A 57,671-nucleotide genomic window follows, 5' to 3' on the forward strand; every position below is an offset into this window, starting at 1 on the left:
GGTATTTCTGCCGCCACTTGGCCACTGGCCCCGGCTGATCGGCAGGGAAGAGGCCCGCTTCACATCAGGGGCCGGTTCTCTGGTACCACGGCTGCATGGAAATCGATCGGTTCATAGGCATCGACCTCGCCTGGGCACAGAGCGGAGCCCGCGCCAAGCCCAATGAAACAGGCGTGGCCGCCATCGACGCGCACGGCGTCGTGATCGAATGCGGCTGGACCCGTGGCCTCGACGAGACGATGGCATGGCTGGCCAGGACAGCCGTCGACGGATCGACCCTGGCATTCGTCGACGCACCGCTGGTCGTCGACAACCCGGTCGGCCAGAGGCCGTGCGAAAGGGAGGTCGGCCAGCGGTACGGCCGTTGGAAGGTGAGTGCGAACAGCACCAACCAGAGCTCTCCCCGACAGGCCGGAGTGCTGCTGCGGGAACGGTTGCAGGAGTCGGGCTGGGCCTACGACGACGGCAGGGGCGGGCCGCCGACCGGTGGTCTGGTCTTCTCCGAGTGCTATCCGTACACGACCCTGGTCGGAGCCGCCGAGCTGGGCTACGACCAGGAACGCCCCACGTACAAGCGCCGACCGGCACGAGTTCCGACGGCACAGTGGCGGGCGGTACGGGCGGCGGAGTGCGACAGGCTGATCGGGCACATGGCGGGCCTGGCCACCGCCGATCCGCCCCTCCTGCTCTCCTCCCACCCGGTCTCCCGTCAACTGGTTTCTGAGCCCTCACCCCAGAAGGCAGCTGACTACAAGCATCGGGAGGACCTCATCGACGCGCTGCTCTGTGCGTGGACGGCCGCGCTGTGGTTCCGGCACGGACTGGCGCGCTGCCAAGTACTCGGAGCGGACAGCTCCCTGCCTCCGGGTCAGGCTCCCACCATCATCGCGCCTGCTCGCCCTGAGCAGCGGCGTGACCGTGGGGCGAGGTGATTCGAGGGAACTCAGCCGCTCGACGGGCCGTCGTCGGTGGCGTCACGGCGCGGATCGCCTCCTTTCCCCGTCAGGTGTCGAGTGTGAACAGGCGACTGACCAACTCCGGGTAGAGGAGGCCTGCTTCGGCGAGAATCTTCCGGAGAGCTTCCGGTGGGCCCTTCTGCAGCGGGGTCGGAGAACCGGCGCGGCCGGGTACCGCGGAAAGGTCGCCGCCGCTGAACCGTGATTCCGGTGTGGCAGGGGGGCGTACCTGGTAGGTGCGCCAGACGCGTGCCGGGGGATTCAGCAGGACCAGGTAGGGGTCCGCCCACGCCATGAAGGCCCAGCGGTTCTTGCTGCGGGCTCGTACGAGCACGCCTTCGGTGTGGTGCCGTCCAAGTCGTTCGGCGGCCTTGGCCACGACCGGAAGCGGATTGCCGAAGGAGCCCGTGATCTCCCAGAGGCCGTCCTCGCACGTGACCGACCAGCCGGCCGCGGTGAGCCCCTCGACCACCTCCGCGTAGGGGTCGTCCTCCTGTGCCAGGGTGATGAGTCTGTCCACCTCGCTCCAGGGCGCCACGCGGGCGAGCGCCCGCTCCGGCGGGATCATCAGGTCCTCCGCCTCGGCGGGCTCGGCACGCGCGATCATCGTCTTGCTGCCGTGCCAGGCGCGGGCGGCCAGTACGTCGTGCTCGCCGCCGCCGGTGAAAGTGGCGTCCTGGGCAAGCAGTGTCATCACCACGGCCGCCACCGCGTCCAGTCGTCGCCGGGTCTCCGGCGGAGCGTCGTGGTCCGCCTCGCTCGGCGGGTCTTCGGAACCGAGTGCTTCGAGGAGGCGGCTGAGTCCGTCGCGCCAGCTCTGGTCCTGCTCGTCCCAGGCTCCCGCGGCCAGGAGCTGGACGTACAGGTTGGCCACGAGCAGCCGGACCGGAACCGGTGCTGCGGCTGAACCGTCAGGGCCCGCGAGCGTCCCGACCCAGCGCTGGGCCCAGGCGCGACAACGGGCACGCTGCTCTGGCGCGACGTAGGGGGCGAGCGGCTCGCTCGTGGTGGGTAGGTCCGCCTCCTCCGTCTCGTCCTCGTGCTCTTCGTCGTCCTCCTCCCGCACGCCAACGGTGACCGCCGATACGATCCACCGCGACGAGGATGCCTGCGGCAGGTCGAGCTGCGAGGTGCCGAACGCCAGATCCGTCAACGGCGCTCCGATCATCCGGCGGCAGTCGGCGAGGTAGGCGTCCCAGTGGTCGACGCCGCTCGATGCCACCGAGCCCGCTGTCGCGTCTCCCGCCGGGCTCGCCCGAGGAGCGGACGCTGCGGCGGTGAGCTCGCGAAGGCGCAGCAGATCGGTTTCGAAACGGCGTGCGGCACGCTCGTCGGCGAACAGGGTCTGCGCCGTGTAGTCGTATCTCAGCCGGGGACCGCTGTCGGCGCTGTGGCGCCGTGCGCAGTGCACGGGGCTGTAGACGAAGACGACGGCGGATTCGGCGGTGGTGCCGTCAGGACGCGTGCAGGTGGCACGAACCGCCGCACCAGGAACCTCCGGCAGCGGGAAGGAACAGGCCGACGCCCCCGCCGGAATGGTTCCGGTCCGCGTCCAGGAACCCGGTGAACCGTCCGGAGACGTGCTGATCCCCACAGGCAGGGGCTGGGGGTGCGCCAGAGAGACGTGCAGGCCTTCGCTGTCCGTCTTCGCGCCCAGTAGGACGAGCGTGTGACCGGTGGACTCGAAGGGCCGGACGGTGCGGCCCGTCAGGGTCGCGAGTGAGGTGACGCGGCCCTGTTTCGGAAGCAGCGGCGCAGTGTCGGCGGCGAGTACGGCGAGCTCGCAGTTGCCACCGTCCCGGGTGCTGGTGCACAGCGCGGCGCGGGTGAGGTTCGGGCTCCCGGTGAGAGCGTATCGACGGCTGTCGGCCTGCCATTCGACGAACTTGCCGTGCCGCATCCGAGTCTCCTCGAGAAAACGGATCTGCGCGTCGAAGCCGCCGAGTGCCCTCTTGATCGCTCCGGCGTCGTAGCTGGACCAGCGAGGCTGGAGCCCGAGGATGGTGCGGCGGGGTGTCAGACGGCCGACCAGCCCGCTGAGGGCATGACCGGCCTCGTCGACGAACGGGGCGTACGCGTGGAGTTCGTCGACAGGACCGAGCGGCAGTTGGTCCAGCAGACTCTCCTGGAGATTGTGCAGAAGCCGGGCACCGGGTTCCGGTGCGGCCGGGGCGTTGACATGCCGTTCGGTCAGAAGAGCGGCCAGTTCCGTCAGATGACTCACTGTCCAAGGGGCCAGTTCCACGGCGGAGGGCAGTGCCTCCAACCAGTCGGAGAGGTCGGCCAGGAGTGCGTGGGAATCGTCGTCCTCGGTCTCCACCACCGTCCACAGTTCGTCGTTGGCACCCCAGCCGGACAGCGTCGGGTTCCCCGACCCCACTGCGAGCCGGCAGGCATGTTCCCCGATCAGAAGGACGACCTTGGGGTGGAACGCACGCCGGCAGGAGGCCAGGCCGTGCAGATAACTGCGGCCGGCCAAGCGCACATCAACCGGGTCGTACAGCCCTTGGGCCGCGTCACCGATCACCGCGGTGCGAGCCCCCAGACCACGGGCGACGGGTATGGCCACCTTCTCCAGAAAGGGAAGATCAACCGTGAAACCCAGGAAGAGCGCTTCATGCAGCGCCTGCTGATCGCTGCGTTCGCTCCACTCCCTAAGCAGCGTGACGGGGGATGCGAACTGGGTGTGCCGTGCCGCGCTCATGGGTTCGTCTCCAGGATTCGCCGTCCCTCCGCGGTGACGGTGTGGCAGTCGTCGCGGACGGCGAAGAGCCCCAGCTGCGCTGCCAAGGAGCCCAGTTGGGGGATGCGGGTGCCGATGTCGGAGTCTCCTTCGTCACCGGTCTTGAAATAGCGCTCGTTGCGAAGGTGCAGACGGGAGAAGATCTTCAGCCCGCCGGTCGCGGAATCGGTGCGCAGCTTCGCGAGAGCGACTCTGCGGGACTGGGCGAGCATGTCGTCCACCAGCCGGGCGGCCAGGTCGCGGACCGGCCGGTCGGCGTAGTCGTCGATGAGGCCGTCGACCCACGTCGGGTCGAGGAACTCGGCCCAGCGCCGCTGACGGCCCAGGAAGACGGCCCGAACGTCGCCGGGCAGATGACCCTCTCGGGAGCGCAGCGCACCCACCATCAGGAGCAGCACATTGGTCATCGGGGCATCGGTACCCTGCGCCAGGAGCTGTCGTTCGACGGGCAGCAACTGACCCGCCGCGTTCTTGAGTGGAGGCAGATCGCCCAGGACCCGCCCTACAACCGCATCCGGGGCCTGCTGCGCCAGCCAGTCGCGCAGTTCCTCGGCCGACCGGTCGGCCTCGCCGTCCTTGGAGCCGACATCGGCCACCAATGCCGCCCACAGCCGGCGCCAGGCGCCGACGGAGTAATGGCGCAGCAGCACTCCCCGCCAACCGGCCGTCTCGGGAATCGCCGCCAGAACGGGATCCGTTGTCGCCTCCTCGCCGAAGGCCACCGCAGAGCGCAGCGTCTCCTGGTACCCGTCGCCGTCATGGCCGTGGAGATCGATCGCCCGGCCGAGGATACGTAGGGTCGCACGCCGCGTGCGGTCGGACGCCTCCCAGTCCCCCTGCGCGTCGGTTCCTCCGCCACGGGTTGCGGTCAGTACGCCCGTCAGCCATTCCCGCTCGGCCGCACACGGGACACCAAGAGCCGCCTGCCCCGCTGTCTCCAGGTCGGCCAAGGACACGACGTCCCGCGCCGCGAGAGACAGCACAGGGGCGAAGAGCTCCCTGACGGCAGGAGGGCACGGGTGTCGGCCGGGTCTGAGCACTCCGTCCCGGACGTCCACGGTGCCGAGCACCGTGGCGGGTCCGCCGTACTGGTCCCAAAAGCCCCAGCGGCGGGGCGAGTACGACTGGCTCAGCTGCTCCTCGTCGGCAGCTCGCGCGAGTTCCAGTTCCTCAGCGCAGAAACGCCGCACCCGATCGGCCCCGTGGGCAAGCCGCGCCGGGTCTGCCTCCGTGTGATGCTGGAGCGCCGCCAGGAGGACCTCGCTGCGGCGGACCGACCGGCGGCAGGCGGTGATGTCCCATGCGTTCCGATCTGCGTGCGCCGCGATCGCCGCGTACAGCGAGTGGTAACGGATGTAGCGGGTCACGGTGGACACTCCGGGAACCAACCGGTCCACAGCCCGCATCACCGGGCCCTCCACCGCCAAGGGATACCGCCCGGACCGCACGCCCAATCCCTCGAGCGCCCATGCCGGCCCACGGACATCCGCTGTCACTTGCCACCTCTTGTTGGTTGCCGGAGCGTTGCATCGACAGGGGCTACCTGACCCTGCCTCAGGGTAGATGCTGATCTCGGACGAGAGGCCAGTACCGTCGACTGGACTGGGGAAGTTGCCGGGACACGCCCGATCTCGCCTCAAGGGCGTCCGAGACTTGGCTTTCGACAACGCCCGGTTGAGTTCGGTGCTGACGCAGGCGATCGATTCACGAACCCCATGGGGCAGCAGACGACAGACAGCGCGTTAACGGGCTCCGCCATGCCGTCCACATGCAGGGCGGTTGCATGTTCCCGGCTCCCAGATGCCCTGCGGGACCGCGGTGGTCAGGGCGGCTCTGAGCCTGCTGCGCGGCCGCCGACGGTTCGCGATCTTTCGCAGCAGGGCCCTTGGGACGATGCGGTCGCGGTTCGCCCGGATCGCGCGCCGGCCGGGGCCGGTGGTCTGCGTTCGTCACGTCGCGCCGCGGCGGGCGCGCCCGGGTGATCATGTCGGTCATTGGATCCAGGACCGTCGCCGACAGGCAATCGACTATTCGTTCGCCGAGCTGCCGATCTTCGTCATCATCCGCACCAGCGAACGAGGGCCTGCACCTCAGAAGGCCACTTCTGAGACACGCCCCAATGGGCTGGTGTCCGAGTGGAGAGTCCAAGTCCCCCTCGGACACATCTCGCGACGAGGACCATGACCTTGGGGTCATGGTCCTCGTCGTGTTTTCGTGGGCCTGTCGTGCGGGCCTGCTCGCCGTCGAAGTCCGTGCTGTCGCAGCCCGTGCGATGCGCGGATCCGGCCGTCGGCCGGTGGTCGGGCGGCGGTCGGTGGACGACGGGTTCGGGTGGGGCTCGCCGGGCCGCGGCCCGTAGGGGCAGTGGGCCGGGGGAGTCGTGGCCGTCCCGGTCGTCGCGCGCGGGGCGCCGGGGCCGGTGGAGTGGCCGGGTGGTGTCACGCGGACGGTGACGCGTCGGCCGGCCGCGGTTGCTCTGCCCGTGTGTCCTCGTGGTGCCGGTACGAGAGCATCAGGCACTTCGGCGGCGACCCGCACCGGACCGTCCGGCGCCGTGTTCCCGCTCCAGGCGCCCGAGGGAGGCGGGCGTGCCGTCCGTGGGGGACGGCCGGCGGAGCTTCCCGTCGAACGGGCGCCGCTCGCCCGTGCCGCGCGCCACGAGGTGTGACCGGGGCGGGAGGCGGCCGGGGCGTTGCTCGTCGCTTTCGCGATGCGGGAGGTCTTCCCGGCCCGGCGGTCGTGCTCACGGCGCCGCTGGCCCGGTCGAACGCTGACGGAGCCTCAGCACGGTGCGCGGCCCGCCTCCTCGCCGCTCCTCCGCGTCCCCGTCGGCGGTGCGGCGCGGGTTCTCCCGCCCGAGGAGTGCCGGGACCCGGACCCGGTTTCCGGCTGGTCGGGCCGGGGCCGGCACGCTGCCGCCGGACACGCCCGACGGGAGGGCCGGTGAACTCCGTTTCGGGAAAGCGCAGTTCGCCGGGGCCGGAGCGGGGCCGGCACGCGGCCGGGGGCCGTCGGTCCCGGCCGCGCCGTCGCCGTACCGGCCGACCCTGACCGCGAACTTCGCTCTCAGAAAATGCTGTTGGCCTCGTTGACATGCCGTGAGCCCGCGCGTTTCACTCGTCACCTGTGTATGGCAACGTTGTCAGGCCGTCGATCGAGGCGTCCGGCACCGAGGCCCGCACGACGTCCCTGCCCTTCGGCACATCAGCACCTGTGCGAAGCACGAAACGCTGCGGAGGCAACCGATGGTCCGACCCCGACGTTCAGCCGCGCCACGTGACCGGAAGAGAGTTCGTCAACGCCTGGCCGTGATCTCCGTCCTGGGCATCGCGGCATTCCCGCTCCCGGCGATCGGGGGCGCCCATGCCGCGAGCGCCGCGCCACCATCCCTGGTGAAGGATCCCGCGTCCCTCGTCAACCCGCTGATCGGCACGTCCGGAGAGGTGGACACCTTCCCCGGTCCCGACATGCCGGCCGGGATGGTGCAGTGGGGTCCGGACACCACGCCCCACCGGCCCTCGGGCGGTGGCTACGAGTACGCCGACAAGAAGATCTCCGGCTTCAGCCTCACCCATGTCTCCGGACCCGGCTGCGGTGTCGCCGGAGACCTGCCCATCCTGCCGGTGACCGGTGAACTCTCGGGCGACCTGGGCAACGCGTCCGCGGGCTTCAGCCACGCCGACGAACGGACCGGCATCGGGTCGTACCAGGTCACCGACGCGAACGGCGTCACGACCCGGCTGACCGACACCACCCGCGCCGGCCTCGGCTCCTTCACCTTCCCGGCGGACAGCCGGGCGAACCTGCTGTTCAAGCTCAGCGGCGGCGCCACCCAGGTGGACGGGACCCGCGTCCAGGTGGTGAACAGGAAGGAGATCAGCGGTTCCGTCGACAGCGGCCACTTCTGCGGTGCGAAGAACCGCTACACCCTGCACTTCGACATCAAGTTCGACCGGCCGTTCACCAGCAGCGGCACCTGGGTCGGCAGCACCGTCAACCCCGACGCGACGTCGCTGAAGGCGGGCAGGGCCGAGCCCGCCCCGCAGACGCACCCGTCGAAGCCGGTGAAGGAGAAGCACTTCACCGTTCCCGCCGCCCCGTCCCCGACCGTGCACGGCCCCGCCGGCTCCTCCGGCACGCCGTCCCCGGCCCCGGGTTCCGGCGCCACGCCCTCGCCGTCCGCCGCGGGCAGGACCGCCCAGCCGCCCACGACGGGCGCGAACGGGATGTTCGTGACCTTCGACACCTCCTCGAACCCCACGGTGAGGGCGAAGGTCGGCATCTCGTACACCAGCGACGCCAACGCGGCGCACAACCTCACCAGCGAGATCAAGAACTGGAACCTCGACACGGTGCGGCGGGCGAACCACGACGCCTGGAACGCGGTGCTGGACAGAGTCCGGATCGGCGGCGGCACCCGGGACCAGCAGGTGCAGTTCTACACGGCGCTCTACCACGCGCTGCTGCATCCGAACGTCTTCTCGGACGACAACGGACAGTACATGGGCATGGACAACCAGATCCACAAACTGGCCAAGGGGCAACGGGCCCAGTACGCCAACTACTCGGGCTGGGACACCTACCGCTCCCAGACCCAGCTGATGGCGATGGCCGAGCCCAGGGTCACCAGCGACGTGGTCACCTCGATGCTCAACGGCTACGACCAGACGGGCCTGCTCCCCAAGTGGGCCTCCAACAACGGCGAGAGCTACGTCATGGTCGGTGACCCGGCGGCCGGCATCATCGCCGACGCGTACGCCTTCGGCGCCCGGGGCTTCGACACGGGCAAGGCCCTCGCCGCCCTCCAGCACGAGGCCACCGCCCCGAACAACGACCGTCCCGGCGAGTCCGTACGGGACGCCAAGGGCTACCTCCCGCTGGACGAGAACGACTACGGGTGCTGCAACTTCTACGGTCCCGTCTCCACCCAGTTGGAGTACGACTCCGCCGACTACGCCCTCGCCGCCTTCGCCAAGTCGCTGGGCAGGACGTCCGTCTACCGGAAGTTCGCCACCCGCGCCCAGGACTGGATGAACGTCTTCAACCCGCAGACCGGATACATGCAGGCGAAGGACAAGGACGGCCGGTTCGCCGGCGGGTTCACCCCGGGCACCTCCAACGGCTTCGTCGAGGGCACGTCGGCCCAGTACACGCCGATGGTCCCGTTCAACCTGAAGCAGCTCATCCAGGCGCGCGGCGGTGACCAGGCGTACTCGTCCTACCTGGACAGCCTGCTCGACGACATCACCGACCCCGGCAACACCGACGCCAACCTGAGCAACGAGCCCAGCGTGGAGATCCCCTGGGAGTACGACTACACGGGGCAGCCGTGGAAGACCCAGGAGGCCGTCCGGGCGGCCCAGCGGAACCTGTACTTCAACGCCCCGGTCGGCTCCTTCGGCAACGACGACCTCGGCGCGATGAGTTCCTGGTACGTCTGGTCCGAGCTGGGCATGTACCCCGAGACCCCGGGCACGGACATCCTGGCGCTCGGCAGCCCGGCCTTCCCGGTGGCGCAGGTGAGGCTCGCCGGCGGCAGGACGGTGCGGATCAACGCGCCGCAGGCGGCGCCCGACGCCCCGTACGTGCGGTCGCTCGACGTCAAGGGCAAGCGGTGGAACAGCTCCTGGCTGACGTACGGGCAGTTCAAGGGCGCGGGCACCCTGGACTTCACCCTCGGCACCCAGCCGGACAAGTCCTGGGCCTCCGGCCCGGCGGCGGCGCCGCCGTCGGACACCACGGGCGGGGGCCGTGTCCTGGCCGCGGCCGGCCCGGCCGGTGACGGCCTCGTGCTCCAGCCGGGCACTTCCGGTGACGGCACACTCGGCCTCACCAACCTCGGCGGCAAGGACGTCACCGTCGACTGGAAGGCGACGGCTCCCTCGGGCGTGACGCTCGACCCGGCGTCCGGCTCGGTGAAGGTGCCCGCCTCGGGCAGCGCCGAGGCGAAGATCCATGTGACGGCCGGCGCGAGCGAGGGGACGTTCCCCGTCACCTTCGCGCTGACCGACCACGGCACCGGGACACCACTGAACGGGGCGGCCCTGCGGGTCGCCGTGGCCAAGGCCGGCGAACTGTGGCCGTACGACACCAACGAGGGCGTCTACCCCGACGGTACGACCTTCTCCGGCGGCTTCGACCACGGCGGCTGGGCGTTCTCGCAGAACGCGCTGTCGGCGGCCGGCGCCACCGGCGGCTCCACCCTCACGGTCGACGGCGTCTCCTACACCTGGCCGGCGATCGCGTCCGGTCGGCCGGACAACCTGGAGATGGCCGGCCAGACCATCCCGATGCCGGCCGGCACGTCGGGTGCGTCGCTGGGCCTGCTGGGCACGGCGACCAACGCACCGACCGACGGCAGCGGGGTCTCGGGCACGATGACCGTCAGGTACACCGACGGCACCACCGCCAAGGCGACGGTCGGTTTCTCGGACTGGACGCTCAACGCCGGTTCGACCAAGCCGATGGCGGGTGACACCACGGCTCTCACCACGGGTTACCGGAACACGGGCAGCGGCGGCCGCGACGGCGTGAAGACCTACGTCTTCGCCACGAAGATCCCGCTCGACCCGTCCAAGCAGGTGGCCTCGATCACCCTGCCGGTGACGGGTTCGACGGGCAGCGACCACCTGTTCGCCTACGGCTTCGGCCGGTGAGGTCCGGCAGGCGCCGATGACGGTGGGCCCTGCCCGCCGACTCCCGCCCGCTCCCCTCCGATCCCGTCCAATCCCGCCCGCTCCCGTCCTGACGAGGACGGGAGCGGGCGGGCTCCTACGAGCCGCCGCTCAGCTCGGCGACCAGATCCCCGGCGGTCACACGGACCAGGTCCTGCGAGGCGTCCCCGGCTCCGGGGAAGAGGCGGTAGTACGTGCCCGAGGCGCGTGCGGGCCCGATGGTGCCCTGCACCGTGGCCAGGAACACCCGTGTGCCGGAGGCGAGTTCGGCCGCCGCCGTGTCGGGGTCCGGGTGCGGCAGCCGCTCCTCGGCCGCCCGGAGGGAGGAGACGCGGGCGGCGAACGCGGCCGCGTCCTCGTCCGGTCGGCGCCGGTACCGCAGCAGTGCGGGCTCCGGGTCCCGGCACACCACCGCCACCTCGGGGGAGCGCGCCGCGGCCCGCCGTACCGTCAGGTCCCAGAGGGTGGTCCGGTTGCCGGAGCCGAACTGCTCCCACAGGTCCCGGGCCACCGTGGCCAGCTGGGTGCCGCCGTGCGAGCCGATGCTCTGGAAGCCGTTCGTGGACGGCAGATGGGCGTCCGTCCACAGCGCCCGGCGCCTGCCCAGGTCCACGACCATCGGCAGGCACACGCGCGAGTCGCCCGCCAGGTCGAAGCGCTGGCGGACCGTGCGCGGGTCGTACGAGGCGTCACGCGGACCCTGCTCGGGCAGCGCCATGAAGCCCGCGAAGGCGTCCCGCAACTCCTCGAACGGCACGTTGTTGAAACTGAGGACGAGCGGGACGGCGTAGGCGTCCCCGCGTTCCGCCAGCAGCTCCAGGTCCAGGTCCACGTACTCGGTCGCGCCTCGCGGGGCCGGGGCGGAGGTGAGGTCACCGGAGTGGACCGCGGCCCGCGTGCCGTGCACCAGGTTCGTGTAGTCGCACAAGCCGGTGAACTGCCACTCGGCGTCGAAGAACGCGACCGACAGGTCAAGGTCGGTGCGGTTGCCATGGGGTTCGGTCCAGTGCAGGAACAGCCGCAGCACCGCGCCCTCGGGCAGCGTCTGGGTGCTGCCCCGGGGCACCGAGACGAGCGCTTTCGCGGTGGACCGCTCGGTGAACGGCACGGTGAGGTCGGCCAGGCCCGCGTCCAGCACCGACAGCTCGTACGGCTCCCCGGCGGCGAACCGGCGCAGCAGCTCGGCCTCCAGCAGCGTGACCGCCGCCGTGGCCAGCCCGGCGGGCAGCGGGGCCCGCCGCTCCGGCACGGACAGGGCGCGGGTGACCTCGCCGCGCGGGAAGAACACCCGGCGGCGGCCGGCCCGATCCTCGGTACGGACCCGCAGGGCCCCGAACGCCGACAGCAGCGGCCCCGGGCCCACCTTCGGCAGGCCGTGCAGCAGGGCCTTCTCCAGCTCCGGCACGAGGGTGTCGCCGGTGTGCAGGCGCAGCAACAGGTCGAGACGGCGCACCAGTTCGCCGGGGCGCTCCCCGGCGAGGGCCGCGGCCCGGCCCGCGTCGCCCTCGGCCACCGCCTGTTCCAGGCGTCCGGCCCAGGTGGCCGGGCGGAGCCGGACGCCGTCGACCCGGACGGCGTCCGGGTGCGCGGCGGCCGTCGCCAGCAGAGCGGCGCCGAAGGCCGTGCCGGGATCCACCCGGGTCCCGCGCAGCACGGCGAAGGCGAGGGCGGCCCGCGGATGCCGGGAGTGCCGTTCGAAGGGGTGCAGTACCTCCGCGGCCCGCTTCCACGCCGTGGGGTGCCGCAGCACGTCCTCCACCAGGTACGGCGTCGGCAGGGCGTCGAGGGCCACGAGGAGTTCGCGGCGCAGCGGGCGCGGCGGGCTGGTGAAGGACGACAGGGCCACCAGTCCGGCGTCGCCGCCGGAGAGCACGGCGAGCAGCCGCAGCACGTCGGTGGCGGTGGTGAGCCGCTCGGTCAGCAGCTTCCGCGCGGGAAGCCCGGCCGGGGGCTCGCGCAGCAGCGCGCCCAGCACCAGTGCCTTGGTCTCCCGGACCGGGATCTCCTCCGGCAGCAGGCCCCGGCCGGCCGGGGTGAGCGGCAGCAGCGTCAGCAGGTCGTCGCGGTCCTGCGGGGAGAGCGGGGTGCGGCGGGCGAGCAGGGAGTCCACCACGGCGGTGGCGTCGGCGGCCCGGTCGGCGCCGACGCGCAGCAGCCGCAGCGGGCCGGGCCGCGGTGCCTTGGCGGCGCCGACCGCACGCACCGGTCGCAGGAAGGGGTCGTCCGCGTCGATCCGCCGGTGGCAGACCGGGCAGCCCGCGTAGTCGGATCCGTCCCAGCACAGCCGGCACACCAGGTGGGCGCAGGGCGAGACGGGGAACACCGTGCGGGCCTCGCCGCACAGCACGCAGGGGTGGTCCGGCTGCTGGAGCAGGAAGGCGAAGACCCGGTCCACGTACAGCGCCTCGGTGTCCCGGGGCACGGTGTGCGGGAAGCGGCGGAAGAGCGGGACGTGCACGCGGTCGCTGCCGAGCAGGCCGTCGACGAGCCCGACCAGCCGGGAGTGCGCGGCCGCCAGCTCCTGCGAGGTCAATGAGCCGAGTGCCGTGTGCAGTTCGGCGGACGGGACATGACCGCGGCCGAGCAGTTCGGCCTCCAGCCGGCGCAGTGCCGGTCCTGTTCCGCTGCCGGACGCGGACGGTGTGTCCACGTAGACGGTCTGGATTCGGCGCAGCAGTACGGACTCGGCAGCGAGCAACAGGGGATTCCCCTCCACGATGACCCGGGACAGAAGAACGGGGGCGGAGAGTGGGCGCGCCGGGTCTTTTTTCGAAGAAGGTGAGAAGGATGCGCGCCGGGGAGCCGCCCCCGTTGCCCTGATCCCATCACAACGCCTGCCGCGAGCCAAACGAATTAACCGGTCGGTGCCACAAGGGTGCTCGGTCACCGGACACTTGCCTTTTTGCCGGGTCGTGCGCCGGGCGGCCGTCAGGAGTCCTGCGGGGCCTTGACGATGGCGCCGTGCTTGTCGATGGTGTGCGTCTGCCAGTAGATGTCCCACTTGTCGTCGACGTGCTTCGGGGTCTTGTCCTCGGGATAACGGAAGGTGCCCTTCGGGACCTCGTGGCCGTCGTCGACGCACTGGCCCCCGGTCGCGCCGATGTTCTGCACGGGGTACTGGCCGTCCGAGCAGATCGCGTCGGCTGTCGTGCAGCCGGCCAGCAGTGCGGCGGAGGCGGCGGTGACGCAGGCCGCGAGTGCCGCGGCGGTCCCGGTGGCCCGTCGGCGGGCGCGGTGCGTGGTCATGTGTTTCCCCTTCCGCGGGAACGGTCTGTGACGCACCAAGCCTGGAGGAAGGGCGGGAGCGGGCGGATGGGCGCACGTACTCATTCACGGGGGCCGCAAGCGTGAGTACCTCTGCGCAGAGGTGCCCCTCTCCCCTCTTGTCGCCTTGTCGGCGCGCCACTTGACCGGCCGGACGGCTCGGCGCGGCTCTCGCGAGAGTGCCCGGGGCCGGGGCCGCGGGGCCCCCTCCGGGCCCCGGCCGCGGGCCGCGGGCCCGGACTTCGGCGGAGCGGGCCGGCACCGGCCGGCCGATGTCAACCGAGGAGGCACCGGGACGCTGCCGCCCGTGCGGTGCCCCGCGCGGCGGAGCCGGACCGAACTCCCGTCTTGTGTGCGGAAGTTCTCGACGAGATGGCACCCGGCCGTGAACCGTCACCGAGATCGCCGCGGCGGCGGTCAGTGCTTGTGCGTCAGAACGCGCAGGGTTCTGCCCAGCGGCGGGTTCACGGAACCGCGGAGTATTCCGGTGCCCCGCGCGAGTACGGCTTCCGCCGTGAGGAGTTCGATCTCCACCAGTGCGCCGGCGAGACGTCGGCCGCCGGGCGAGGTGAGGGTGCACAGGGGTCTCGCGGCCGACAGGGAGGTCTGCGCGAGCGTGATTTGATCGGCCATCAGTTCTCGAAGGGCCGAGCCGCCGGCGCCGGTCCTCAGGTCGTCCATGGTGATCCCGAAGCGTTCCATCGCCTCGACCGGGATGCCTGTGCGTCCTTCCTGGACGTCCTCGGCGAGGTCGTTGACGAAGTCGAGGCGCTGACTGCCCTCGATGAAGGTCCGGCATGCGGCGCGGTACGGCATGTCGTCCGCTTCCGGCGCGAGCAGTCCGGCGACGAGCATGAAGCCGGGGTAAGAGTAGGCGTCCACGTACGCCTGGTAGTCCGCCTCGGTGGCGAGGCCGGTGAAGCGCAGTTCGGCGGTCGCGGTCGCCAGGTAGGTCTCCACGAGGCCGCCCAGCCGGGGGTGGACGGAGACGGTGTGCGCGAGGGTGCGCAGGAGCGGGCTGTCGCTCGTACCCGTCCGCAGGGCGTCCCGTACTTGCCGCTCCCAGGAGGCCCACGCCGCCTCGCGCCGCGGCAGGGGGCCGGTGTCCAGCAGGTTGTCGCCGTGGTGCATCACGGCGGTCGCGGCCACCACGTGCGGCAGCAGGGCGCGGGGCAGCAGCAGCCTGGCCGCGAGGTACGCGGTGCGCCGGAAGCGTCGTACCGACCGCCGTTGACGGCCGTAGTCCCTGCGCAGTCCCGGCTCCCGGACACCGGCGGCGTCCAGGCTCTTCGTCCACCCTCGCATGGACCGATCCTAGGGTTCGGGCGGCCGCTCTCGGACAGCCGGGTGCCCGTCGCGGCGGCGCGCCCGGTCTCGTGGTCCGGGCGCGCCGCCGTCCCGGGGCCGGGCCGGTGCCGGGTCGGCCTCGCCCGGGTGAGGGGTCCGGGGTCCCGGACGGCTCGCGCGGGGACGGCATGCGAGGAGGCGATGTGTGACCCCGAAGCGCCTCCGGCCCGTCCTTCGGGGCCGTGGGCGGCTACCGGGCGACGGCGGTGCCCGTGTCGAACGCGCGCATCCGGCGCAGCGGGGAGCACAGCAGGACCAGCGGGGTCGCCGACAGGGCGGCCGTCAGGAACCACAAGGCGCCGCGCACACCGGCGACTTGTCCGAGGCCGCCGGCGAGCAGACCGCTGAGCGGGAGCACGCCCCAGACCAGGAAGCGCATGGTGGCCGTCATCCGGCCCAGCAGGTGCGGGGGGCAGACCGTCTGGCGGTAGCTGACCTGGCAGATGTTGTACGTCGTGACACCGGCCGACTGGATCAGGGCGCCGAGCACGAACAGGGCGACGCGCCAGCCGTGGCCGGTCAGCGGGAGGAGCAGGCCGAAGGGCATCGTGACCAGCAGGGAGAGCCAGGTGAGACGGGCCTCGCCGAGGGCGCGGGAGAGACGTTCGGTGACCAGTGCGGCGAGCATCGAGCCGACGCCGGCCGTGGTGAGCACCCAGCCGACCGCGGCCGGCGGCAGGCCCACCGTGCGGGTCAGGAACAGCGTCTCCAGGGCGAAGATCCCGCTGAGGAAGAGGTTGACGGACGCGGTGCTGAGGGCGATCACCCGCAGGACCGGGTTGCGCAGCACATGGTGCAGGCCCTCGCGGATCTCGTGCAGGAGCGGGCCGCGTCCGGCGGGCGACGGCCGGTCCTCGCGCGCCTCGATCCGGCCCAGCAGGGCCGCCGAGACGAGGGAGGTGACCGCCTGCCCGGCCAGGGTGCCCACCGCGCCGAGGAGTTGGACGAAGAAGCCCGCGATGCCGGGACCGGCCAGCTCGGCCGTCGAACGCACCGTCTCCAGGCGCGAGTTGCCGCTCACCAGGGTCGAGCGGCCGACCAGGGTGGGCAGATAGCTCTGGTCGGCCACATCGCCGAACAGCCGGGCGCAGCCCAGCAGCAGGGCCACCACGTACAACAGCGTCATGGAGCGCAGGTCCAGCAGCCAGGCCACCGGTACCGCGGTGAGCAGCACCGCGCGCGTCAGATCGGCGGCGATCATGACGTTTCGCCGGCGCATCCGGTCGACCCAGGCGCCGGCGGGCAGCCCGAACAGCAGGAACGCCGCCTGCTCGGCCGCGGCGAGCAGACCGGCCTGCCAGGCCGAGGCGTGCAGGGTCAGCACGGCGGTCAGCGGGAGGGCGACGTAGGTGATGTTGTTGCCGAGCTCGTTGCAGATGTGCGACGCCATGAACCGGCGGAAGTCGCGCCGCTGCCGGGAGGACGGGGCGGACTCGCCGGGCCCGGAGTCGATGTCGCCGGGTGCCGCCTCGGCGGCACCGGATCCGGACGTGGCGGGCGTGTCGGTCGCGGTGTCCGGATCGGTTGCGGGGCCGGACCCGGGTTCCGCGGGGGAGGCGGGGCCGGACGAGGCCGTGGGCTGGGACACGAGAGACGTTCCTTGTCTGGTGGAGGGCGGCGGGCGCCGCGCGATGGCCGGAGCGGTGGGGCTACCCCGGTGCCGGTCAGCCGACGGTGATCCCGGGCAGGGCCCTCGGGTCGAGCTTGCCGCCCGGGGTGCGGGGGAGCCGGGGCAGGACGGTGAGGTGGGCCGGGACGAGGTGGGCCGGTACCCGGGAGCTCAGGCTGCGGCGCAGCTCGGCGGGGTCCGGGGTCCGGCCCGGCGCGGCGGCGACGTAGGCGGCCACCTGGACCTCGCCCAGGTGCGTCACCGCGCGGGCGACCACGTCCACCACGTCCGGCAGCGCGCCGACCGCCGCCTCCACCTCCTTGAGCTCCACCCGGTGGCCGCGCACCTTGACCTGGTCGTCCGCGCGGCCGAGGAAGCGGAGCGTGCCGTCGGCGGACCGGCGCACCCGGTCGCCCGTCCGGTACATCCGCTGCCCCGGCTCCTCGGCGAACGGGTCGGGCACGAAGCGCTCCGCGGTCAGCGCGGGCCTGCCGTGGTAACCGCGTGCCAGGCACGCCCCGGCCAGATACAGTTCGCCCGCCTCCCCGTCCGCCGCCTGCGCCAGTTCCTCGTCGAGGACGTACGCCCGCACACCGGGCAGCGGCACGCCGAGCGGAATCACCTCGTCGGCCCCGTCCGCGCCGTCGAGCCCGGCGGCGCGGGCCTCGTGGCACGTCGCGGTGATCGTCGACTCGGTGAGGCCGTACGCGCTGGTCACCGGAGGACCGCCCGCGTCGTACCAGCGGCGGAGGTCCGCGGTGCGGCCGGCGTCGCTGCCGATCACCACCCGGCGCAGGGACGCCGGCAGCGGGCGGGGCCGGCGCTCGACGTCCTTCGCCCACTGCGCCCAGTAGGGGGTGGGCAGATTGACGACGCTGATCCGCTGCCCGGCGAGGAAGGGTTCGAGTTCGCCGGGCGAGACCATGTTGTCGGCGACGAAGACGGCGGCGCCGCCCGTGCACCAGGTGGGCAGGGCCTCCTCCAGCGACACGTCGAAGGCGGGCGCGGCGAACTGGAGCACCCGGTCGGCACCGGTCAGGCCGTAGCGCTCGGCGAGCACGAGGGTCTGCCGGGCGAGGCCGGGGTGCCCGACCGCGACGGGCTTGGGCGCGCCGGTGGAGCCGGAGGTGAACAGGACGTAGGCGAGAGCGCCGGGCGCGGGCCGCGCCGGGACGAGGTCCGGGACGCCGGACCCGGCCCCGCCGGTCGCCGCCCAGAACAGCTCGGTGCCGGCGCGGTGCTGGAGGGCGGCCGCGGCCGCGTGGTCCGCGGCTACCAGGTACCGGGTGCCGGCGGCGGCCAGCAGGGTGCGCAGCCGCTCGTCGGGCGTCGCCGGGTCGGCGAGCAGCGGCGCGGCACCGGAGTACCAGATGCCCAGCACCGCGACGGCCCAGTCGGCCCCCCGGCCCACACCGACCAGCACCGTGTCCTCGGGGCCCGCACCGGCGGCACGCAGATCCCCGGCCACCACGCGTGCCCGCTGGTCGAGTTGACGGTACGTCAGCTCGCCTTCGGGCCCGCTCACCGCCGTGGCGTCGGGGGTCGCCGCCGCCTGCCGGGCGATGCGCAGCGGTACGGGGAGGTCGGTGGCGGTCATGCGGGATCTCCTGGTCGGTACGGCCGGACTGGGACACGTCGAGGACACGGCCGGATGCGTGGCCGGTCCGCGGTTGGCGGCCACCGGCACGACGGGGCTCATGCGCCGTCCCTCGCGCGCGCCCGCAGGGCCGGGCGGGCCGGGGCCCGCCGGGCCGAGGCGAGACGGGCGGCGACACCCGCGGGGGTGGGCGTCTCGAACAGGTCGCGGATGGTCAGTTCGGCGCCGAGTTCGGTACGCAGCCGGCCGGTGAGCCGGGTGGCGAGCAGCGAATGCCCGCCATGGGCGAAGAAGTCGTCGTCCGGGCCCGCCGCGGACAGCCCGAGGACCGCCGCGAAGAGGTCGCAGACCGCCTGCTCGCCGGGGCCCGAGGGCGCCCGCCCGGCGGAGCGCGTGAGGCTCGCCGGATCCGGCAGCGCCTTGCGGTCCACCTTGCCGTTCGTGGTGAGCGGCAGCGCGGGCAGAGGCAGCAGCAGCGAGGGGACCATGTAGTTCGGCAGGGTGTGGGAGAGCGCCGCGCGGATCTCGTCGGGGGTGGCGGTGCCGGTGACGTAGCCGATGAGCCGCTGCTGGCCGGCGCCGTCACGGTCCACGGCCACGACCGCGTCGCCGACGCCCGGCGCGGCACGCAACGCCGTCTCCACCTCGCCCAGTTCGATGCGGTTGCCGCGGATCTTGACCTGGTGGTCCTGGCGGCCGAGGAAGTCCAGCTGCCCGTCGGCGCGCAGCCGGGCGAGGTCACCGGTGCGGTACATCCGGGCGCCCGGCTCGGGGGCGAAGGGGTCGGGGACGTAGCGTTCGCTGCTGCGCCGCGGGTCGTTCAGGTAGCCGGGCCCGACGCCGGTCCCGGCGATGAACAACTCCCCGGGCACACCGGGCGGTACGGGCGCGAGGGTCGGGTCGAGGATGTACAGCCGGTTGTTCCGCAGCGGCCGGCCGACGGGCAGCCTGCCCTGTTCCAGCTGGGCGTTCACGTCCCGGGTGATCAGCGCGTGGGTGTTGTCGTCCGAGCACTCGGTGAGACCGTAGGCGTTGACGATCGCCGCTTCCGGGTGCCGGTCGTACCAGCGCTCGCACAGCTCGGGCGGCAGCACCTCACCGTTGACGATGAACCAGCGCAGCGACGGGAGTCCGGGGGCCGGCGTGCCGGAGTCCCAGAGGTCGAGGGCCGCGCGGACGAAGGAGGGCACGGTCTCCATCACGGTGACGGAGTGCTCGGCGACGGCGGCGAAGAGCACCGCAGGGTCGCGGGCGACGTCACGGGAGACCAGGTGCACCCGGCCGCCCGTGATCAGCGGCGCGAGCATCTGCCACACCGAGATGTCGAAGGTGAGCGGCGCGTTCATCACGACGCGGTCGGCAGGCGTGAGCCGGAGGTCGTCGAGCTTGGCGAGCAGGTGGTTGTTCATGCCGCGCCGGTGCACCATGGCGCCCTTGGGACGGCCGGTGGAGCCGGAGGTGAAGCAGACGTAGGCGAGCGCGTCCGGGCCGCCGGCGGTGGCCGGCGGCACGGGGGCCGGCGCCGGCCGCGCGTCGTCGAGGAACAGCAGCCGTACGGTGGCCACCGCGGCGGCGATCTCCTCGGCGCGGGACCGCTGTTCGGGCGCGGCGAGCAGCCAGGTCACGCCCCCGGCGGCGAGCAGGTCCGCGGTGCGCGCCACCGGGCCCTCGGGGTCGAGCGGCACATAGGCGGCGCCGGCGCCGAGGATGCCGAGCACGGCGACCGGCACCCGGGCGGTCGGCTCGCTGAGCACCGCGACCAGATCGCCCTCGCCCGCTCCCTCGGCGCGCAGCCGCAGGGCGAGCGCGTCGGCGCGGGTGACCAGCTCGGCGTACGTGTGCGTCCGGCCGGTGTCGTCGGTGACCGCCGCGGCGTCCGGGCGCAGCCCGGCCTGACGCCGTACCCGGTCGGTGACCTCGGCGAAGTCCTCGTCGCGTGCCGTGTCGTTGAAGGACACCAGGACGCGGTGGCGCTCGGCCGGGGACAGCAGGTCGACGGCGCCGGCCGGGCGCTCCGGGTCGTCGGCGACGGCCGTCAGGAGGCGGACCAGGCGGTCCAGCAGGGCCTGGGCGTCCTCGGCGTCGAAGACGTCCGGCCGGTGGTCGATCTGGAGGCGCAGCCGCTCCCCGGGGATGGCGGTGAGGGCGAGCGGGTAGTGCGCCGCGTCGTGCGGGTCGACACCGACGACGCGGAGGTCGCCCGTCGACAGCGCGGACAGCGAGGCGAGCCCCTCGGCGTCGGCCTGGTAGTTCTGGAAGGCGACACAGGAGTCGAACAACTCACCCGCGTCGGCGGTGCGCTGGATCTCGGTGAGGCCGAGGTGGTGGTGCTCGATCAGGCTCGCCTGTTCGTCCTGGAGCCGGGTGAACAGCCCCATCAGGGGTTCGGCGGGGTCGATGCGGACGCGCACCGGGACGGTGTTGAGGCACAGGCCGACGATGTCGGCGACGCCGGGCAGTTCGGGGGAGCGACCGCTGACGACCGCGCCGAAGACCACGTCGTAGGAACGCAGCCTGTTGCCGAGGAGCAGCGCCCAGGCGCCCTGGAGCAGCGTGCCCGGGGTGATCCGGTGGCCCCGGGCGAGCGCGGTGAGCCGCTCGGTCAGGGGCCGCGGCAGCACGGTCTCCACCCGCTGCGGCAGCAGCCCCGAGGGGGCCGCGGAGACCGGCGCGGTACGGCTGCCGCCGGAGAGCCCGGCCAGCGCCCGCCCCCAGGCGTCCCGGGCCGCGTCCCTGTCGCGTGTTTCGAGCCAGCGCAGGAAGGACGCGTACGGCGTCACCGGCGGCAGCGCGGCGCCGTCCGGACCGGCGTCGTGCAGAGCCAGCAGCTCGCGGACCAGGACGGGCCACGACCAGCCGTCCAGCAGGATGTGATGGTACGTCAGCAGCAGGCGGTGGCTGAGCGGGCCGGTGCGGACGAGGGTGAAGCGCAGCAGCGGCGGGCGGGCCAGGTCGAAGCGGCGGGCCCGGTCCTCGGCCAGCAGCGTCTCGACGGCGGCCGCGCGCTCCGCCTCGCCGAGTCCGCTCAGGTCCGTCTGTGCCCACGGGGCCCGGACTTCGCGCCGTACGACCTGCGCGGGTTCACCGGAGGCGCGGCGCAGGAAGCCGGCGCGCAGATTGGCGTGGCGCCGCAGCACCGCGTCGGCGGCGGCCCGCAACCGCTCGGCGTCGAGGGGCCCGGCCAGATCCAGGAGCAACTGGGCGACGTAGACGTCCCTCTCGTCCTCGTCGTAGAGCGCGTGGAAGAGGATGCCCTCCTGGAGCGGGGAGAGGGGCAGGACGTCCTCGACGCGGGAGGCGGTGGGGGCGGCGGAGGAGTTCGGGTCCGCGGGGGCGGCGGTTTCGCTCACGGTGCGTTTCCTTGTCGGTGGTCAGGCGGGACGGCCGCGGCGGGCGCGGCGCACGATCGGCGGTTCGGGCGCGGCGGCGGACTCGGCGGTGGCCAGGGCGAGTTCGGCGACGGTGGGTCCGGCGAAGAAGCGGCGGACGGTGACCGCGGCGCCGAGGCCGGAGCGGATCTCCGCCAGCAGCCGGGTGGCGAGCAGGGAGTGCCCGCCGAGTTCGAAGAAGTTGTCGTGGACACCCACTCGATCGGCGCCCAGCAACTTCTCCCACAGGGCGGCGAGCGCCCGTTCGGTGTCGTCGCGCGGTGCCTCGTAGGGCCGTTCGGCCGGGGCCGGGGCGGGCAGCGCGGCCAGGTCGGTCTTGCCGTTCGCCGTGACGGGGAAGCGCTCCAGCACGGTGATCGTCAGGGGCACCAGGTAGTCCGGCAGGGCGGCCCGCAGATGCCGGCGCAGCTCGGCGGGGTCGGGGGCGGCACCCTCGGCGGGCACCGCGTACCCGGCGAGGGCCGGTCCGGCCGCGGTGGGTACGACGGTCACGGCGGCCCGGCCGACGGACGGGTGCCCGCCGAGCACGTTCTCGATCTCGCCCGGTTCGATGCGCAGGCCGCGGATCTTGACCTGGCGGTCGGCCCGCCCGAGGTATTCGACCTGCCCCGCGGTGTTCCAGCGGGCGAGGTCGCCGGTGCGGTACATCCGGGAGCCGGGCGGCCCCGCCGGGCAGGCGACGAACCTCTCGGCGGTGAGCCCGGGGCGGCCCAGATAGCCCTGTGCGAGGCCCGCCCCGGCGATGTACAGCTCGCCGGTCACCCCGGGCGGCACCGGGGCGAGTCGGTCGTCGAGGACGTGCAGGCGGGTGCCGTCCAGGGGGCGGCCGATGGGCACCTGCCCGTCCGGGAGCGGCGCTCCGGGGGCCACGGCGAACGTGGCGGCGAAGGTGGTCGCCTCGGTCGGCCCGTACGCGTTGGTGACGGTGGTGCCGGGGCAGTGCTCGCGGACCCGCCGGACGGCGGCGGGGGAGGCCGCCTCACCGCCGGTCATCACCTCGGCCAGCGTGGCCAGCCGGTCCGGGCAGCGGTCGGCGAGCTCGTTGAAGAGGGTCGCCGTCAGGAAGGTGCCGGTGACCCGCTGCTCCGCCATGAGTGCGGCGAGGGCGGGGACGTCCAGGTCGCCGGGCGGAGCGATGACGACGAGGCCGCCGTTCAGCAGCGGCACCCACAACTCGTAGGTGGAGGCGTCGAAGGCGTGCGGGGAGCGGAAGAGGACGCGCTCGTGGGCGCCGCCGCGCCATCGGCGGTCCACGGCGAGGGCGACGACCTCGCGGTGCGAGACGGCGACGCCCTTGGGGGTGCCCGTCGAGCCGGAGGTGTACATCACGTAGGCGAGGCCGTCGGGGTGGGCGCCGGCACGGTCCGGGGCGGCGCCGCCGTCACCGTCCGCGCCGCCGTCGCCGTCCTCCACGCGCAGGGTGTGCCGGACGCCGAGACCGGGGGCGGCCCCGGCGGCGCCGGTGATCAGCACGGCCGCCCCGGCCTCGGCGACGATCGCCGCCGAACGGGCCGGCGGAGCGGCCGCGTCCAGCGGGAGGTAGGCCGCGCCGGCCTTCAGTACGCCGAGGGTGGCGGCGACCAGCTCCACCGAGCGGTCCATCAGCACCGCGACGGTGTCGCCGTGCCGCACGCCCAGTCGGGCGAGCCGGGCGGCCAACCGGTCGGAGAGCGCGTCGAGTTCACCGTAGGTGGCCTCGCGTCCACCGCACACGGCGGCCGTCCGCTCCGGGTGGGCGGCGGCCCGCGCGGTGAACAGGGCGTGCACGGTGGTGGCGTGGGGCTCGGCGGGGGCGCCCTGCCAGCCGTGCAGGAGGTCCGCGCGCTCGGCGGGGGTCAGCAGGTCGAGGGCGGCGATCGGGGCTACGGGGTCGTGGACGGCGGCGGCGGCGAGGCGGACCAGGCGGTCGAGGAGCCGCTGGGCGGTGCCGGCGTCGAAGAGGTCGGCGGCGTACTCCAGGGCCAGGCCGATCCCGGCGGGCGCTCCGGTCGCCGGGTCGTGACGCTCGTCCACCTCCAGGGTCAGGTCGAACTTCGCGGTGGCGGTGCGCACCACCTCCGTGCGCACCCGCAGACCCGGGAAGACCGGCTCGTCGTCCGCGTCCCGCTGGCTCGCCACCGCGATCTGGAACAGGGGGTGACGGCCGGGCGAGCGTGGCGGGTTGAGCCGCTCGACCAGCGCGTCGAAGGGCAGGTCGCGGTGGGCGTGGGCGTCGAGCACGGCGTCGCGGACCCGGTCGAGCACCTCGGTGAAGGCGGGGTCGCCCGAGGTGTCGGCCCGCACCACCACGGTGTCCACGAACAGGCCGACGAGATCGTGCAGGGCCTCCTCGTCACGGCCGTCCACGGGGCAGCCCAGGGGCAGGTCGGTACCCGCGCCGAGCCGGGTGAGCAGCGCGGCGAAGGCCGCCTGGACGGCCATGAACGGTGTGGCGTGCCGCTCGCGGGCCAGCGCGGCGAGCCCCGCGTGGACGGCGGCACCGGCCTCGGCGCGCACCACGGCGCCGCGGTACGAGGCGACGGCGCAACGCGGCCGATCGGTGGGCAGCGCGTGCTCCTCGGGCAGGCCCGCCAACGCCTGCGCCCAGTGGTCGAGTTGCCGGGCGTGCAGGGAGTCCGGGTCCTCCGCGTCACCCAGTACCTCCTGCTGCCACAGGGCGAAGTCCGGGTACTGCACAGTCAGTTCGGGCCACTCCGGGTCTCCGCCCAGCACGCGGGCGGTGTAGGCGGCGGCCAGGTCGTGGACGAGGACATCGAGCGAGGCGCCGTCACCGGCGATGTGGTGCAGTACCAGCAGCAGCCGGTGCTCGTCTGCCTCGTCGGTGAACAGGTGGGCTCGCAAGGGGACTTCGGTGGCCACGTCGAAGGGCCGGCCGGCGGCGCGGCGCGCGAGCTCCGCGTGCTCGGCGGCCGGGCGGACCGTGACGGTCAGGTCCGGTGCGGCGCCCGGCTCCTGGACGTGCTGGCGGGGGCGGCCGTCCTCGTCGGGGAACACGGTCCGCAGCGCCTCGTGCCGGCGGCTCACGTCCGCGAGGGCGGCCGCGAGGGCGGCGCGGTCGAGGTCGCCGCGCAGGCGCAGCGCCACGGGGATGTTGTGCAGGCCGGACGGGTCGCCGTCGCGGCACAGGAACCACAGGCGGCGCTGGGCGTGGGACAGGGGGATCACAGCACTTCTCCGAGCTGGGATTCGAAGGCGTCGAGGTCGGCCTGGCTGAGGCCGGTGAGGGACACGTCGGACGGGGTCAGTCCGGCGGCGCCGGGCAGCGCGGTGTGCCGGGCGAGGGCCCGCAGCATCGCGAACCACTCGTCGGCGAGCGCCCGCACCCGGCCGGCCGGGTAGGCGTTGCCCGCCCAGGTCCAGGTGGCGCTGAGGGTGAGCCCGGCGGGGCCCTCGTGCGCGGCCGCGTTGACCTCGACGGCGTGCGCCATCGGCAGGCCCTCGTCGGCGTCGTCGAGGCCGAAGTCGTGCCCGGGGGCGGCGGACCAGTCGGCGGCGTCGCCCATGGGGAAGCGGCCCAGGTAGTTGAAGCCGATCTCGGGGATGCCGAGGGCCGCGAGCCCCGGGCCGGTACGGCTGTTGGCGTACCGCAGCAGACCGTGGCCGATGCCGTGGTCCGGGATCGCCCGCAGCGTCTCCTTGACCTGGCGCAGGGCCGCTCCGGCGGCGGGACCGCCGGCGCGGGCGTCGGCGAGATCGGGCCGTCCGAGGTCGAGGCGGACCGGGTACACGGTGGTGAACCAGCCGACGGTGCGGGACAGGTCCAGGCCGTCCGTGATCTCCTCCCGGCCGTGCCCCTCGACGTCCACGAGCACCGAACCGCCGTCACCGTCACCGTCACCGGTGCCGGGTCGCCGCCAGGCCAGGACGGCGAGGGCGAGACCGGTCAGCAGGACGTCGTTCACCGTGCCGTTGACCAGACCGGGCGTGACGGTGAGCAGCGGCCCGGTGACGTCCGGGGGCAGATCCAGGGTGTACCGGTTGACGGCGCTCTCGGCGTCCAGGCGGTCCAACGCGCAGACACCGCCGAGCGGTTCGGGCGCCGGGCGCAGGGTGGCGGCCCACCGGCCGGCCTCCGCCATCCGGCGGCCCGAGGTGGCGTCGGCGCGCAGCAGGCCGGCCCAGTGCGCGAACGGGGTCGGCACCGGCGCCAGGCCGGGCTCGCGGCCCTCGGAGAGCCGCTCCCAGCCGACGCGCAGATCGTCCAGGAGGATGCGCCAGGACACACCGTCGACCGCCAAGTGGTGCACGACCAGGGCCAGTCGGCCCTGCCGGGCGGGGCCGCGGTCGATGTGGACGGCACGCAGCACGATCCCCTCGGCGGGCGCGAGCAGCCGCCGCGCGGCCCGGATGCGCTGCGTCGTCAGACCGGGCAGCTCCTCGTCGGTGGCGGCGCCCGCCGCCACCGACTCGACCAGCGCGTGGGCGTCGACGCTCCCCGGCGGCGGCACCGTCGGCTGCGCGCCGGCCGCGCCCGCCCCACCGGGCACCCGCAGCCTGAGGATGTCGTGGGTGTCCAGCAGGGCCTGTACGACGCGCACCGCGTCCTCGGCGCCGAAACCGGCCGGAGTGCGCACGACGAGCGACTGGTTGTACGTGTCGACGGGACCGCCCAGCTCCCCGAGCCACGCCATGATCGGGGTCGGCGCGAACGGGCCGAGCCGGCGGGCGGGCCGCGCGGGCCCGGCGCCCGCACCCAAGGGACCGACCGCGCGGGCACCGGCCGCCAGCGCGGCGACGGTCTCGCTGCGCAGCACCTCACGGGTGGTGACGAGGAGCCCGGCGGGGCGGGCCCGGCTGACGACCTGGATGGCCTGGATGCTGTCACCGCCGAGCCCGGTGAAGCTCTGCCCCGGGTCGACGGCGGCCAGCCCGAGGACGTCCGCGATCAGCGCGCACAGCGTCCCGGCGGGATCCACCGGGTTCCGCCCCCGGGCGGCGCCTTCGTGGGCCAGGGTGGTGGTCGCGCGGCGGTCGAGGTCAGTCACGGGCCTGGTTCCCGGCGAGGGTGGCGACCAGGGACGCGGGCCGCATGTCGGTCCAGTTGCGCTCCACGTGGTCGAGGCAGTCCTGCCGCGTACCGGGGCCGTGCACCCGTGTCCAGCCGGCGGGGACGGCCACGGTCGCGGGCCACAGGGCGTGCTGCAGCTCGTCGTTGCGCACGACGAGGTAGTCGGCGTTGTCGTTCTCGAAGGGGTTGCTCATGGCAGGTCCTCGGGGTGTCCGTTCCGGGTGCCGTACGGGTCGTACGGCGGGAGTGTGGGGCGGGTGTCACGGGCCCGCGGCGAGGGTCGTCCCGGGCGGGGCCGCGGGAGCGGTGGGCCGGGTGGCCGGCGCCTCTGTGTCGGATCAGGTCGGCCGCGGGCGGCGATGCCTCCTGGCCGGGCCGCGACCCGGCGGGATCCGGGATCCGGGCTCCGGCAGCGAGGCCCTACGCCTCGGGAGCGGTGCCGACGGTGAGCCGCACCAGGCGGTGCGCCTCGTCCAGCGCCGCCGCCACCCGCTCCGGCGTCGGGTGGCCGGCGATGACGTGCCCGATCCGGTCGCCGGCGCTGCGCGGGCGCCGCACGGCCGTGCCGGGCGCGGCGGTGACCGTGACCGACTCGACGTCCGGCACGGCGGCCGCCTCCTGGGTCCCGGCGACGGCGTCGAGCACCCCGTCGGCATCGGGCAGCAGGAACTGGATGCCCGCGTGGGCGTCGTGGGCGGGCTTGAGCGCGGGTGCGAGCCCGACGGCGGTGCGCAGCTGCTGCTCCAGCAGGTCGACCCCGGTGGCCAGCCGTATGAGTTCGGGGATCATGCCGCCGGCGGGGCGCGGGTTGATCTCGATGACGGCGGGCCCCTCGGCGGTCAGCTTCACCTCGGTGTGGGTGGCCCCCAGCCGGATCCCGGCCGCGTCCAGGGCGGCGGTCACGGTCTCGGTGATCCGCTGGGCCGTCTCGGCCGGCAACGGGGCCGGGAAGAGGTGTCGGTGCTCGACGAAGTGCGGGGTGCCCGTCACGGACTTCTCGGTGATGCCGACGCACTCGCCCCGGCCGTCCCAGGTGAACATCTCCACGCTGTACTCGGGGGCGTCCAGGTACTCCTCCACGAGGACCGTGCGCGCGGTCGGCATGCCGCGGACGTTGGTGGTGACGGCGAGGACCCGTTCGGCGTGGGCGGTGGCCGTCGCCTCGTCGGCGCAGAGCAGGACGTTGACGGAACCGGAGTCGTCGGCGGGCTTGACCACGCAGGGCAGTCCGGTCCGGGCCACGGCGGCGGCCACCTCGCCCGGCTCGCGGACGACCGCGTACCGCGGCTGGCGCACCCCGGCCGTCTCCAGCAGGGCCCGCAGCGCCGACTTGTCGCGGCAGGCGGCCACGGCCCGCGGCGGGTTGCCGGGCAGCCCGAGCCAGCGGGCCAGGCGCGCGGCGGCGGGGACGTAGAAGTCGCTGGTGGTGGTGATGCCGGCGATCTCCTCGCGCCGGAAGCGGTCCTGGACTGCGGCGCGCAGGGCGGCGTCCGAGTTGGTGTCGCAGCGGATCACCTCGGCGCCGGTTTTGGCGAGCCCCCGGTACCGGTCGGGGTCACCGGTCAGCAGCACCGGCACGGTGCCCAAGTCCCCGCGGGCCAGTTCCAGGGCGAGCATGCCCGTACCCGTGGTGTTGGACTCGACGAAGACCAGGTGCCGCCGCAGCTCCCCGGGGGCCCGGAACGGCTGCCGGGACCAGCTCAGCGCGGTCTGTCCGGCCGGGATGACGGACGGCCGCTCGGGCGCCGGGAGCTCGTGCAGCCGGTGGGTGTCCCAGTGCTCGTCGCTGTAGACGGTGTCGGCGTACCGGTCGCCGCGGTCGGGCATGATGCCGACGATGCGGGAGCCCGGCTCGGCGCGCCGGGCGAGGTCGCCGAGGACGCGGTAGACGGAGCCGGAGGTGTTGCCGGCGAAGATCTGCTGCTCCCGGGCGAGGTCCCGGGTGGCGGCGAACGCCTCGTGGTCGTTGAGCCAGTGCACCTCGTCCACGAGCGAGCGGTCGAGGTTCTTCGGCAGCAGGCTGTTGCCGAGGCCGCTCTGCAGCCGCTGGGGCACGTCGGGCTGTCCGAACAGGGCGCTGCCCACGCAGTCCACGCCCACCACCTTCAGGGCGGGAAGGCTCTCCCGCAGGGCCCGGGAGGTGCCGCACAGCGATCCGCCGCTGCCGACCGCCCCGACGACGGTGTCGATGTGCCCGAGGTCGGCGAGCAGCTCGCCGGCCAACTCCCGGTAGGCCCCCGGGTTGTCGGGATTCGTGTACTGCTGGGGCCAGAAGGCGCCGGGCAGTTCGGCCATCAGCTCCGCGAGCCGCTCCAGCCGGGCGGACTGCCAGCCGTGGCTGGTCATCGCCGCCACGATGTGCACTCGGCAGCCGAGGGCGCGCAGTTTGGCGAGGGTGACGGGATCGATGCGCGGGTCGGTGACGATATGGACCTCATGGCCCAGCGAGCGGCCCACCAGGGCGACACCGAGGGCCATGGTGCCGGACGAGCTCTCCACGACCGGGGCGTCCGGCCGCAGCGTGCCCAGGCGCCGGGCCTCCAGGATGATGTTGCGGGCGACGCGGTCCTTCATCGCGAAGAGGTTCTGGAGTTCCAGCTTGGCGTAGACCTCCACCCCGCGTGCCTCGCCGAGGCGCAGCCGGACCAGCGGCGTTTTGCCGATCGCGTCCGCAAGCGTGTCGAACAGCATGGTCAGATCTCCAGCTCGTGAGGGAGGGCGGGGACGTCTGCGGCGGGAGGGGACGCGGGGCCGGTGGAACCGGTGTGCTGCCCTCGGCGCGGTCCGGTCCAGTCGTCGCCCGCGCCCAGCGAGCGGTGCACGGACACCTCGCCGCCGAGAGCGGCGCAACCGGCCCCGATGTGCGCGGACTTGGCGTCGAGTTCGGGGTCGCCGGCTTCGAGGAGCACCCCGAGCAGGGTGCCGCTGTGCGCGAGGACCAGGCCGAGCCCGCCGACCTCCGCGCACAGCGCGCGGAGCCGGTCGAAGCCGGGCCGCTCCCGCCGCCGGCCGTTCAACTCCGCGCTCCGCGTGGCGACATGGCCCACGGCCGGCAGATCGCCGTCGACGACGGCGGTGGTGAGCCGGTCCAGCAGCCGGGCGTACTCGTGCCGCTCCGCGCCGCCGATCGGACCGGCCGTGCGGTTGTGGGCGACGGTGTCGACCTGCCCGCCCTCGTCGTGCGCGACGACGGCGAACGGCGGCAGCGTGCCGAGCCTGCGGCCCAGACGCACGCCCCGGTGGTGGAAGCAGACGATCTCGTCGTACATCACACCGTCGGCCGGTTCCACGCCCCGCAGGAACGCCTCGGTCTCGGCGGGGGAGAACGACCGTCCGAAGGCCGCGCCGACGGCTCGCACGCTGGCGACCAGGTCGGCCGACGAACTGGCCATGCCCTTGCCCTCGGGCAGGTCGCCGCCGAGCTCCAGCAGACCGCCGTGGGTCACGCCGAGCGCGGCGAGTACGGCCTCGGCGGTGCGCCGGGACTTCACCTTGTGGGCGGGCGCGACCCGCACGTCCTGCCGTCCGGGCCACGGGTGGAAGACGGCGCTCGCCCACCGGGCCAGCGGGAACGTCACGAGGAAGTCGCCGTCCGGTTCGGGCAGCGCGCCCTGGAGGAGTTCCCCGAAGGTGCCGAAGGCATGCCCGAGCCCCGGTTCGAGGGCGGCCGGCGCGGCGGCCGGGCTGGAGATCGGCGACGGCGGCATCAGCGGTCCCCCTCGTCCGCGCGCACGGCACCCTCGGCGGAGTCCGCCGCGGCCGTGAGCCCCAGCGCCCGGTCCGTCTCGGCGGCACCCGCGCGGACCGCCGCGGCCCGCCGCTCCCAGGCGGCCCGCACCCGCGCGTATTCCTCCCGCTGGACGCGCAGCGCCTCGGCGACCGCCTCGGGCCGCGCCGAACCCTGCGAGACCAGGCGTTCGAGCCCGCGCCGCACGTCGAAGGCGTCCGCGAGCAGCCCGGCCGGATCGGTGAGCGCGACGGCGTGCTCGGCCGCCGCCTCGACCAGCAGTCCGGGCAGGCCCGGGTGCGGCGGCGCACCGGCGCCGACGGCCCGCACGATGTACTTGCCGGCGATCACCTGGGCGGTGCGCCAGGGCACGCCCTCGGTCAGGGTGAGGGCGTTGGCCAGGCTGAACCCGCCCAGGAACTCCCGCTCGCACACCTCGCGCATCCGCTGCGCGCGGAAGGTGAGGCGGCGCAGCACCTCGGTGAGCAACCGGACGGTGCCGTGCGCCGAGTCGAAGGCGGCCAGGACGTGGGTACCGGCCTCCTTGGACACCTCGACCAGATTGCAGAACGGCGTGTTGCGCTGGCCGAGCAGGACGTCCGCGTGGAAGGCGGTCAGATGGGCGGTGCGGCCCCGGACGCGTTCCAGCACCGGGTAGTTCTTCTTCTGCGGCATCGCCGAGGAGATGCCGGACAGTTCGTCGGGCAGCTCGATGAAACCGTACTCGCTGCCGCCCCAGCTGAGCAGGTCGGTGGTGAAGCGGCTGAGGGCGGCGCCGAGCAGGCTGAGTTCGGCGGTGGCCTCGGCGCTCCAGCGGCGGGAGGCGACCGCGGTGAGGGCGTTGGACTGCGGGCGGTCGAAGCCGAGCAGCCGGGCCATCCTGACCCGGTCCCACGGCAGTTCCTGCCCGGCCATCGCGCCGGCGCCGAGCGGACAGGCGTCGATGCCGTCGTAGGCGGCCAGCAGCCGCCGCTGGGTGTGCAGCAAGTGCTCGGAGAGCGCGGTGAGATGGAAGCCGGGGGTGATGATCTGGGCGGCCTGGAAGTGCGTGTACCCGGGCATGGGCAGCTCGCGGGTCCGCTCCGCGAGCCCTACGACGACCTCGGCGAGCTCCGCCAGGGCCCCGGCGAACCCGATGAGCCGTTCACGGCCGAACATCAACTGGGCGCACGCCTGCAGGTCGTTGCGGCTGCGGTCGACGTGCCAGCGCACGACGGGGCGGCCGAGCCCCGTCTCGACGTGCCGCTCGATGGCGAAGGCGATGTCCGACATGTTGGCGTCGGGACGGGCGCTGAGGGTGTCCGGGCCCACCCCGTCCAGGAGGGCGGCGACGGCGTGTGCCTCGTCCGCGTCGAGCAGCCCCATGCGGGCGTACTCGGCGGCGAGGGTCTTCTCGATGGCGACGTAGTGGTGCAGCAGATGGCGGGACTCGAACCGGAACTGCGGGGCGAGCACCTCGTCGTGCAGCAGTTCGCTCGGTCCGCCGCTGATGCGGCCGGTGAGTTCGGCGGCGGGTGCCGGGGACTGGCTCGTCACGTGACGGTGTCCGTTCTGTGGTGTGAGCGGGCTTGGTGCGGGAGGGCCGACGGGCGGCTCGTGGCAACGGGACAGGGCGGGATCAGCGGTGGTCGGCCGCGGCCAGGGCGGCGTCGAGCGCGGCGGCCACGGCACGCACGTGCGGGGGCCGCACCAGCTGGTAGTGGTCGGCGTCGGCGTCGTGCCGGACCAGACCGTCCGGGACCCGGTCCGCCCACCGCTTCGCCGAGCCGAGACCCGCGCCGGTCAGGCTCTGGTGGAAGTGGAGGGGGCCCGGGGCGGCGGGCGGCCGGTAGCGGGCGGTCGCCAGCAGGCCGGTACGGAAGACGGTGTAGTGCCGGACCAGGTCGTCCAGGTCCGGCCCCGCGTCCGGGAGACGGCCGGCCACGACCCGCAGCCGGGCCGGGGTGCCGGCGGCCGCGAGCAGGTCGGCGCGCAGCGCGGCACCGGCCTCCGGGCCGGGATCCGTCCCCGAGGAACGCGCGAGATCGTCGTGGAACCACTCCAGCAGGGACACCTCGTCCTCGGGGACGTCCACCGTCCCGGGGTAGGCCGTGTCCAGCAGCGTGAGCGTCCCGACGCGTTGGCCGGCGGCGCGCAGCTGGTGGGCCATCTCGTAGGCGAGCAGTCCGCCGAACGACCAGCCGGCCAGGTGGTACGGCCCCTCGGGCCGGATCCGGCGCAGCGCGGCGAGGTGTGCGGCGGCGAGTTCCTCGACGGTTCCCGGGGTGCCGGCGTCCCCGGCCGGTGCCGTGCCCGCCAGTCCCGGTGCGGTGAGCCCGAACACCGGTCGACCAGGGGCGAGTTCGGCCGCGAGGTCGCGATAGCACAGGACGTGACCGCCGATGGGGTGGACGAGGAGGAGCGGGTCCAGGCCGCCGCCCGGCCGGATGCGGACGACCGTGTCAGGGCCGGCCGGCCGCCGCTGGGCGCGCAGCACCTCCGCCTGGCCGGCGACGGTCGGACGCTCCAGCACCGTGGAGACCGAGAGCCGTTCGCCGAACGCGTCGTTGAGGCGGCCGATGAGGCGCAGGGCGTCGATGGAGTGGCCGCCGCGGGCGAAGAAGTCGTCGTGCACGCCGACCGGTCCGGTGCCGAGGAGCTGTTCCCAGATCGCGGCGATCCGGGCCTCCGTCCCGTCGCGGGGCGGCTCGGGCGGGCTCTGGCGGAGCGCGCCCGCCGGGTCCGGCGCGGGCAGGGCGGCGCGGTCGAGCTTGCCGTTGGGGGTGAGCGGCAGGGCGTCCAGCAGGACCCACGCCGACGGGACCATGTGGTCGGGGAGCAGGGCTCGGGCGTGCCGGACCAGTTCCTCGGCGCCGGCGCCGGCGCCCGTGCCCGTGCCGGTGGCGGTGGCGTCGGCGCCGGCCGTCACCGCGTAGGCGACCAGGCGCTCCCCGCGCAGCAGCACGGCGCAGCCGCGTACCGCCGGGTGTTCGCCGAGCACCGCCTCGATCTCGCCGGGCTCCACCCGGAAGCCGCGGATCTTCATCTGGTGGTCGGTGCGGCCGGCGTACTCCAGGGCGCCGTCCGGCCGGTGCCGGGCCAGGTCACCCGTGCGGTACAGGCGGCGGGTGACGCCGTCGGCGCCGGTGTGCCGTACGAACCGCTCGGCGGTCAGGTCCGGGCGGCCGTGGTACCCGAGGGCCAGCCCGACGCCCTCCAGGTACAGCTCGCCGGTGACGCCCAGCGGGACCTCCGACAGACGGGCGTCGAGGACATGGGTGCGCATGTTGGCGATGGGCCGGCCGATGGGCACGGCGTCGCCGTCGCCGGGCGCGCACCGCCAGGCGGTCACGTCGACGGCCGCCTCGGTCGGACCGTAGAGGTTGTGCAGCTCGACCCCGGGCAGCAGCTCGAAGAACCGGTCCCGCACGTCGGCGGGCAGTGCCTCGCCGCTGCACACGACCCGGGTGAGCCCGGCGGCCTTCGCGACCGCGTCGCCGTCGTCCAGGAACACGGCCAGCATCGAGGGCACGAAGTGCACGGTGCTGATCCGCTCGTCCCGCACGAGTGCGGCCAGATAGCCGGGGTCGCGTTGCCCGCCGGGCCGGGCGAGGACGAGCGTCGCACCGGTGAGCAGCGGCCAGAACAGCTCCCACACCGACACGTCGAACGTGTACGGCGTCTTCTGGAGCACCCGCTCACCGGCGGCCAGGCCGTAGGCGTCCTGCATCCACAGCAGCCGGTTGGCGATGGCCCGGTGGGACACCACGACGCCCTTGGGGGTGCCGGTGGAACCCGAGGTGAAGATCATGTACGCGGGGTCGTCGGGGGACGCGGCCGGCCGGGGGGCGCGCGGCACGTCCACCGGCCGGTCCGGCCCGGGGTCCGGCTCGCCCGGTACGACGACACCCACGCCGGCGTCCCGAAGCCGTACGCCCCACTCCTCGCCGGCGACGACCAGCCCGATCCCCGCCTCCGCCAGCAGCGACCGCACCCGCCGCTCGGGGTGCTCCGGGTCCAACGGCACATACGCCGCACCGCACTTGAGCACGGCGAGCAGGACCACCGGCAGCGTGAGGGAGCGCTCCAGCAGCAGCCCGACGAACGCCCCCGGACCGGCACCGCGCTCCCGCAGCCGCACGGCCAGCTCCTCCGCCGAGGCGTCCAGCGCGCGGTAGCTCAGCTCACCGCCCTCGAAGCGCACGGCCGCGGCATCCGGGGACACCCGCACCTGACGCTCGATCAATTCGGTGAGCACATGCGGATGTTCGTATCGCTTCCGGGTGCTGTTCCATTCCGCGTACCGCCGGTGGTCCGCCTCCGGGAGCAGGTCGGCCGTGAGGCAGTCCTGGTCCGGGGCGTCGGCGAGGGCCCGCAGCGCCGCCCTGTACGAGGCGTGGACCGCGGCCATCCGCTCGGCGGGGAACCGGGCGGCGTCGTAGCGCAGCCCGAGTTCGAGCAGCCGGCCGTCCGGGCTGCGGGAGAACTCCGCGCCGAACGCGAAGTCCGTGTCGGCCTCGCCGATCTCTTCCAGCACGGTGAACGCGCCGTCGGCGGGGCCTTCCCGCTCGACGTGGAAGTGGGTGTAGTTGAAGAAGGTGTCGAAGGGCGCGCTGCCGCCGCCGGCGCGCACGATCTCCGCGAGCGGGAAGCGCCGGTGCTCGTGGACGGGGACCTCCAGGTCCGCGACGCGCCGGACGAACTCCCGCCAGCTCTCGGCGGTGAGGACGCAGCGGAAGGGCAGCGTGTTGAGGAACACGCCGACGACCTTGTCGCCGTCCGGCTCCTCGGTGCGCCCGTTGTGGACCACGCCGGTGGTGACCTCGTCGGCGCCGCCCATCAGCGCCATGATCCGCACATGCGCGGCGAGCAGGACGGTGCGCAGCGGCACGCCCTGTTCGGCGGCGCGCGCGGTGAGGCGTTCGTGCAGGCCGGCGGGGAGCGGCTCGTGGTGCCAGGACATCCGGGGCGGCGCGCCCGCGGGGCCGGTGCGGGGCAGCCGGGTCACGGTGGCACCGGCCGTCCGGCCGGCCCAGAAGGACCGGTGCGCCGGATCGGCGAGGGCGGCGCGTTCGAGCGTGACGAAGGAGGCGAAACGGGAGCGCGGCGCGGGGGCGGGCGCCGGCGCGTCGGCCCCGGCGCACAGGCGGACGTAGCGCGCGCTGAGCTCGGTGAACAGCGAGCGTTCGCTCCAGCCGTCCACGATCGCGTGGTGTTCGGCGATGAACAGCTGGAAGGCGGTGTCGGAGCGGCGCTGCACATGGAAGCGGATCAGCGGCGCACGGTCCCAGGCGAAGGGGCTGGTGCGCTCGGCCTCGTAGCGCCGGGCGACGGCCGCCTCCCGCGCCGCCTCGTCGAGCCCGCGCAGGTCCTCGAAGGTGATCTCGGGGCGGGCGTCGCGGTGCACGAACTGCAGGGGTTCGCCGTAGCCGTGCAGGTCGAAGGAGGTGCGCAGCATCTCGTGCCGGGCGGCGGCCTCGGCGACCACCTGCCGCCAGGCGGCCTCGGACCAGGGCGCCTCCACGTGGTAGGCGGAGACGTTGTGGTAGACGCGTCCCGCGGCGGCCGGCAGATCGCTGTGGAAGAGCATCCCGGCCTGGAGCCGCGTCATCGGGTAGGCGTCGTCCAGCCCCTCGGGGAGCGCGGCCCGGTCCGCCGCGGTGAGCAGCGAGAACGGCTCGTACGGCGGTGTTCCCTCCGCCGCGCCCGCGTCCTGGGAGACGGCCTTCGCCAGGCCGCGCACGGTCTGGTGCCGCATGAGGTCGACGACGCCGAAGCGCAGCCCGCTCTCCCGGCCTCGTGCGAGCACCTGGAGGGAGCGGATGGAGTCGCCGCCGAGGGCGAAGTAGTTGTCGAGGGCGCCGACCCGCTCGTGTCCGAGCACCTCCTGCCAGATCCGCGCGAGTGCCGTCTCGACGGGACCGCGGGGCGGTTCGTACGCCGATCCGGGCGCGAGCGCGCCTGTCGTCGCGCCCGGGACCGGCAGCGCGCGGCGGTCCACCTTTCCGTTGGCGGTGAGGGGGAGCGCGGGAAGGGTGACGAGGGCGCCGGGGACCATGTAGCCGGGGAGCCGGGCCGCCAGGTGGGCGCGGAGGCCGTCCACGGTGAGGGGGCCCGGGACGGGGCCGTCCGCCTCGGGGCCGTTCGCCGCGGGGTGCTCGGCGGCCGGCACGACATAGCCGGCCAGTACCGGGGTCCCGGTGGCGTCCGGGACGACGCGGGCGACGGCGGCGCCGACGCCCGGGTGCGCGGTGAGCGCCGCCTCGATCTCGCCGAGTTCTATGCGGAAGCCCCGCAGCTTGACCTGGTCGTCGATGCGGCCGAGGTATTCCAGCTCGCCGTCGGCCCGCAGCCGTGCCAGGTCGCCGGTCCGGTAGAGGCGCTCACCGCAGGACGCGGTGGGGAAGCGCTCCGCGGTCAGTTCCGGGCGGTTGAGATAGCCCCGGGCGAGACCCGCCCCGGCGACGTACAGCTCGCCGGCGGCGCCGCGCGGCACCGGGTCGCCGTGGCGGTCCAGCAGGTGCAGCCGCAGGTCCGGGATGGGCACGCCGATGACGCTGCCCCGCCCCTGTGCCGCGTCCCGGGCGGTCAGCGGGCGGTAGGTGACATGCACCGTGGTCTCGGTGATGCCGTACATGTTGACCAGCCGGGGCGCGGTGTCGCCGTGCCGGCCGAACCAGCCGGTGAGCGCGCCGACGTCGAGGGCCTCACCGCCGAACACCACGTACCTGAGGCTCAGCCGGCCGGGCGGTCCGGCCGCGCGCCGGGCGTCCGCGCGGTCGAGCTGGTGGAAGGCGGACGGGGTCTGGTTGAGCACGGTGACCGCCTCGTCGCACAGCAGGCGGTGGAAGTCCTCCGGGGACCTGCTGACCTCGTACGGCACCACGACGAGCCGTCCGCCGTGCAGCAGCGCGCCCCACAGCTCCCAGACGGAGAAGTCGAAGGCGATGGAGTGGAACAGCGTCCACACGTCGCCGGGGCCGAAGCCGAACCAGTGGCGGGTGGCGGAGAACAGCCGGGTGATGTTGCGGTGCGGAACCAGGGTGCCCTTGGGGCGTCCCGTGGAGCCCGAGGTGTAGATGACGTAGGCGAGATGATCGGGTGTCACACCGCTGTCGGGCGCGGTGCCGGGCAGTTCGGCGAGCTGAACCGCGTCGGCCGTGAGATCCACCGTGTGCGCGGCCGCGGCCTCCCACAGCGGCCGGGTGGCGGTGGTGCCCACGACATGGCGGAGCCCGGCGTCGCCGATGATGTGCCGCAGTCGCTCCGGCGGGTTGTCCGGGTCGAGCGGCAGATAGGCGCCGCCCGCCTTGAGGATGCCCAGCAGGCCGACCACCAGCTCGGCGGAGCGCGGTGCGCACAGGCCGACCAGAGTGTCGGGGCCGACCCCGAGTGCGCGCAGCCGGTGCGCCAACTGGTTCGCGCGGCGGTCGAGTTCGCCGTAGCCGAGGGCGAGCGCGCCGTCGGTGACGGCGACGGCGCCGGGGGTGCGGGCGGCGTGCTCGGCGAAGACCTCGTGGGCGCAGCGCACGGCGGCGGCCGCCGCCTGATCGGGCAGGGCGGAGACGAGCGGGCGCCGTTCCTCCTCGCTCAGCATGGGAAGCCGGCTGACGGGCAGTTCCGGCTCCGCGACGGCCGCGGCCAGCAGGTTCAGGTAGTGCCGGGTGAACCGTTCGACGGTGGCGGCCTCGAACAGATCGGCGCGGTACTCCAGCCGGCAGCGGACGCCGTCGTCGCCCCGTACGACATCGAAGGTCAGGTCGAACTTGGCGGTCCCGGGCGGGCCTTCGAGCAGCCGGGCGCGGGGACCGGGCAGCGCCGCGGTGGTCTCCGCCTCGTCCTGGAGGCCGAACACGACGTCGAAGAGGGGTGCGCGGTCGGTGCCGCGCTCGGGGTTGAGGTGCTCGACGATCCGCTCGAAGGGAAGGTCCTGGTTGTCCTGGGCGTCCGCGACGGTGTCCCGCAACCGCTTGAGGTGGTCGCGGAACCGGGGGTCGTCGGAGAGGTCGGAGCGGATCACGAGGGTGTTGACGAACAGCCCGACGGTGTCCGCGAACTCCCCGCGGTTGCGGTTGGCCACGGGCGTGCCCACCAGGATGTCCGAGCCGCCCGTGTAGCGGCCGAGGACGACCTGGAAGGCCGCGAGCATGGTCGTGTAGAGGGTGCTGCCGGTCTCCCGGCAGAGCCGGTCCAGCCGCGCCTGGACGTCCTCGGGGACCGCCGCCTCGTGGAGGGCGGCGCGGCGGGGCAGCGGTTCCCCGCCCGGCCGGTGGTCCGCCGGCAGCCCCGCGGACGGCAGCTCGCCGCCCAACTGGGCCGCCCAGTAGGCGAGCTGCCGTTCGGCCGCGGGTCCGCGCAGCCACTCCTCCTGCCATTCGGAGAAGTCGGCGTACTGGAACTCGGGCTCCTCCGGCTCAAAGTCGCGGGCACCGGGCGCGTTCGCCGCACCGGTCCGGGCCGCGTAGTCGGTGAGGATCTCCTTGAGCAGCAGCCCCGCCGACCACCCGTCCCCGACGATGTGGTGCATCGCCAGGGCGAGTACGGCACCCTCGGGCCGCCGCAGCAGCGCGGCCCTGAAGAGCGGGCCGGCCGCCAGGTCGAAGGGCCTGCGGTGCTGGGCGTCCATCCAGCGCCCGGCATCGACGTCGCCGTGCTCCCGCGCCACCGACCAGTCGAGCCGCGCCGAGGCGTCGATGTGCTGCGTCAACTCCCCGTCTTCCAGGACAAATCGGGTCCGCAGTGCCTCGTGCCGGTCCAGCAGTCCCTGGGCGCAGGAGCGGAGCACCTCGGCGTCCACGGGACCGTCGAGCGCGCAGAAGACCGGCATGTGATACGTCGGCCTGCCCTCCTCCATCTCCTGGAGGAAATACATCCGCTGCTGGGCCCGCGAGGCGCGGAAAACGCTGACCGACGGCTCGGTGAACGCTTCGGCCGTGACGTGAGTGGCCAAGTCGACTCCCTCGACCGCCACGTCTTTTTGGACGTGCGGCACTGATCCCACTGGTTGGTGAGACCAACGCTAGGCGCGCGACCCGGATGGAGATAAGTCCCGATCTGCCGGTCCCGGAACCACGTGACACGGCGCTCCGCCGATCAGGGCCGGCGGCGGAGCCGCCGCGCCGGGGCGGTCAGCTGGTGCGCAGTGGCACCGGCAGGTGGTCCCAGAGGTTGACGTGGGACAGCCGCCAGTGGCCGTGGGACCATTCGAGCGCGGTGATCCCGCAGTGGTAGGGCTTGAGGCAGAAGGCGTCGGACTCCGCGGCGGCCCGGACGACCGTGGCGATCAGCCCGCCGTCCGCCACCGCGAGCACCGGCTGCCCCGACTCCCGCGCGCACCGCGTCAGTTCGACCAGAGCCGTGCGCGCCTGGGCGCGGAAGTCCAGATAGCGCTCGGACAGGAGCCTGCCGCGCCGTCTGGTGAACGGCGCTGCGGAGGACGGAAGTTCGGGTGCGAGGGGAAAGTCGGCCGCCATGAGGGTGTGCTGGACCCGGGCCGCGAGCCCCAGCGGTTCACACACGTACTCGGCCGTCTCGCGGGCCGGCGTCAGCGGGCTGGTCACCACGCTGCCCACGGTCAGTGCCGTGTCGCCGTCGAGCCGCGCGCCGTCCGCGAGCCACTTCGCCAGATGCCCGGCCTGGGTGTGCCCGAGCGGGCTGAGCGAGCTGTCCCGGCGGCGCCCCGGGGCCACCTGCGCCTGACCGTGTCGTACCAGGCAGATCTTCACCGGACGTCCTCCACGAGCGGTTCCCGGTCGGCCTCGGAGCCTGCCCTCTCGCCGGGAGAGCCCGGCATGAGGGGTTTGCCCGCGGCCACGGTCCGGCCGAGCCAGAACCCGGCGAACTGGCTGGTCACGATGGACAGCAGCACCAGCGAGGTGAAGAACTCCTCGTTGATGACGTGCGCGCCGAACGCGACGGAGGCGAGCACGATGCCCGGACCGCCGCGCGCGTTCATCGCGACCGCGAGGTTCCTGGCCGCCGCCGAGGACTCTCCCGCCAGCCGGGCCCCGAGCCAGACGCTGGCCGACTTCACCAGGCAGGCCAGTGCCAGGAACCAGCAGAAGAACACCGGGTCGAAGTGGCGCACCAGGTCGAGCTTGACGCCGACGATCGCGAAGTAGACCGGCACGAAGAAGCCGAGCGAGACCTGGCGCAGCGTCTCCTGGGACCGTTCCGCCGCCGCTCCCGGCGCACCCGCCACGCACATGCCCGCAACCAGCGCGCCGAAGATCGGGTCGATGCCGAGCCCCGCGCAGGCCGCGCACAGCAGGAAGACGACGACCAGGCGGAACGCGAGCGGGCTGCGCCGCTCCAGGACGTTGGCCCGTGACCGGGACAGCCGTACGAAGAGCCTCGGGCCGAGCCACCGGGACAGCGTGAGGAACAGCAGCGGTGCCACGGTGAAGTAGGCGACGGTGGGTACCAGTTCGCCCGAGCCGTACGACGCCCACAGCCCGTAGGCGTCGGCACCGCGGGCCTGCGCCATGCCGAGGACGACGGCGAGGACGACGTAGAGCAGGATGTCCTCGACGACGGCCACGGCAAGCACGATCCGCGCGAACAGGGTCCGCAGGATGCCGAGGTCCAGCATGATGCGGGAGATGACGGGCACGCTGGTGACCGCGACGGCCATGCCGAACACGAGCGCGAGGGCGGCGGGCGAGCCGTTGGGTCCGGCCAGATCGCCGGTGTGCACGGCGGAGGCGACGGCCAGCCCGGAGGCGAACGGCAGGGCGAGACCGGAGACCGCGGCATACGTGATGGTGCGCCGGCCCCGGGACTCGCGGCGGGCGCGCAACTCGGCGCCGGTCAGGTACACCAGCAGCAGCATGCCGAGCTGGTAGAAGGCGCCCAGCACGGACCCGGTGGCGCCCCCGGACGGGAACAGCCAGTGCCGGACGCCCGGCGCGAACTCGCCGAGGACCGTCGGGCCGAGCACCAGGCCCCCCGCGATCTCACCGATGACCTGGGGCTGGCGCATCCGCGCGAACAGATGGCCGCCGGCATGCGCGGCGGTGAGCAGGACGATCAGCGCGAGGAGGAGATGGGCGACCTCAGCGGCTTCGAGGGACACGGCTCCTCCTCCCTTCCGGGGCTGTGCGGACCAGTGCGGATACCACGGGTGTCCCTTCTGCTCGGCCGGTCGTGCCTAGACGGAGACCACACAGTCGTCGGAGCAGCCCGCGCCCGCGACACTGACGATTCCCTCCCTTCCGTCGCCGAAGAACCGCGCGAACAGGCCGGCTGGGCGGCCGCCGAACAGCAGCGGCCCGAACACCGGGGCCACCTCGGTGTCGTACGGCTCGTCCACCCCGTCCGCCACCACCGCCAGCCGGCAGGTGCGCGGCGCCACGAACTCCTGCACCACACTGGTACCGGTCTCCGCGGCCGCCGCCACCGCCGCCGCCCATGCGCCCTGGTCCGTCTCCCGGCCGATGAGGACCTGCCGGCCGCTCATGCCGATGCTCTCCTTGAGCACCAGCGACTCCCGGTGCGAGACGGTGAACTCCACCAGGTCGACCTCGCGTTCACCCCGCGTCGTCCACCGGTGGGACAGGACGCGGGTCCACGGCAGATAGGTGTCGACGAGGGCGCGCTCGGCGGCGCTCATCCACGGGCGGCCCTCCGACAGCAGGCCCATGGTCAGCTTGCTGGACAGGAAGGTGGAGGTCTGGGTGCCGACCAGGAGGCAGCCGTTGTCCAGCGCGGCCCCGACCGGCGCGGTGTCGATGCCGAGTTCGGCCCAGTCCGCGATGGTGAAGTCCCGGAGCCCCAGCCCGTACCGCAGCCGGGGCGGGCAGTCCCAGGCCTCGTGCAGATCCTCGGGCTCGAAGAAGCGCGCGATCAGGCCATGACTGTTGAAGTGGTCGACCTGGAGATCGAAGTACCGGGTGAGGCCGCCCTGGTCGCGGGCGCTGCCCACCATCGCCACCCGGGGCGGCAGCCCGGACTCGGCGCAGAGCTGCCGGAACATCTCGGCGCGTACGGTGAACGGGTCCTGGCAGCCGAACGGCAGCCGCCCCCCGGCGTCGGTGTACAGCCGCCGCCAGACCGCCATCCGGCAGTGGAACTCCACCGGGCCGCCCAGCGCGCCGCTGACGTTGAACTCCAGGAACCGCGGTCCGTCCGGTCCGATCACGATGTCGGGACGGGCCACGCAGTCCGCGTACCGCTCCTCGGTGAACTGGTCGGCGAGGAACAGCCGGCGCTCCCCGGGCGGCATGCGGTACGCGGCCAGCCGCCCCTCCGTGGTGGCCGCGCTCTCCAGGGCGGCGCGCCGCACCAGGTCGAGCAGGGCCCGCGAGACGCGGAACAACTCGGCGTAGGACGCGGTCGGCAGCGCGATCGGGGCGGCCGGCAGATGCGTCTGGTACCAGTAGCCCGTGTCCCGTATCTCGTGCCGCAGCATGTCGCGGAGCGTCGCCGCACCGGCCGCGGGCGCCAGCCGGTGCCGGCCGAACCACGGGTGGCCCGTCACCGGCGAGGGGTCCGCCTCCAGGAGCACGGTCATCCGTCTTCCTCTCTTTCCCTCTCTCTGATCACGAGGCGCTGCGCACCGCTAAGGTGTGCGCGGCGCCGCCGCGAGTCCGGCGTCCGCGGTCCGTAAACGCACACGGGAGACAGCCGTATGACACTGCGTCGGGTGGGCGACAACGAGTACGTCGAGGAACACGGAGGCGACTACGAGGACTTCGAGCCGGGGATGGTGATCAGACACTGGCCCGGCCGCACCATCACCGAGTCGGACAACACCTGGCTGACGCTGCTGACGATGAACCAGCACCCGCTGCACTTCGACAAGGCCTACGGCGAAGGCGCCGAGTACGGCAGGGTGCTGGTGAACAGCGGCATCACCATCTGCCTGATCAGCGGCATGACCGTACAGGCGCTGTCCGCGCGGGCGGTGGCCAACCTCGGCTGGGACCGGATCCGGCTGAAGGACCCGGTGTACGTCGGCGACACCCTGTACGCGACGAGCCGCGTCCTGGACAAGCGGCTGTCCAGGTCCCGGCCCGGACAGGGGATCGTCACGGTCGAGACGACCGGACACAAGTCCACCGGGGAGACCGTCATCGTCTTCGAGCGGTCCTTCATGGTCCGCTGCCGCCACACGGCCTGACGCCACCGCCCCGCACGTCATGGTGCCGCGCCCGCGCACAGGGCGGCCGCGGCCGCGGTGTCCTCGATGGCCAGACCCACCCCGCGGAACACCGAGGTACGGCCGCCGGCCGCGGCCGTGGAGCCGACCAGCTCGCCCAGCTCGCGCAGGGCCCCCGGGGCGATCAGGCCGCCGGCCAGCGCGGCCCGCACCTCCCCGGCCTCCTCGCACGCGGCCCGCCGTTCCTCCACCACGACGAGTGCGTCGGCGAGCAGCGCCGGATCGACCTCCAGGGCGTCCTCATGGGTGCCGCCGATCACGTTGAGGTGCGCGCCCGGGGCCACCCAGCCGGCCTCGACCAGCGGTTCGCGCGCGCCGGTCGACGTCGTCGTGCAGATCACGGAGGCGTCGGTGACTGCCTCCTCCGCGGTGTCGCACACGGTCACCCGGAGCCCGCCGTCCGAGGCGTCCCGCACCCACCGCGCGAACTCCATCGTGCGTTCGCGGGTACGGGAGAACACCCGGACCGTGCGCGGCGGCCGCACCGCGGACACGGCCCGCACCAGGGCCCGCGCCTGCACCCCGGCACCCAGCACGGCCAGGTCGGCGGCATCCTCGGGGGCGCACAGCCGGGTGGCCAGCGCGGCGACCGCACCGGTGCGGACGGCGGTCAGCTCGGCGCCGTCCAGCAGGGCGGTGATCCGGCCGGTCGCCAGATCGGTGACCGCGACGACCCCGTGGATCAGCGGCAGGCCGCGCTCCGGATTCCCCGGCGTCAGCGTGGTGATCTTGACGCTGCCCACGCCGTGCCGCTCCCACACCGAGGCCGCCGCGAGCAGTTCCCCGCCGCGCTCGTGCGGGACGATCGTGCGCGGGGGAGAGGCCGTACGCCCGGCGGACAGGTCGGCGAAGGCCTCGGCGAGCGCGTCGACCACCCGCAGCAGCCGCTCGGTGCCCCCCATGTCCCCGGGCCCGATGAACACCGGCCCGCTCACGCGGCCGGTCCCCGCGCGCTCAGCTCCGCGACCACGTCCCCGATCATGTCCTCCTGCCCGGCGATGGCCTGCCGCCTGCCGAGTTCGAAGAACACGTCCCGGGGGTCGACGCCCGCCCGCCGCGCCTGTTCGAGGACCTGGTGCCTGAAGCCGGAGAAGACCCCGGCGAGACCGCTGACGATGCTCAGCGAACCGGTCACCGGAGGCGCCGGCATGAGGGCGCGCTCGGCGAACTCGGCGGCGTCCAGCAGCGCGTACAGATCGATGCCGGTGGTGAACCCGGTGCGCTCCAGCACCGGTACCAGCACCTCCAGTTGGGTGTTGCCGGCGCCCGCCCCGAAGCCGCGCGCACAGCCGTCGATGATCCCGGCGCCCGCCCGCGCGGCCGCGACCGAGTTGGCCACGGCCATGCCGAGGTTGTCGTGTCCGTGGAAGATCACCGGCACGTCGACGGCGGCCCGGATGGCACCGATACGCTCGCTGACGTCGTCCGGCAGGAAGTGCCCGGCGGAGTCCATGATGCCGACCGCGCGGGCCCCGTAGCCGACGGCGCGGGCCGCGTTCTCGGCGAGTTCGGCGGGGGAGGCCATATGGCTCATCATGAGCACGCAGTGGGCCTCGGCGCCCTGCTCGGCGAGGAAGCCCAGATGGCGTTCGGCCAGCGAGCCCTCGGTGCAGTGCACGCCGATCCGCACCACGTCCGCGCCCTGCCTCAGGGCCCTGCGCAGATCGTCGGAGGTGCCCCAGCCGGGGAGCAGGAACACCCCCATCCGGCTGTGCCGCAGGGCCTCCCGCACGGTGGACAGCATCAGGTCGTCCGGTACGGCGGCGCGGCCGACCTGGACGGACGAGGCGCCGAGCCCGTTGCCGTGCCCCACCTCCACCACCGGTACCCCCGCGGCGTCGGCGGCGGCCGCGTAGCCGCGCAGCGCGTCCGTGCCGAGCTGATGGCGCACCGCGTGCTGGCCGTCGCGCAGGGTGGGGTCGTGGATAACCACGGCGGTCATCGGCTCACCCCCCGCCGGGCGGCCGGGGCGAGCCGGACCGCGTGCTGTTCGGCGACCAGGACCGCGGCCGCGTCGATGATGTCCAGGTTGCCCGCGTAGGCGGGCAGCACCTCGCTGTCGGCGGTCACTTCGAGGGTGACGACGACCAGTTCGCCGCGCACGTCGCAGGTACGGACGCGGTAACCGGGCGCGAACTCCCGCACCCGCGCGGCCGCCTCGTCCACCACGGCCCGTACCGTCCCGGCATCGGCCCCGGGCGCCACCGCGTGCACGGTGGTACGGAAGGTCGCCGGGGGCACGGCCGGGCTGATGTTGAGGATCGCCTTGGTGCCGCCCACGCCGGTGAACGCGGTGAGCGCCTGCTGGGTCGTCGCGACGTACTCGTCCAGGTTGAGCCGGGTGGCCCGGCCCGCGACGCTGCTGGCGACGGTCGAGACGACTTCGAGGTACCGCACGTCGAAGCGGTCGGCGAGGGCGTGCGCGACCGGGACCGACGCCTGGCCGCCACAGCTGATCAGGCTGACGTCGCCCTCGGGCGGCGCGTGCACACCGGTCACGGTCGGCACCACCATCTGCCCGATCTTGCTCGGCGTCAGATCGATCAGCAGCGTGTCGAACGACCGCAGCAGCCGCCGGTGTTCGGCGTGCGCCCGCGCGTTGGTGGCGTCGAAGACGACGTCGAAGGGGCGGGGCGCGGCGAGGACCGCGCCGATCCCGTCCGCGCTGGTCGGACAGCCCAGCCCGGCGGCGCGGCGCAGCCCCGCCGACTCCGGGTCGCGCCCGGCCACGAGCGTGCAGTCCAGCACGGGCGAACGGCGGATCTTGGAGACCAGGTCCTGCCCGATGGATCCGGTGCCGATGACGGCGACGGAGATGCCCGGGACGGTGTGCACGGCGCTGTCGTCGGTGACGATCACCGCGCGGCCTCCGAGTCCGATACCCGGGGACCGGCCGAACCCGCCGCACCCGTACCCGCACCCGCCGCACCCGCACCGGCCGCACCCACGTGCCCCGGACCTGTATCGGTCGCTCCCGGGTCCGTGGCTCCCGGGTCCGTGGCTCCCGGGTCCGTGGCTCCCGGGTCCGTGGCTCCCGGGTCCGCGGTTCCCCTGGGGACGGTCTCCGGGGCCGCCGCCCGCGGACCCGCCGTCCGCGCGCCCGTCGGCGCGAACCGCGCGTGCCACGCGTCCCCGCGCTCCACCGTCATCCGCGCCCGGCGGGCGAACGGCGGGCCGACCATGGCGCCGTCCAGCAGCGCCACACCGCCGTCCGCGGCCCGGACCGCCTCGGTGACCCGGCGCGCGCGGCGCAGTTCCGCCATGTCGGGCCGCAACGCCCGGTTGATCGCCGCGAGTTCGCTCGGATGCACCGCCACCTTGCCGTGGAAGCCCAGCTCCCGCACCCGCTCGATCTCCTCGGCCAGCACCTCGGGCGCGTCGAGCCGGAAATTGGCGGTGTCGACACAGGCGGTCCCGTACCGCGCGCAGGCGAGGGCCATCGCCTGACGGACGGCGAGGAGCCCGGCCCAGGTGATCTCGACGCCCAGGGTCGCGGCCAGATCGGCCGAGCCGAGGATCAGCCCGTCGGCGGCCTCGGCGATGCCGTCCACGGCGCGGACGCCGGCCGGGGTCTCCAGCGTCACGTAGATCTCCGGGTGCGCCCCGGCCGTGGCGAGGGTGTCCCGCAGCAGCCTCACCTCGACGGATGAGTCCACCATGGTCATCACGACGATGCCGGGGCGGACCGGGGACTCGGCGAGCATCAGCAGGTCGCGTACGGCGTCCAGGGTGCCCAGCGGATTGATCCGCACCGCGGTGTTGGCCGGGACCGGCGCCTTTCCCAGTGCCCTTCGGCACACCTCGCGCGCCGCCGGCCTGCCGGGCGGCGGAACGGCGTCCTCCAGGTCGATCAGATGCACATCGGCGTCGTACGACCACGCCTTGACGACCCGGTCCAGAGAGAGCGCGGGCGTGTACAGGATGCTGCGCGGCAGCGCCCGGGTGGCGTCCGTCACAGTGCCGCCTCCCCGGGCGCGGGTATCGCGGGGCAGGCGCCGACCTCGGTGAGGACCGCGCACAGCCCCCGGATCTGCTCCTCGGTCTGGCCCGCGCGCATCATCACCCGCAGGCCCGCCGTGCCGCGGGCGACGATCGGGAAGAACACCGGGGAGACGTAGAACCCGGCCTCGAAGACCCGCCGCCCGGCCTCGATGACCGTCTCGTCGCTCATCGGCACCAGCCGGATCGGGTAGGTGCTGCCGGTCTGCGCGGTGTGCACCAGGGAGTCGAAGAGCTCGATGTTGCGGTACAACCGGGACTGGAGCGTGCTCAGTTCGGGTGTGCGGTGGATCTCGGCCGAGGCGAGGCCCGCGCCCACCGCGGCCGTGTTCAGCAACTGCGAGTAGTTCAGGGCGCCGCCGAAGCGCTCGATGATCCGCAGCGTCTCCTTCTCGTACCCGTCGAGCACGATGGCCGCGCCACTGGTGCCGAACGCCTTGTTCAGGGTGACCACCACGATGGTGCGTTCGTCCAGCACCGGGCTGTGCGTGCGGACGTAGCCGACGCCGCGCTCGCCGTAGGCCGACAGCGAGTGGGAGTCGTCGTAGTAGACCAGCAGGCCGTACCTGTCCTGGAGTTCGGCCAGTTCCTTGACCGGCGCGTAGCCGCCCAGGCTGTCGCTGCCGTCGCAGACGTAGGCGACGCGCGCGTACTTCCTGCACGCGTCCTCGATGAAGTCGAGGTCGTGGTGGGGCGAGGTGACGACCTCGGTCTCGTCGGCGCACACGGGCTTGAGGTTCGACATCGAGACATGGGCGTTCTTGTCGAAGACCATCAACGGCCGTGTGCCGTCGCCGAGATGGCCGGAGGCGATCAGCGGCAGCAGCCCGAAGGTGGCCGTGCTGGCCGCGATGGAGCACACCACGTGCGCGCCGAACAGCTCGCCGAGGGAGTCCTCCAGCTCCAGCATCGCGGGGATCTGCACCCGGCTGCGGGCGATGCAGTGGTCCAGGACGCCGTAGCGGCGCATCGCTTCGAGGCCGCCCTCGATCACCTTCGGATGGGAGTCCAGGTCGAGGTAGGAGCAGCAGCTGAAGTTGACGAACTCGTGTCCGTCCGCGACGAAGTCGTGTCCGGCGGTGGTCCGCAGCACCCCGGAGTCCAGGTCGGCCACGATGCCGGCCAGACCGTTGCGCTCCGACATGTCCCAGAACTCGTTGCCGATGCCGATGAGCTTGTCGTTGTTGCGGTACCGGTGGGTGGGGGTGATGGTGATGCGCTCCGTCATGACGCCGCCTGTGCCGGTTCGTAGTTGTAGACGCCCTTGAGCTTGCGGAAGACCGCTGTGTAGACCGCCACCCCGAGCACGTACGGCCGGCGCAGGATCTTGGGGTCGCGCAGCCAGAAGTTCACGTTGATGTTCATCGCGTCCAGCGACTCCGCCTGGTGCCACCAGCCCAGCGGCAGATAGAGCATCTGCCCCGGCTCCAGGACCACTTCACGACGCCGGGCGAGCTTCGCCGCGATCCTCGGGTAGCGCGTCCGGTCCACGTCGTCGAAGTCGAAGACCCGGGACTTGTCGCCGAACCCCTTCTTCAGCGAGCGCGGGTAGTACGCGCGCGAGCCCGGCGGTGCCATGACGAACCGTTTGCGGCCCTCCAGGGCGACGTTGAAGTTCTCCAGCTCGTCGAAGTGGCTCTGGGTGAAGACCCCGCGGTGGCTGATCCACAGGTTGGCCGCGTTGAGTGCCCGCCGGTAGTCGAACAGCTTCCCGGCGTCGAAGCCGAGGATCGCGTTGACGTCCGAGGGCCGGTCGCGGATGTTGGACACGACGCGGTTCCAGGTGCTCGCGTCGTTCTGGTACGCGTCGTCGGCGAAGAACTCGGCCAGCCGGATCTCCCTGGTGGTCCAGCGCTCGGGGTTCTTCTTGTCGCTGGGCTCGGTGAAAAGGGTCACCGGCAGCTCTCCGAGCAGCTCCGCCACGCCCTCCTTGCCCATGCCCTCGGTGCCCCCGGGCAGGGTGATGACGACGGGGACGTCCGCACGGATCAGGGCGTCCCGCCCGAAGGCCATGAACTCCTCGAACGACAGCCGGGGTACGGGCAGACCGCCGAGGCCGCTCTTCACCGGGTCAGGCTCGCTTGCGTCCACAACTCTTCCCTCTCCGCTCATTGTTCCTGCACCGCCCATTCCGCGGCGGGCTCCACCGCGGGCCGCCCGGCGCGCAGGGCCGGCTGCCCCAGCACGGCCAGCGCCAGGGCGAAGAGGCCGCCGCCGACGCCCGCCCAGGCCCCAGAGGCAGATCCGAAGGAGTCGGCCAGCCGGCCGCCCGCCGCGGTGCCGGTGGCGATACTGAGGGCACCGGCACTGGTGAGCCACGAGAATCCCTCGGACAGCGCGCCCTTGGGGCAGACCGATTCGAGAAGCGTGCTGCCCGCGATCAGCCCCGGCGAGATCGCGACCCCCGCGAGGACGGCGAGGAAGCCCATCGCGAGGGAGGAGGTGGCGAAGGCGAGGGGAAGCACCCCGAGCGTGAGCACGCCGCACGTGACCGTCAGCAGACGGGCCTGGGACAGCCGCCAGTTGACGGCGCCGTAGACGGCGCCCGCGATCAGGCTGCCCACCGAGATCAGGGCCAGGAACACCCCGCCGAGTCCCGCCGCGTGCCGCTCCTGGGCGAACGCGATCATCGTGACGTCGACCGCGCCGAACTGGAAGCCCATCCCGGCGTAGCAGAGCATCAGGATCCACACGCCGGGCACCTTGATGGCGCGCCCGGTGGCACGTCCCGTCGCCCCCTGCGGGGCCGGCTCGGAGCGCCGGTGCAGGGCGACGGCCACGGACCCGGCCAGCGTCAGCAACCCGCAGGCGACCAGCCCGGCGGCCGGGTGCACGGCCGACGCCAGGACGGTGACCACGAGCGGGCCGAGCAGGAAGATCGTGTCGTCCAGGACGGACTCCATGGCGTACGCCGTGCGCAGCACGTCCGCCTCGACCATCGCCGCCCAGCGCGCCCGCATGAACGAGGTGAACGACACCGAGGTGCAGCCGGTGGCCACCGCCGCCAGGATCATCACCACCAGCGGTGCCTTCAGCGTGATCGCGAGGAGCAGCAGCGTCATGCCTCCGACGTGCGTGACACCGGCGGTCAGCAGCACCCGGCGCTGGCTGACCCGGTCGGCGGTGCGCCCGAGCATCGGGCTGACCACGCCCTGGGCCAGCAGCATGGCGGCCGCCACCGTGCCCGCCTCGGTCATCGAGCCGGTCATCGCGGAGATGAGCATCAGGATGCTGATGGAGCGCATCGCGATCGGGGCCCGGCCGACCACGCCCCACAGGGCCAGTGGCGCGGCGCCGGGTGACCTCAGCAGTCTCAGATAGGAACCGAACCCCGAATGCGACCCCGAAACCGCTGCGGACACAGCACTCCTGTCGGCATGGAATAGGCCATGTAGAAAGATCTGGCAAATTCGGGCAGGAAACTCGGTTCCGCCACATGTCGGGAAACTAAAAGCTTCCCCGCCGACCGTGCCGATCTGGTGCGCCCCCGCCCGCTGCCGTGCCGTGGTGATAGTAGGGTGATCACCACGGGGTGTCAACGGCTTATGTTCGTGGCCCGAGTTGGGAAATATGGCTCCGGTTCCGGGACGCGGATCCGGCTGTTCCGGACTTCCTGTGCGACGGTGATTTATTTCCCCATACGATGACGGTCGGCCGCAGGTGAACGGGCGGTCCCGACCGAATCGACGCAGGAGGAAAACGTGACCGAGCGGACGTCCCGCGCACCAGTCGAACAGCGGAAGAACGGCCTCGACCGCAGGATCAGCGACGAACTCGCCGCGAACATGAACGCGGGCTGGGACGACACCGAGCGCGACGACCTGGAGCCGATACCGCAGGCCGCCCACACCGCCCGCCGCCGCGCCGCGCTCTCCGCCCGCTTCCCCGGCGAGCGCCTGGTGATCCCGGCCGGCCGGCTCAAGGTCCGGGCCAACGACACCTACTACCGCTTCCGGCCTTCCTCCGACTACGCCTACCTCACCGGCGACCAGACCGAGAACGGCGTGCTGGTCCTGGAACCGCGCGAGGACGGCGGCCACACGGAGACCGCGTATCTGCTGCCCCGGTCCGACCGGGAGAACGGGGAGTTCTGGCTCTCCGCCCGCGGTGAACTGTGGGACGGCCGCCGCAACAGCCTCGCCGAGAACGCCCGACTCCTCGGCCTGCCCTGCGCGGACGTCCGCACCCTGCCGGACGCGCTGCGCGAGAGCACCGGGACGGTGCGGGTGCTGCGTGGCCACGACACGGTGGTCGAGGACGCCCTCACCGACAAGGTGACCGCCGAACGCGACGAGGAACTGCGGGTGTTCCTCTCCGAGATGCGCCTGATCAAGGACGACTTCGAGATCGCCGACCTGCGCTTCGCCTGCGAGGCGACCGCGCGCGGCTTCGAGGACGTCGTACGGGTCCTGGACCGCGCCCAGGCCACGTCGGAGCGCTACATCGAGGGCACGTTCTTCCTGCGTGCCCGCGTCGAGGGCAACGACGTCGGCTACGCCTCGATCTGCGCCTCCGGCCCGCACGCGACCACCATCCACTGGGTGCGCAACGACGGCCCGGTCCGCCCCGGTGACCTGCTGCTGCTCGACGCCGGCGTGGAGACGCGGGACCTCTACACGGCCGACATCACCCGGACCCTGCCGGTCAGCGGCCGCTTCACACCGCTCCAGCGCAAGATCTACGACGCGGTGTACCAGGCCCAGGAGGCCGGTATCGCGGTGGTCCGGCCCGGTGCCGGGTACCGCGAGTACCACCTGGAGGCACAGCGTGTGCTCGCCGAACACCTGGTCTCCTGGGGCCTGCTGGGCGACCTGTCGGTGGACAAGGTCCTGGAACTCGGCCTCCAGCGCCGCTGGACGATGCACGGCACGGGCCACATGCTCGGCATCGACGTGCACGACTGCGCCGCGGCCCGCACCGAGACGTACGTCGAGGGCACGCTGGAGCCCGGCATGGTGCTCACCGTCGAACCGGGCCTCTACTTCCAGGCCGACGACCTGACCGTGCCGGAGGAGTACCGGGGCATCGGCGTCCGCATCGAGGACGACATCCTCGTCACGGAATCGGGCAACGAGAACCTCTCCGTCTCCCTTCCCCGCCGCTCGGAGGAGGTCGAGGCCTGGATGGCGGGGCTCGGGCACTGACCCGGGGGACGCGGCGGGCCCCCGCCCGCGCCGGGAACTGACGGGGCGGGTGCGGGCCGCCGGTCCCGAGGACCGGCGGCGCCCCGGCCCTCGGGCGCCGGGCGTCTGCCGGGCGAGGGCGCGGGTCCATGGCCCCGGCCGGGCCGCAGACCGGGCGCGATGTGCCGGCGGGCCGGCGGGAACCGTGCGATCGGGACCGGGCCGGCCCGGCGGCCGGTCGCGGGGGTCCGCCGGGCCGGGGCGCGGGCCGTTCAGCGGTCGGGCACCGGGGGCCGAACATCCGGCGGGCGCACCCCGCGCCCTCCGGCCCTCCGGCCGTGCGCGGCACCCCGGCGGACCCCCGCGCCCCGTACCCCCGACGGGCCGGTCGTCGCGGCTCGTGCCGCGCACCGCCCGCCCGCCGGGGCCCGCGCCCGCGGCCGGCCGGTCGCCATGGCCCGCGTCCCGCCCCGGCGGCGACGCCCCCGCGGCCTCAGCCGGAGTGCGCATAGTGGGCCGCCAGCGAGCGTGGCGTCTGATGGCGGTAGATGTCGGCGAGGCGGGCCGCGGGGAGGCCACAGTCGCGGAGGGCGGTGACGAGGCGGGCGGCGAGGAGGGAGTTGCCGCCGAGGTCGAAGAAGTTGTCGTCCAGGCCCGCGGCCAGCCCCGTCGCCCTGTCCCAGCAGTCCAGCACCAGGGCCTGGGCGTCGTCCACCGGACCCTCGGTGCGTCCGTGCCGGGGGGCGGGCAGGGCCGTCACGTCGAGCTTCCCGTTGGCGGTGAGCGGCATCGCGGGTAACGGGGTGAGCGTGGCCGGGCGCATGTAGTCGGGCAGGGTCGCGGCCAGCCCCCGCCGGATCTCCTCGGCGTCCCAGGGGCCCGCGTCCGGGGCGGGCACGACGTAGGCGTCCAGCCGGTCGAAGGCGGGGTCCTCCGGCACGGGCCGGCCGACCACCACCGCCGCGGCGAGCACCTCCGGCCTGGCCAGCAGTACGGCCCGGATCTCCCCCAGCTCGATCCGGTGGCCGCGGAGTTTGACCTGCTGGTCGAGACGGCCCAGGTGCTCCAGGGACCCGTCCGGCAGCATCCGGCCCCGGTCCCCGCTGAGATAGATCCGCTCCCCGCTCACCGGATCGGCGACGAAGCGCCGCGCGGTCAGCTCCGCGCGCTCGACGTAGCCGAGGGCGACCCCCGCCCCGCCCACCGCGATCTCCCCCGACGCGCCGGGGGGCAGGGGGCGTTGGCGGGCGTCGACCACCCGCACCGACCAGCCGGGCAGCGCGGGCCCCACCGACCGGGACGCGGCGGCCACCGACTCCCCGGAGATCTCCTGCGCCGTCACATGCACGGTCGTCTCGGTGATGCCGTACATGTTCACCAGCCGGCACCGGTCGGCCGGATGCACCGCGAGCCAGTGCCCCAGGGCCGCCGTGTCGAGGGTCTCGCCCCCGAACACCACCAGGCGCAGAGGGAGTTCGGTGCGTTCCCGGTGTTCCAGCTCCACCAGTCGCAGGAAACTGGAGGGCGTCTGGTTCAGCACCGTCACCCGCTGCTCGGCCAGCAGCGCGCGGAACTCGTCGGGTGCGCGCCGTACGGACTCGGGTACGACGACGAGTCGCCCGCCCGTGAGCAGGCAGCCCCAGATCTCCCACACGGAGAAGTCGAACGCCGCGGAGTGGAACCAGGTCCACACGTCCCCGGTGCCGAACCCGAAGGACGGGGTGGTCGCCGCCACCAGGCTGAGCACGCTCCGGTGCGCGACCTCGACGCCCTTGGGCCGGCCGGTCGAGCCGGAGGTGAAGATGACGTACGCGGGGTCCCCGGCACCGCCGGTCACCGGGTCCGGCACGGGCGCCGGGGCGTCCCCGAGCCGCCGGGCGGTGACGGCGCGCAGGCCGAGGCGCGCCGCCCGCCCTGAGTCCTCGGTGACGACGAGCGCGAGGCCGCAGTCCGCCGCCATGAACGCCAGCCGCTCGTCCGGCACTTGCGAGTCGATCGGGACGTACGCCGCGCCGGTCCTCAGGACGGCCAGCAGCGCGGCGACCGTCGCCGCCGAGCGGTCGAGCAGCACGCCCACCCGGCTGCCCCGCACCGCACCGGCCGCCCGCAGCCGGCCACCGATCTCGTCGGCCCACGCGTCCAGTTCCCGGTAGCGGATGTGCGAGCCGGCGTCCGTCACCGCCACGGCGTCGGGAGCGCGCCGGGCCTGCGCGCCGAACGCGGCGTGGATGCCCTCGGGGAGATCCGTGGAAAGCTCCGCACCCCGGCCCAGCGCGACGGACTCCCGCTCGTCGTCCGGCGTCTGGAGAGGCATCTCCGCGAGTGTCCGGTGCTGCCAGGCCGGGTGGGTGAGCAACTCCCGCAGCCGGCTCACGCCGGCGCCCAGCCGCTGCGTCAGCCACTGCGGTACGGCACCCGGACCCGCGCTCACCGCCGTCCGGCCGCCCTCGGGTTCCCGCGTCACCACGAGGGACGGGCAGGCCGCGTCGTCCCCCGCGGCCTCCACCAGCAGCCGGGCGGGGACGTCGGCGCCCGCCGGTGCCGTGACCTTCTCGTAGTGCCGCAGCAGCGCCTCCCGGTACCCGGCGGCGGTGGTCCCCTCCGCCGCCCGGACGTCCACCGCCTGGTAGTCGCCGAGGCTCACCCGGACCTCGACGTCCCGCTGTCCGGCGAACCGGGAGACCGCGAGCACGGCGGCCGCCAGTAGGTCCCGCGCCGGATCGACGGGGGCGCCGGCCCCGGCGTTCGACGACTGCTGTGCACGCATCCGCTCCAACTCCCAACGTCTTCCGGCTCGTGTCGTCCGCGCGGCGGGGCCGCGCTGCCTGGATCAGGCGCTGCCGCCGAGTTCCTTCTCCATGCGGGCCATCAGCGGGCCCCACTGCTCGGTCAGATACATGTGACCGCCGGGCAGTTCGAAGCCGCCGAACCGGGACGCCGTGAAGTCCCGCCAGCGGACCGTCGCTTCGGCGCTCACCAGCGCGTCGTGCCCGCCGCGCACGGTGACGACGGAGCACGAGCCGAGGGGACCCGCGGCAGGCTCGTACGACTCGTGCGCCCGCACGTCCGCGCGCAGGGCGGGCAGGATCAGCTCGCGCAGCTCGGGGTCCTCGGGGATGGCCCCCGACTTCCCGGCGTTCAGGCCGACCTGGTGCAGGAGGTCCTCGTCGGGCAGACCGGCCGCACGGCTCCAGGGGATCTCGCCGGGTGCGGCGGAGCCGCTGGCGAAGAGGACCGACTCCACCGTCGGGTCGTCGAGTTCCAGGAGCCGGGCCAGCTCGTGGGCGACGATCGCGCCGAAGCAGTGCCCGAAGAGGGTGATCCGGCGCCGCCCGGCCACCGCCGCGCGCACGGCGGGAAGCACGGCGCGGGCGAGCCCCGGAATGCTGTCGACGGGGTCTTCGAAGAGCAGCTTCTCCTTTCCCGGGAGATCGACCGGCACCACGTCGAAGACGGACGAGGCGCCGATCCAGGGCGCGAAGAAACTGGGGCCGCCGCCGGCCGCCGGAAAGCAGAGCAGGATCTCCGAACGGGAACCGTCCATGCGTGATCAACCTTCCGAAGGGCTGAACGTGTCCAAGTAGAGCCGCAATTCGGCTTTCAGCGCGGCGATGATGTTCTCCTCGCGGCGGAATCCATGTCCCTCGCCCGCGAAAAGGAGATGGGTGTGCACCAGGTCCGGGTTCTTCAGACGGGCCAGGAACCGGTCGCACTGGTCCGCGGGGCAGACCGGGTCCTCGGCCCCGTGGAAGAGCGCGAACGGCGTGGTGACGCGTTCGGCGTGATGGATGGGGGAGCGCTCGGCGAAGCGTTCCGGCACCTCGTCCGGGCGGCCGATCAGCCCCTCCACGTACCGCGATTCGAAGTCGTGTGTCCCGCCGGTGACCGTGGCCGCCGCGTCGAGCAGCGGGAAGTGGATCGCCGCACACGCGTAGCGGCCCCCGGCCTGCGGGGAGGTGAGGGACGCCGCGGCGGTCCAGCCCCCGGCGCTGCCGCCGCGGATCGCCACCCGCGCCGGGTCGGCGACACCCTCCGCGACGAGCGCCGCGACGACGTCCGCGCAGTCCCGCACGTCGCCGACCCCCCACTGGTCCCGGAGCCGTTCCCGATAGGCGCGGCCGTACCCGGTGGAGCCGCTGTGGTCGACGGCCACGACACCGATGCCCCGTGAGGCGAAGTAGGCGATCTGCGGATCGAGTGCCTTCGGCGTCCGGGCGGTCGGGCCGCCGTGCACCCACACCACGAACGGCGTCCTCTCGCCCGCCGGTCCGGTGAAACGAGGGTTGCGGGGGCGGTAGAGGCACGCCTGGATGTCGCGTCCGTCGGCGCCCTCGAAGGTGCGCGGCTCGGGCAGCGGGCAGTAGTCCGGGTCGAGCGAGTCGCCCCGCGAGCCGGCGATCGCCCGCGCGGCCCGGGTACCGGCCGAGGTCTCCACGATCTCGTAGCCGGACGCCGGTCCCGCCGCCACCCCGACGACGCGGTCCCCGCGCACCGCCAGGGTCGGCGCCCACTCGGTCCAGGGGCCCGCGACGTCCGTCAGCGCGCCCGTCGCCGGATCGAGGATGCCGAGGGCGAGCCGGCCGTGTCCGTGCAGGACGGCGATCCGGCCGTCGGGCAGCACCCGGAACCATTCCATGCCGACCTGCCACATCGCCCCGGCGAACTCCTCGCGCGCGGGGTGCAGAGCGGTCGCGTGCCCGGTCTCGGCGTCCACGCGGTACAGGTTCCACCAGCCGCTGCGGTCGCTGGTGACGATCAGTTCGCCGGGGGAGTACCACTCGACCTGGGCGACGGACTCGCGCGCCGGGGCCGTACCCTCCTCCCCGTCCGGGACGAGCGTCAGCGTCCGCTGCCCGTGCAGGTCACCGTCGGCGCCGATCCGCGCGAGGTGCAACCGCGTCGCGTCCCACGGCATGTCCGGGTGGTCCCACGACAGCCAGGCGGCCCGCTCGCCGTCCGGCGACAGCACCACCGAGGTGAGGAACCGCGGCCCGTCGCCGGTCAGTTCCCTGATCCTGCCGCGATCCCCGGCGGCCGATCCGTCCAGGGGCACGGCGGCCAGGACGCGCCGGACGTCGCCCGGCCGCGGTCCCGTGT

32 protein-coding genes (1 of these 32 running past the window's edge) are annotated in these 57,671 nt (G+C 73.6%); 4 read left to right on the top strand and 28 right to left on the bottom strand.

Annotation, left to right across the window (positions count from 1 at the left end):
• Nucleotides 1–95: 95 nt before the first annotated feature.
• Complete coding sequence (locus VT52_RS14235; protein ID WP_046423230.1) at nucleotides 96–932, top strand: DUF429 domain-containing protein; 837 nt, start codon at nucleotides 96–98, stop codon at nucleotides 930–932.
• Nucleotides 933–1,002: 70 nt separating this feature from the next.
• Here the strand turns inward: VT52_RS14235 and VT52_RS14240 are convergent, their stop codons facing one another.
• The gene (locus VT52_RS14240) at nucleotides 1,003–3,660 is read right to left on the bottom strand and encodes a phospholipase D-like domain-containing protein (RefSeq protein WP_046423231.1); all 2,658 of its coding nucleotides are present in this window, start codon (nucleotides 3,658–3,660) and stop codon (nucleotides 1,003–1,005) included.
• A complete protein-coding gene (locus VT52_RS14245) occupies nucleotides 3,657–5,066 on the bottom strand; it encodes a hypothetical protein (RefSeq protein ID WP_240509755.1) in 1,410 nt (469 codons plus the stop codon). The genes VT52_RS14240 and VT52_RS14245 overlap by 4 nt, the downstream gene beginning before the upstream one ends.
• 1,941 nt (nucleotides 5,067–7,007) lie before the next feature.
• Between VT52_RS14245 and VT52_RS14250 the strand changes: the two genes are divergently transcribed.
• Entirely contained in the window at nucleotides 7,008–10,355 is a 3,348-nt protein-coding gene (locus tag VT52_RS14250; protein ID WP_046423235.1) for a lectin, read from the top strand.
• A 115-nt stretch (nucleotides 10,356–10,470) separates the two neighbouring features.
• Here VT52_RS14250 and VT52_RS14255 read toward each other — a convergent pair whose 3' ends face one another.
• The 16 genes from VT52_RS14255 to VT52_RS14330 form a co-directional block, all read right to left on the bottom strand.
• On the bottom strand, nucleotides 10,471–13,071 hold the full coding sequence (locus VT52_RS14255; protein ID WP_046423237.1) for an MXAN_6230/SCO0854 family RING domain-containing protein: 2,601 nt from the start codon (nucleotides 13,069–13,071) through the stop codon (nucleotides 10,471–10,473).
• A gap of 230 nt (nucleotides 13,072–13,301) precedes the next feature.
• On the bottom strand, nucleotides 13,302–13,619 hold the full coding sequence (locus tag VT52_RS14260; RefSeq protein WP_046423238.1) for an SCO0607 family lipoprotein: 318 nt from the start codon (nucleotides 13,617–13,619) through the stop codon (nucleotides 13,302–13,304).
• A gap of 435 nt (nucleotides 13,620–14,054) precedes the next feature.
• Complete coding sequence (locus VT52_RS14265; protein WP_046423240.1) at nucleotides 14,055–14,942, bottom strand: squalene/phytoene synthase family protein; 888 nt, start codon at nucleotides 14,940–14,942, stop codon at nucleotides 14,055–14,057.
• A 232-nt stretch (nucleotides 14,943–15,174) separates the two neighbouring features.
• A complete protein-coding gene (locus tag VT52_RS14270) occupies nucleotides 15,175–16,572 on the bottom strand; it encodes an MFS transporter (RefSeq protein ID WP_053055561.1) in 1,398 nt (465 codons plus the stop codon).
• Nucleotides 16,573–16,648: 76 nt separating this feature from the next.
• Entirely contained in the window at nucleotides 16,649–18,190 is a 1,542-nt protein-coding gene (locus tag VT52_RS14275; protein WP_053055562.1) for an amino acid adenylation domain-containing protein, read from the bottom strand.
• 98 nt (nucleotides 18,191–18,288) lie between these two features.
• A complete protein-coding gene (locus tag VT52_RS14280) occupies nucleotides 18,289–21,540 on the bottom strand; it encodes a non-ribosomal peptide synthetase (protein ID WP_046423243.1) in 3,252 nt (1,083 codons plus the stop codon).
• 21 nt (nucleotides 21,541–21,561) lie between these two features.
• Nucleotides 21,562–24,744: a non-ribosomal peptide synthetase gene (locus VT52_RS39410; RefSeq protein WP_053055563.1), complete on the bottom strand. Its 3,183-nt coding sequence runs from the start codon at nucleotides 24,742–24,744 to the stop codon at nucleotides 21,562–21,564.
• Nucleotides 24,741–26,564, bottom strand: a complete 1,824-nt coding sequence (locus VT52_RS14290; RefSeq protein WP_053055564.1) for a condensation domain-containing protein — start codon at nucleotides 26,562–26,564, stop codon at nucleotides 24,741–24,743. The genes VT52_RS39410 and VT52_RS14290 overlap by 4 nt, the downstream gene beginning before the upstream one ends.
• Complete coding sequence (locus VT52_RS14295; protein ID WP_046423247.1) at nucleotides 26,557–26,781, bottom strand: MbtH family protein; 225 nt, start codon at nucleotides 26,779–26,781, stop codon at nucleotides 26,557–26,559. Before VT52_RS14295 ends, VT52_RS14290 begins: the two co-directional genes overlap by 8 nt.
• A gap of 226 nt (nucleotides 26,782–27,007) precedes the next feature.
• A complete protein-coding gene (locus tag VT52_RS14300) occupies nucleotides 27,008–29,278 on the bottom strand; it encodes a pyridoxal-phosphate dependent enzyme (RefSeq protein WP_046423248.1) in 2,271 nt (756 codons plus the stop codon).
• Nucleotides 29,279–29,280: 2 nt separating this feature from the next.
• Nucleotides 29,281–30,294, bottom strand: coding sequence for a GHMP family kinase ATP-binding protein (locus tag VT52_RS14305; protein ID WP_063888357.1), 1,014 nt, complete (start codon nucleotides 30,292–30,294; stop codon nucleotides 29,281–29,283).
• Entirely contained in the window at nucleotides 30,294–31,850 is a 1,557-nt protein-coding gene (locus VT52_RS14310) for an argininosuccinate lyase (protein WP_046423251.1), read from the bottom strand. The genes VT52_RS14305 and VT52_RS14310 overlap by 1 nt, the downstream gene beginning before the upstream one ends.
• A gap of 82 nt (nucleotides 31,851–31,932) precedes the next feature.
• Nucleotides 31,933–39,243 (bottom strand): non-ribosomal peptide synthetase, encoded by a 7,311-nt coding sequence (locus VT52_RS14315; protein WP_053055565.1) that lies wholly within the window; start codon nucleotides 39,241–39,243, stop codon nucleotides 31,933–31,935.
• Between the two features lie 178 nt (nucleotides 39,244–39,421).
• On the bottom strand, nucleotides 39,422–40,018 hold the full coding sequence (locus VT52_RS14320) for a histidine phosphatase family protein (RefSeq protein WP_046423253.1): 597 nt from the start codon (nucleotides 40,016–40,018) through the stop codon (nucleotides 39,422–39,424).
• Nucleotides 40,015–41,367, bottom strand: coding sequence for a cation:proton antiporter (locus tag VT52_RS14325; protein ID WP_046423255.1), 1,353 nt, complete (start codon nucleotides 41,365–41,367; stop codon nucleotides 40,015–40,017). The genes VT52_RS14320 and VT52_RS14325 overlap by 4 nt, the downstream gene beginning before the upstream one ends.
• Before the next feature lie 75 nt (nucleotides 41,368–41,442).
• The gene (locus VT52_RS14330) at nucleotides 41,443–42,804 is read right to left on the bottom strand and encodes a hypothetical protein (RefSeq protein ID WP_046423257.1); all 1,362 of its coding nucleotides are present in this window, start codon (nucleotides 42,802–42,804) and stop codon (nucleotides 41,443–41,445) included.
• 117 nt (nucleotides 42,805–42,921) lie between these two features.
• Here VT52_RS14330 and VT52_RS14335 point away from each other — a divergent pair, with 117 nt between their 5' ends.
• Nucleotides 42,922–43,413, top strand: coding sequence for a MaoC family dehydratase (locus tag VT52_RS14335; protein WP_046423260.1), 492 nt, complete (start codon nucleotides 42,922–42,924; stop codon nucleotides 43,411–43,413).
• 17 nt (nucleotides 43,414–43,430) lie between these two features.
• On the opposite strand, the gene VT52_RS14340 is transcribed toward VT52_RS14335, so the two are convergent.
• The 7 genes from VT52_RS14340 to VT52_RS14370 form a co-directional block, all read right to left on the bottom strand.
• Nucleotides 43,431–44,387, bottom strand: coding sequence for an ornithine cyclodeaminase family protein (locus VT52_RS14340; protein WP_046423263.1), 957 nt, complete (start codon nucleotides 44,385–44,387; stop codon nucleotides 43,431–43,433).
• Nucleotides 44,384–45,394, bottom strand: a complete 1,011-nt coding sequence (dmpG, locus tag VT52_RS14345; RefSeq protein ID WP_046423266.1) for a 4-hydroxy-2-oxovalerate aldolase — start codon at nucleotides 45,392–45,394, stop codon at nucleotides 44,384–44,386. The genes VT52_RS14340 and dmpG overlap by 4 nt, the downstream gene beginning before the upstream one ends.
• Nucleotides 45,391–46,311, bottom strand: coding sequence for an acetaldehyde dehydrogenase (acetylating) (locus VT52_RS14350; protein ID WP_046423268.1), 921 nt, complete (start codon nucleotides 46,309–46,311; stop codon nucleotides 45,391–45,393). Before VT52_RS14350 ends, dmpG begins: the two co-directional genes overlap by 4 nt.
• Nucleotides 46,308–47,408 carry an HpcH/HpaI aldolase/citrate lyase family protein gene (locus tag VT52_RS14355; protein WP_240509756.1) on the bottom strand — a complete coding sequence of 367 codons (1,101 nt, stop codon included), beginning with the start codon at nucleotides 47,406–47,408 and terminating at the stop codon, nucleotides 46,308–46,310. The genes VT52_RS14350 and VT52_RS14355 overlap by 4 nt, the downstream gene beginning before the upstream one ends.
• On the bottom strand, nucleotides 47,405–48,679 hold the full coding sequence (locus tag VT52_RS14360; protein WP_046426910.1) for an 8-amino-7-oxononanoate synthase family protein: 1,275 nt from the start codon (nucleotides 48,677–48,679) through the stop codon (nucleotides 47,405–47,407). Before VT52_RS14360 ends, VT52_RS14355 begins: the two co-directional genes overlap by 4 nt.
• Entirely contained in the window at nucleotides 48,676–49,497 is an 822-nt protein-coding gene (locus VT52_RS14365) for a cupin-like domain-containing protein (RefSeq protein ID WP_240509759.1), read from the bottom strand. The genes VT52_RS14360 and VT52_RS14365 overlap by 4 nt, the downstream gene beginning before the upstream one ends.
• 62 nt (nucleotides 49,498–49,559) lie before the next feature.
• Nucleotides 49,560–50,813 carry an MFS transporter gene (locus VT52_RS14370; RefSeq protein WP_046426911.1) on the bottom strand — a complete coding sequence of 418 codons (1,254 nt, stop codon included), beginning with the start codon at nucleotides 50,811–50,813 and terminating at the stop codon, nucleotides 49,560–49,562.
• A gap of 339 nt (nucleotides 50,814–51,152) precedes the next feature.
• Between VT52_RS14370 and VT52_RS14375 the strand changes: the two genes are divergently transcribed.
• The gene (locus VT52_RS14375; RefSeq protein ID WP_046426913.1) at nucleotides 51,153–52,595 is read left to right on the top strand and encodes an aminopeptidase P family protein; all 1,443 of its coding nucleotides are present in this window, start codon (nucleotides 51,153–51,155) and stop codon (nucleotides 52,593–52,595) included.
• 472 nt (nucleotides 52,596–53,067) lie between these two features.
• Here the strand turns inward: VT52_RS14375 and VT52_RS14380 are convergent, their stop codons facing one another.
• The 3 genes from VT52_RS14380 to VT52_RS14390 form a co-directional block, all read right to left on the bottom strand.
• Nucleotides 53,068–55,341, bottom strand: a complete 2,274-nt coding sequence (locus tag VT52_RS14380; protein ID WP_053055688.1) for a non-ribosomal peptide synthetase — start codon at nucleotides 55,339–55,341, stop codon at nucleotides 53,068–53,070.
• A 63-nt stretch (nucleotides 55,342–55,404) separates the two neighbouring features.
• The gene (locus VT52_RS14385) at nucleotides 55,405–56,118 is read right to left on the bottom strand and encodes a thioesterase II family protein (RefSeq protein ID WP_046426916.1); all 714 of its coding nucleotides are present in this window, start codon (nucleotides 56,116–56,118) and stop codon (nucleotides 55,405–55,407) included.
• 6 nt (nucleotides 56,119–56,124) lie between these two features.
• Nucleotides 56,125–57,671: the 3' portion of a S9 family peptidase gene (locus VT52_RS14390; RefSeq protein ID WP_338059190.1), read on the bottom strand. It continues 514 nt past the right edge of the window; 1,547 of the gene's 2,061 nt are visible here — the last part of the coding sequence; its start codon lies off the right edge, out of view — the gene reads right to left on this strand; it ends in the stop codon at nucleotides 56,125–56,127.

Origin of the sequence: Streptomyces malaysiense (assembly GCF_000980885.2) — a bacterium.
Classification (GTDB): Bacteria; Actinomycetota; Actinomycetes; order Streptomycetales; family Streptomycetaceae; genus Streptomyces; species Streptomyces malaysiense.

Coding starts and splice junctions, on each gene's coding strand:
- VT52_RS14260 (WP_046423238.1), bottom strand. CDS start 13,619: ATGACCACGCACCGCGCCCGCCGACGGGCCACCGGGACCGCCGCGGCA.
- VT52_RS14385 (WP_046426916.1), bottom strand. CDS start 56,118: ATGGACGGTTCCCGTTCGGAGATCCTGCTCTGCTTTCCGGCGGCCGGC.
- VT52_RS14335 (WP_046423260.1), top strand. CDS start 42,922: ATGACACTGCGTCGGGTGGGCGACAACGAGTACGTCGAGGAACACGGA.
- dmpG (WP_046423266.1), bottom strand. CDS start 45,394: ATGACCGCCGTGGTTATCCACGACCCCACCCTGCGCGACGGCCAGCAC.
- VT52_RS14275 (WP_053055562.1), bottom strand. CDS start 18,190: ATGACCGCCACCGACCTCCCCGTACCGCTGCGCATCGCCCGGCAGGCG.
- VT52_RS14380 (WP_053055688.1), bottom strand. CDS start 55,341: ATGCGTGCACAGCAGTCGTCGAACGCCGGGGCCGGCGCCCCCGTCGAT.
- VT52_RS14305 (WP_063888357.1), bottom strand. CDS start 30,294: ATGCCGCCGTCGCCGATCTCCAGCCCGGCCGCCGCGCCGGCCGCCCTC.
- VT52_RS14265 (WP_046423240.1), bottom strand. CDS start 14,942: ATGCGAGGGTGGACGAAGAGCCTGGACGCCGCCGGTGTCCGGGAGCCG.
- VT52_RS14240 (WP_046423231.1), bottom strand. CDS start 3,660: ATGAGCGCGGCACGGCACACCCAGTTCGCATCCCCCGTCACGCTGCTT.
- VT52_RS14235 (WP_046423230.1), top strand. CDS start 96: ATGGAAATCGATCGGTTCATAGGCATCGACCTCGCCTGGGCACAGAGC.
- VT52_RS14295 (WP_046423247.1), bottom strand. CDS start 26,781: ATGAGCAACCCCTTCGAGAACGACAACGCCGACTACCTCGTCGTGCGC.
- VT52_RS14300 (WP_046423248.1), bottom strand. CDS start 29,278: ATGCTGTTCGACACGCTTGCGGACGCGATCGGCAAAACGCCGCTGGTC.
- VT52_RS14360 (WP_046426910.1), bottom strand. CDS start 48,679: ATGACGGAGCGCATCACCATCACCCCCACCCACCGGTACCGCAACAAC.
- VT52_RS14330 (WP_046423257.1), bottom strand. CDS start 42,804: ATGACCGTGCTCCTGGAGGCGGACCCCTCGCCGGTGACGGGCCACCCG.